The following is a 57,671-nucleotide window of genomic DNA, read 5'->3' on the forward strand; positions in this document are numbered from 1 at the left end:
GGGCGGCGAGCGCAGCACGGGCAGGCGACATCGGGGTGCCATCGGCCGGCGTACTGCTTCGCGCCGACGGGGCGCGGCGCGCCTCGGGCTGTGCGGCCGGCGACGCAGATGTCGAGCCCGCTGCGGACGCGCTCGGCGCAGAAGCGACCGACGGTGCCGAAGCCGCCGGGGAAGCCGATGCGGGCGATGCACGCCCTGTTTCGGCCATCGGCGGGCGCAACGGCGCGGCGATTGTGGCCGGTGCCCGCGTGGCGCTTGCCGCCTGCGGCGTTGGCGGCTCCGCGAGCACGCCGCCCACGAGCAACGGCGTAAACGCGGCCATGCGCAGCAGCGCCATCGAAAAGCCGGTGTATTCGTCCGGTGCAAGACTGAGTTCGCCGCGCGCGCGCGTGGCAATCTGGTAATACAGCTGGACCGCTTCCGGCGACAACGCTTCGGCCAGGCGTCGCACGTCCGCCGCTTCCGGCCAGTCGTCCGATACGGCCTGGGGGGCGTATTGCGCCAACGCAATCTTGTGCAGCAAACTGCCGAGATCCTGCAATCCCGCCGCAAACGAGAAACTGCGCTCGGCCATTTCGTCGGCAACGGCGAGCAGGTCAGTACGCGATTCGTCCTTGAGCGCGTCGAGCAGGCGCACGAGCACGCTCTGATCGATCGCGCCGAGCATGCCGCGCACGGCCGTCTCGGTCAGCGGCCCCGCAGCATAGGCGATGGCTTGGTCGGTGAGCGACAGCGCGTCGCGCATGCTGCCGCCGGCCGCCTTGGCGAGCAGTCGTAGCGCCTGCGGCTCGTTCTCGATCCCTTCCTCGCCGAGGATGGTCGTGAGATGCGACACGATGTGCCCGGCAGGCATCTGCTTGAGATTGAATTGCAGGCAGCGCGAGAGCACAGTGACCGGGATCTTCTGCGGATCGGTCGTCGCGAGAATGAATTTGACGTGCGCGGGCGGCTCTTCCAGCGTCTTGAGCATTGCGTTGAACGCGTGCCCCGTCAACATGTGCACTTCGTCGATCATGTAGACCTTGAAGCGCGCGTCCGCCGGCGCGTAGACGGCCTTTTCGAGCAACGACGTCATCTCGTCGACGCCGCGATTCGATGCCGCGTCCATTTCGACGTAGTCGACGAAGCGCCCTTCGTCAATCGCCCGGCAGGCCTTGCACACGCCGCACGGCTCGGCCGTTATCCCCGTCTCGCAATTGAGCGCCTTCGCCAGAATGCGCGAGAGTGTTGTCTTGCCGACGCCACGCGTGCCGGTAAACAAGTAAGCGTGATGCAAACGCTGTTGCTCGAGCGCGTGCGTCAACGCACGCACGACGTGCTCCTGGCCCACCAGGGTCGAGAAGCCTTTGGGGCGCCATTTGCGCGCGAGTACTTGATAGGTCATGCCAAATTGTAACAGTTCGGCGTTGAGCGTCCGCACCGATGTCAACGCCCGATCGGGCGCCGGCCGCCCGCGAAATACGGCAGGCTATCGGTGCGATAGAAAAAAATGTTGTGCGATTCTACCAAGCCCGTCCGGCCCACGCGATACGCGGTGAAGCGGCGTTGGCAAGGCTCGGGGGGGAACGCCAAACGGCATCGACGAGCGATGGCGGCACCATGCCCATTCACTATGGGAACGACAGATCGCAACGACACGCGAGAGATGAAAACGGGGGAAAATTTTGCGCAGGACGCGCGAAGAACGTCGATAAAACAAAGAGGTAGGTGACGAGCCTGACCCTCGGCACTGGCAGAAAACGGTTGTGGCTGCTTCGTTCCCGACCTGACCAGATTGGCCGCGCCACCATGCGAGGAGGCCCGTCAGGAAAAGATTCTACCAGAGTCGACGCGTCAACAGAAGCCCGGTGTGCGAGATTGTGAGACACGGCAGCGCCGCGGCGGCAACCTTATGGCGCACTCAGCCACTACGCGCAAGCGTTTGCGATTTCCGCTAAGATGGTCACAAACTGCATTGGCGAACGCTATTGAAGCACGCAATTGCAGCCTCCATATGGAGAATGCACGCCCGGAAAAGCCGGGTGACATCTCCGGCGTCGGTGAAAGCGCGCTGTTTTCGCCGGACGTTTCCGAATAGTCAGACGAGGCAACAATACTCATGAGCGAACAAATCAAGCACATTTCCGATGCCACCTTCGATGCGGACGTTTTGAATTCCGACAAGCCGGTGCTTCTCGACTTCTGGGCGGAATGGTGCGGTCCGTGCAAGATGATCGCCCCGATCCTGGAGGACGTGGCGAAGGAATACGGCGACAAGGTGCAAGTCGCCAAGATGAACGTGGACGACAATCAGGCCACGCCGGCCAAGTTCGGCATTCGCGGCATCCCGACGCTGATCCTGTTCAAGAACGGCGCCGTCGCGGGCCAGAAGGTCGGCGCACTTGCGAAGGGTCAACTGACCGCCTTCCTTGACCAGCATCTGTGATCCCGAGCCGATGACGGCAGGTGCCGGGGCCTTTGTCGCCGCCGTGCGACAGCCCGGCACCGGGCAAGCGGCGCAATGCTTGCGCGAGACGCTGCTTGCTATATAATCCGGCAACAAGCATCCCAAAGTTCTTCGAGCGTTCGCTCACTTTTCCCTGATCCTTCACTTGTCGTCCGACGGACGGCACCTCCGTATGCATTTATCCGAACTAAAGTCCCAGCACGTCTCCGAACTGCTTGAAATGGCGAACGGTCTCGAGATCGAGAACGCGAACCGCCTTCGCAAGCAGGAGCTGATGTTCGCCATTCTGAAGAAGCGCGCAAAAACCGGCGAGACCATCTATGGCGACGGTACGCTCGAGGTGCTGCCGGATGGCTTCGGTTTCCTGCGCTCGCCTGAGACGTCGTATCTGGCCAGCACGGACGATATCTATATCAGCCCGTCGCAGATCCGCCGCTTCAACCTGCATACCGGCGACACGATCGAAGGGGAAGTGCGCACGCCGAAGGACGGCGAGCGCTATTTCGCGCTGGTGAAGGTCGACAAGGTCAACGACCACCCGCCCGAGGCCTCGAAACATAAGATCATGTTCGAGAACCTCACACCGCTGCACCCGAACAAGCCGTTGCTGCTCGAGCGTGACATTCGCGGTGAAGAGAACGTGACGGGCCGCATCATCGACATGATTGCCCCGATCGGCAAGGGCCAGCGCGGTCTGCTCGTGGCCTCGCCGAAGTCAGGCAAGACGGTGATGCTGCAACACATCGCTCACGCGATTGCCACCAACCATCCGGAAGCCAAGCTTTTCGTGCTGCTCATCGACGAGCGCCCGGAAGAAGTGACCGAGATGCAGCGTTCGGTGAAAGGCGAAGTGGTCGCTTCGACGTTCGACGAACCGGCCACGCGTCACGTTCAGGTCGCCGAAATGGTGATCGAGAAGGCTAAGCGCCTGATCGAAATGAAACAGGACGTGATCATTCTGCTCGACTCGATCACGCGTCTGGCCCGCGCTTACAACACCGTGATCCCGGCCTCGGGCAAGGTGCTCACCGGCGGCGTGGACGCCAACGCCCTGCAGCGCCCGAAGCGCTTCTTCGGGGCAGCGCGTAACGTCGAAGAAGGCGGCTCGCTTACGATCATCGCCACAGCGCTGATCGAAACCGGCAGCCGCATGGACGACGTGATCTACGAAGAATTCAAGGGCACGGGCAATATGGAAGTGCACCTCGAGCGCCGTCTCGCGGAAAAGCGCGTCTACCCGGCGATCAACCTGAACAAGTCGGGCACGCGTCGCGAAGAGCTCCTCATCAAGCCGGAAATCCTGCAAAAGATCTGGGTGCTGCGCAAGCTCATCTACGATATGGACGAGGCCGAGGCCATGGAGTTCCTGCTTGGCAAGATCAAGCAGACGAAGAACAACGCCGAGTTCTTCGACCTGATGCGCCGCGGCGGCTGATTTCGCCCCTCCCTGCGCATCACGAGAAAAAGCCGCGACCCGCGTGTCGCGGCTTTTTCATTGCGCTGCCCTGCCGCCGCCTTGCCGTCCCTACCCCTCGTTGTGTATGCCGCGCCGCCAGCCGTAGCCGCAGCGGCGCGGGCGGCCGCGACGACTGTTATATGATGGAACGGCACCGCGCACTGGCCGCTGGCACGCGTTCCCCGAAAGCTGTTCCCGAAGGAGAGATTGCAATGTCCGAGCAAGACGATTTGATGGCGGAAGCCTTTGCCCACCTGGAAGCCGGCGACCCCGAGTCGGCGCTGGAGATTGGCAAGCGGCTTGAGTCGATGCAGTACTCGGGCGCCTATGAGGTACAGGCGATGGCCTACGCCGACATGGACGACATGGAACAGGCGGTGGCCATCCTGGAAGCCGGTGTCGCGCATGCCCCGGGCGTCTGGTTGCTCTGGCAACTGCTCGGCAACTACCGCTCCGACCTGGGGCGCTTCCCCGGCGCCATCGAGGCGTACGAAGCCGCCGGCAACTGCGCGCCGGACGAAGACCTCGTCATCGTCGACTTCAATCACGCCAATGCCCTCGCCCGCCACGGCGATTTCACGTCAGCACAGACGCGTCTCGACCGTGTGCTCGAAAACCCGCACCTCGCGCAGGCCGGCCGCGCCTTCATCGAGAACGCCATCGCGCTGCGCATGCACCTGTTCAACGCGCAAGGTGAGCCGAACGCCGCCATCGCGACATACGAATCGCTGCACAAGCACGAGCGCGATGACGAAGGCAGCAACGTGGCGATGGCCGATGTGCTCGCCGAGCTGTCGCTGGCGTACAAGCAGTCGGGCGATAACGAAAAGGCGCTCGCGTCGGCGCTGGAGGCCGTGCAGCTCTACAAGTGGAGCGATACCGCCCTTTGGGCGCTGCGCGCCGCACGCGACGCACAGTCGGATACGGCACAGGTGATGCATCTGATCGTGGAAGGTCACTGGTACGAGCCGCTGGAAGACGAAGACCCCGATGGCCCTCCCCCCGAGTTCGTCACCACCTACGATGTGGTGGCCGACGATGCGGCGGAAGCCCTGCGCCTGATCGCGGAATGCGAGCCACCGCAAGTGCGCGACTCGCTGCGCATCGCCGAGACGCATCCGGTCGATCACGACGAGGAGTCGCCCGCGCCCTACAAGGGGGTCTATGCCACGGGCGAATACCATATGTATCAGCCGGGCGAGGACATCGATTAAGCGAATCCTCCAGGCGCATCGATCTCGCCGTTGGCGACCGAGAACGACAAAGGGCACCGGAACTCACCCGATGCCCTTTTTGATTTGCCGCATCAACACGAACGATCACAGGCGCATCTCGCCCCCGCGGTCACGCGTGACTTTACTTGTAGCCAGCGCGATCGAGAATCCGCTGTGCTTCCGGCAGACTTTTTGCGATAGTGCCGATGGGCACATCTTCCGCTTTGAATTGACCCAGCGCGGCAAGCGCCGGGTTCGCCACCTGGGTCGTCGGCACGGCCGGCCACTCGTTGTTGCCGTTCGCGAAGTATCGTTGCGCTTCGTCGCTCGCGAGATATTCCAGGAACTTCACAGCATTGGCCTGGTTCGGTGCGTGTCTGGCAACGCCCGCCCCCGCCACATTCACATGCGTGCCCTTGCCTGCCTGATCCGGCCAGATCAAGCCGACCTTGGCCATCAGCGCCTTGTCTTCCGGCTTCTCCGAGCGCGCCATGCGCACGTAGTAGTACGAGTTCGCCAGCGCCACGCTGCACTCGCCCGTCGCCACGGCCTTGATCTGATCGGTGTCCCCGCCGCGCGGCGCCCGTGCGAAGTTCGCCACCATGCCTTCGGCCCATTTCTGCGTCGCCGGCGCACCCTCACGCACGATCAGCGCGCCCACCAGCGAGAGCATGTACGGATGCGAGCCCGAACGGGTGCAGACTTGCCCCTTGTGCGACGGATCGGCGAGCGACGTGTACGTCTGCACGGTCTTGGGGTCGACCTTGTCCTTGTTGTAGACGATGACACGTGCCCGTGTCGAAAAGCCGTACCAGTCGGTACCCGCTTTCGTGCTCGCGGCGTGGAGCTTCGCCGGAATGCGTGCGTCGAGCGTCCCCGACCGGGTCGGCTGGAACAGCCCCGCCTCGTCGGCTTTCGCCAGTCGCGCCGCGTCGACCATCAGAATGACGTCCGCCGGACTCTTCGCCCCCTCGCTCTTCAAACGCTCGAGCAGCGCAGCGTCGTCCGCTTCGATCCGGTTGATCTTGATGCCGGTCTGCCGTGTGAACGTGCCGAAAAGCTGCTCGTCGGTCTGGTAATGACGCGCCGAGTACAGGTTCAGCACGCCACCGGTGTCGGCCTGTGCGCCGAGTGTCGCCCCCATTACGCTGCCGAGCACCGTCAGTCGCGCCAGTTTGCCGATCGTCTTCGCCTTCATGGGCCATTCCCCTCGCTGTCATGGTTTCGTAGAGAGGAACAGGATAATGAAAAAGGCACAAAGTTGCAAATGATTCCCATTCGCGTTATTTCCGATATTCATTATCTGAAGCGTTCGGGATGGGATGCGCCGTGGAGCGACGACGTGGGTGCGAGGTCGGCGAACCGCCAAGGCCGGCGCACCTGAGGACGGATGGCACGCGAACTTGGCGCCCGCCGTGTGTTGCGGCTGATAAGACGAGGCACCCCGCCAAAGGTTCCTGCCGGGTCCGCGCATCACTACGATATCCTCGAAAAGTGAACCGAATTGCGCCTGCGCGGCTCCAACCGCCGTAAAATTGTGCGTCGACGCACGTCGGTTGCCAGCCTTCTCCATGGCCGAAGGCGCTACGCGCGTTTGTCCTGCCCTGCCGGAGTTTCCCCTTGTTGTCGTTGATTCGAACGTTACGCCGCCCTGTCACACCGACAGCCCACGGTGACCCCGCCTTGTTGCCCCCTCTATCGCGCACGCTTTTGCGTCCCCTTTTGCGCCCCCTATCCTCCATCCTCGCCGGCGCACGTTTCCGGCGCACTGCGTCGCCCCGCACGGCCTTGAGCGCGCTTGCCATGGCCGCCGTGCTGGCCGGGTGCGCAAGCGCCCCGGCGGGCAACGCGCCGGTGGCGCCTATCGACCCCCTGCCGTCGACCGCGCAAACACCGTCGGCACCCGTAGCACCGCCGAAGGTCGTCCGTCCGCTGAAGATCGGCCTCGCGCTGGGCGGCGGCGCGGCGCGCGGGTTTGCGCACGTCGGCGTCATCAAGGCGCTGGAAGCGCGTGGCATTCACGCGGACATCGTGGTCGGCACCAGTGCGGGCAGCGTGGTTGGCGCGATGTACGCCTCAGGCCTGAACGGCTTCCAGCTCAACCGTCTGGCGTCAACGATGGACGAGGCGTCGATTAGCGACTGGACGATGCCGTTCCGCGCGCGCGGCATGCTGCGCGGCGAAGCCCTGCAGTCTTACGTCAACAAGATCATCAAGGATCGTCCGATCGAGCAGATGCCGCGCCAGTTGGGCATCGTGGCCACCGATTTGCAGAGCGGCGCGCCGATCCTGTTCCGCCGCGGCAATACCGGGCAGGCCGTGCGGGCGTCGAGCAGCGTGCCAGGCGTGTTCGAGCCTGTGCATATCGGCACGCGCGATTATGTCGACGGCGGCCTGGTCGCGCCGGTGCCCGCCGAATACGCCCGCCAGATGGGCGCCGACTTCGTGATTGCCGTCGACATTTCAGCCAACCCGACCGCACAGGCAACGCAAGGCCAGTTCGACATCCTCATGCAGACGTTCACGATCATGGGTCAGTCGATCAAGCAGTACGAACTGGAGAAGAATGCGGACGTGGTGATTCGTCCGTCGCTGGCAAAGATGGGCGCCTCGGACTTCCAGGGCCGTAATCGCGCCATCCTGGCAGGTGAAGAAGCGGTTGCCGCGATGTGGCCGCAAATCCAGCGCAAGCTGGCCGAAGCGCAGACGGAAGCCACGCGAGGCACGTCTCAAGCCTCGCGCTGATCGAGGCAGCGCCGGGCCTGCCGCCGCAACCGCCCCTGAAAAACGAAATGCCGCCCACTGGGCGGCATTTCGTTCTGCTGTCTCGATATCCGCCAACGCCGCGGACATCGAACGCTTACATCGGGTGGTCGTTCTTGAAGAGTTGCTCGACGCGCGTCAGTTCAGCGCTGGCCTTGAGCGTTTCGACGCGGCGCGCGCCGTTGTAGCGGGCCGACCAGTACGATTCACGCAGATCCTCCACGCGAATCTTGCCGCCAGTGGCCGGCGCATGCACGAACTTGTCGCCGCCAATGTAGATGCCGACGTGCGAGAAGCTGCGACGCATGGTATTGAAGAACACCAGATCGCCCGGCTTCAGATCGGTCTTGGCGATGCGCTCGCCCACCTGGCTCATCTCTTCCGCGCGGCGCGGCAGCATGAAGTTGAGCGTGTCCTGGAATACATAACGCACGAAACCGCTGCAATCGAGACCGCTATCCGGCGTGTTGCCCCCGTATTTGTAGCGAACGCCGATGTAGTTCAGCGCGCCCAGTACCACGTCCGAGGCCTTGTCGGTCACATTCGAGAGCAGCTTCTGCGCGCGTTGCACCCGCGATTCTTCAACCGGTGCCTGCGGGGCCGCGTCGGGCACGGCCGACGTTGCGACGTTCGCGGCAACATTCTGGGCAGCGCTGAAAGAGCCGCCCGCCTGAAGGGTGGCGGCGGCCGCACGTGCGGCGGCGGTCGGGCCGTTGTTGTAGTCGTCTGCCTGCGCCGTCAACGAGGCGGTGACGAGGCCGGCGGCAGTGAACGCGAGAAGGAGTGTCTTGCGGATGCGCGGAGGGGTCGTCTGCATTAGTCGCCGGTGTGAGTGTGTCGGATGGCCGATGAGTCGCTCGTCAGGTGCAACAGGATGCTGCCGTGTCAAACGCCTTCGAGTCACGCCCGGCTGACCCACCGCCGAACTTGTCGTCTTGACTGACCGTTAACTCGTTGAATATTCAACTTAATTGGTACGCGATAGTAATGTGAACGTCACATGATGTCAAAAGGTAATAGAAAAAAACAATCAGCACAATCAGAAAATTTTCATTCCCAATCGGGCCATTGCGATTTGGCCGATGTTGTGCGACGTTGCGCGATATTTCATTGCAACGTCATGCGTCTTACAGCATCGCCGCCGCAACCAACGCTCGCGTGTAATCGTTCTGCGGATCGAACAGCACCGACTCTGTGTCCCCCTGCTCGACCAGATACCCGTCCTTGAAGACCAGCACGCGGTGTGCCATCGCACGCATGACGGCCAGGTCGTGACTGATAAAGAGGTAGCTCAGGTTGTACTTGATCTGCAGTTGCGCGAGCAGATGGAGCACCTGCTGCTGAATGGACACGTCGAGCGCGCTGGTCGGCTCGTCGAGCACAATCATCTGCGGGTCGACCACGAGGGCGCGCGCGATCGCAATCCGCTGCCGTTGACCGCCCGAAAATTCGTGCGGATAGCGCGACATGGCACGCGCATCGATCCCGACTTCGCGCAACACGTCCACCACGCGAGTTCGCCGCTCGTCTTCCGTCAGTTGCGGCCGATGTAGCGCAAGCCCCTCGCCCACGATCTCCTCGATCGTCATGCGCGGCGACAACGAGCCGAATGGGTCCTGGAACACGATCTGCATGCGCGAGCGCAGCGTGCGCTGCGCCTTGCCACGATAGGCGGAGAGCGGCTCGCCCTGGAATTCGATCTGCCCCTCGCTCGCGCGCTGAAGTCCGAGCAACGCCATCGCGAGCGTCGACTTGCCGGAGCCCGACTCGCCCACCACGCCCAGCGTCTCGCCCTGACGCAGCGCCAGGTCGAGCGGATGCACCGCACGGAACCGTCCGCGCCGAAACCAGCCGCGCGGGCCCGGCTGCGACGTCGCATAGTCGACCGCGACGCCGCGCGCTTCGAGCAACACCGGCGCAATCGGCAACACCGGATGAATCTCCCGCTGCGGTCGACTGTCGAGCAGCTTGCGCGTGTAGGGATGTTGTGGATTCGTGAAGAGCGTCTCGGTGACGGCACACTCCACGAGGACGCCTTTCTCCATCACCGCGACACGTTGCGCGAAACGCCGCACCAGGTTCAGATCGTGCGTGATGAGCAGCACCGCCATGCCACGCGTCTCGGCGGCATCGCGTTGCAACTCCAGCAGCAACTCGATGATCTGTGCACGAATGGTGACGTCGAGTGCCGTGGTCGGTTCGTCGGCCAGCAGCAGCTTGGGCCGGCACGCGAGCGCCATCGCAATCATGGCGCGCTGACGTTGTCCGCCCGACAACTCGTGCGGGAAATGCGACACACGGCGCTCCGGCTCGGGAATGCCCGTGCGGCGCAGCAACTCCACCGCGCGCGCCTTCGCCTGCTTGGGGAACAGCCCTTCATGCAACTCGAGCGCCTCGGCAATCTGCTCGCCGATCGAATAGAGCGGATTGAGCGCGGTCATCGGCTCCTGGAAGATCATGGCGATGTCGTTGCCACGCAGCCCGCGCATCTCGCGCTCGCTCACGCTGGCCAGGTCAACGCCGTCGAGCATGATGCGTCCCTGTATCTGCGCGTCCTGCAACAGCCGCAGGATGGCCAGTGCCGTCACACTCTTGCCCGAGCCCGACTCGCCGACCAGCGCGACGCGCTCGCCACGCCCGATGGCGAAGCTGATGTCCTTCACGGCCTCGGTGTCGCCGAAGCGCACCGACAGGTTTTCGACACTGAGTAGCGGTGCGCTCACACTGCCCCCCCGGCGGCCGCCTGCTTGTCCGCAACCCGTGTGTCGAGCGCATTGCGCAAGGCATCCCCCATGAACGTGAGCAACAACAGCGTGAGCACGAGCACAACGAACGTCGCCAGCGAAATCCACCACGCGTCGAGATTCGCCTTGCCCTGATTGAGTAGTTCACCCAGGCTGGGGGTCGGCGGCGGCACGCCGAGCCCGAGGAAGTCGAGACTCGTGAGCGCGAGAATCGCCCCGCTCATGCGGAACGGCAGGAACGTGATGACCGGCGTCATGCTGTTGGGCAGCACGTGACGCCGGATGATCTGCCCGTTCGAGAGTCCCATCGCCCGCGCAGCGCGAACGTAATCGAGCTGACGATTGCGCAGGAACTCGGCGCGCACGTAATCGGACAGGCCAATCCAGCCGAACAGCGAGAGCAGCACGAAGAGCAGCCACAGGTGCGGCTCGAAGATCGACGCAAAGATGATGAGCAGGTACAGCTCCGGCAACGATCCCCAGATCTCGATCAGGCGTTGCAGCGTCAGGTCGATGCGCCCGCCGTAGAACCCCTGCACCGCACCGGCCAGCACCCCGAGCAGCGTACCGGACACCGTCAGCGCCAGTGCGAAGATCACCGACAGGCGGAAGCCGTACAGCAGCCGCGAGAAGACATCCCTGCCGCGATCGTCCGTGCCCAGCCAGTTCTCGGATGACGGCGGCGCCGGATTGGGTACCGCGGAGAAATAGTTGATGGTGTCGTAGCTGTAGCGCACCGGCGGATAGATCGCGAAGTTGTCGCCCGCGCGAATGCGCTTTTCGATGAACGGATCGAGGTAATCCGTGGGTGTCGGAAAATCGCCGCCGAAGGTCAACTCCGGATACGTCTTCACGAGCGGGAAATACCAATGCCCCTCATAGCGAACGACCCACGGCTTGTCATTGGCGATCACCTCGGCAAAGAGGCTGATGCCGAACAGCACGACGAACACGACGAGACTCCAATAGCCCAGTCGCTGGTTGCGAAAGCGCCGCCACACACGCCAACGCGGCGAACGCGATGGCGGGGGCGGACGCGATGCGGCGAACGACGTCGGGCGTGACGGTGGCGTGGCGGATCGGGTCACGTCAGTGCTCCAGTCGATCGAATTGAATACGCGGGTCGACCAGGACATAGCACAGGTCGGAGATTAGCTTCGTCACCAGGCCGATGAGCGTGAACAGATACAGCGAGCCGAGCACGACCGGATAATCGCGGCGCTGGACCGATTCGTACGACAGGCGCCCCAGCCCATCGAGCGAGAACAGCGTCTCGATCAGCAGGCTGCCCGCGAAGAACGCGCCGATGAAGGCCGACGGGAAGCCGGTGATCAGCGGAATCAACGCGTTGCGGAAGATATGCTTGAACAGCACCTTGCGCTCGGAAAGCCCTTTGGCACGCGCGGTGAGCACATACTGGCGGCGGATCTCGTCGAGGAACGCGTTCTTGGTGAGCATCGTGACGACCGCGAAACTCCCCACGACCGACGCGGTCACCGGCAGCGTGATGTGCCACAGGTAGTCGGTGATCTTCGCCGGCCATGACAAATCACTCCAGTTATCGGAGACGAGCTCACGCAGCGGGAACAACTGCCAGAACGTGCCACCGCCGAATAGCACCAGCAGCAACACCCCGAGCACGAAGCCCGGGATCGCGTAGCCGACGAGCACGACCAGGCTGGTGAGCGTGTCGAATCGGGAACCGTTGCGCACCGCCTTGGCGATACCCAACGGCACCGATATCAGGTACGTGAGGAAAAACGTCCACAGGCCCAGAGAAATCGACACCGGCAACTTCGAGACGATCAGCGACCACACGCTCTGGTGATGGAAATAACTCTGGCCGAGATCGAATCTCGAGAAGCGCTTGAGCATGAGCCAGTAGCGCTCCACCGGCGTCTTGTCGAAACCGTACAGCGCCTTGATCTGGGCCAATTGTTGCGGGTCGATGCCGCGCCGGCCGCGATAGTCGCTCGCGGTGCCGCCGCCGCTCGCCTCCCCGCCGCCGCCGCGCCCCTTGAGTTCGAGCATCACCTGCTCGACCGGACCGCCCGGCACGAATTGAATGACCGCGAAGGTCAGCGTGATCACGCCGAGCAGCGTCGGAATCATGATCAACAGGCGTTTCAGGATGTAGGACCACATGGTTGGGGGGCAGCTCCTGTTGGGACCCGGCGCAATGAATATCTATCGGGACGGGGCGGGCGCAGCGGACGGCGCCAAGGCCGCGGGCACACCCGGCGTCGCCGCCTTGTCCTGCCCCACACGCGAATCCCACCACGTCGATACGAGCCAGCCTTCGGCGGTGTAGTACAGCGGCAACTTGTCAGGGAAGTGCAGGTACTGCTTGTAGGCCATGCGATGCGTGGACGAGAACCAGTGCGGCACGATGTAGTACCCGTGCATCAACACGCGGTCGAGCGCACGCGCGGCGGCCACGAGATCGTCATAGGTATGCGCACGCACGAGATCGGCCACGAGCGCGTCGACCGCCGGATCCTTCAGGCCGATGACGTTGTCCGAGCCTTCCACATCGGCCGACTGACTGCCGAAGCGGTCGAGCAATTCAGTGCCGGGAATCTGCGAATCGGGATAGCGCAGCGAAATCATGTCGAAGTCGAACGCCTCGAGACGCTTCTGATACAACGCGTAGTCGCTGGTGCGGAAGTTCAGCGTGATCCCCAGCTTCGCGAGATTGCGCGCGTACGCCGAGGCGATCGGCCCCATCGCCCCGCCATCGTCGAGAAATTCGAACACGAACGGCTCGCCCTTTGCGTTGCGCAATGCACCGTCGCGATATGTCCAGCCTGCCTGCGTCAGCAGTTCGCGCGCCCGGCGCAGGTTCTCGCGCAGACTGGCGGGCGGGGACGTCGTCGGCTGCACGACCATCGGCCCGAACACGGCCGGATCGAGCGACTTGCGCAGCGGGTCCAGCAGCTTGCGCTCCGCCTCGCTCGGCAGGCCGCGGGCGGCGAGATCGCTGTTGGTGAAATAGCTGTCGATGCGATGGTACTGGTTGTAGAACAATTGACGATTGAGCCACTGGAAGTCGAGCGCCAGATCCAGCGCGCGACGCACGCGCACATCGCGGAACCTGTCGCGCCGCAGGTTAAGGATAAAGCCCTGCATGCCCGCCGTATTGTGATGCGCGAACTCGCGCTTGATCAGTTCACCATCGCGAAAGCGCTTGCCCACGTAGCTGCGCACCCAGCTCCGGGCACGGTACTCGGTGATCGCGTCGAACTCGCCCGCCTTGAAGCCTTCGAGCCGCACGATGTCGTCGGAGTAAAGCTTGTAGACGATGCGCTCGAAGTTGTAGGTGCCACGTCGCACCGGCAGGGCGTTGCCCCAGTACTTCGGGTCGCGCCGGAAAGTGATGCGCCGTCCGCCGTCATATGATTCGATCCGATATGGACCGCTGGCGATGGGCGTCTCGAACGCCAGCGCGTCGAAGGCCTTGCGCTTGCCGTTCGCGCCGGCGACCCATTTGGGCGAGAACACCGGCACCGCCGCCGCGAGCAGCGGCAGGTCGGGACTCACGCGACGGAAGTCGAAACGCACACGACGACCGTCGAGCACACTCACGCCCTTGATGTCCGCGAACATCGTCTTGAAGCCCGGCGACGCCTGCGGGCTCATCAGCGTATCGAACGAGTACTTGACGTCCTGCGCCGTGACCGGATCGCCGTTGTTGAAGCGCGCGGCCGGGTTGAGGTGGAACGTGACCGATGTGCCATCGGGGGCCACCGCGATGTCGTCGGCGAGCAGGCCGTAGACGGTGGCAGGTTCGTCAGCGCTGCCGACACCCAGCGTCTCGAACATGAGACCCAGCACGCCCGGGGCCGACGTGCCGCGCAACGTAAACGGATTGAACTTGTCGAAGCTGGTGCGGCGATCGGGGTTGGCGAGCGTCAGCGTACCGCCGCGAGGCGCATCGGGATTGACGTAGTCGAAGTGCGTGAACCCTTGCGGATACTTCGGCTCGCCGTATTGGGCAATGGCATACTTCGCCTGCGCCGCCGGCGCCAGCAACAGGCCCAGCGCGAGCGCCGGAACAAGGGCAGGAACGACGCTCAGCACGCGGACCAGGGAAGACACGAAGCGGCCCAGCGAGCCGCGCGTCGAGTGTGGATGCCGTGTTGTGCGCGCTTTCATGCATCTCCTGTGTTGGTCGGCGAGTGCCCGCCTGCCGGGGCCCGGACGCATCCAGCCCCCTCCCCTTGGGCCCGCCGCAACGTTTGGCGACGTCGGGTGACGTCTCATCTTCCCGCCCTCACGCGCATTTCCCGCGTGAGGCTTGGCGACACGGCCTGACCGCGCGACAATTGTACCCAAAAGCCCGGCGGTTACCGCACTGAAAGACGCAGGCTCGCCGGCCCGGTTCCCCTGTTCCCACCCTGGAGGCCGACGTTGAGTGCTACACGATCGCCTGCGCAGAACCCCAACCGTACCCTGCCTCGCTGGCTCGCACGATTTTTCTTTCAGTGTGTTGAAGCTGCGCAACGTCGTATTGCGCGCGGCTCATTGGTCGGCGACAAGCCCATCTTCGACAACGCGCAGTTCCCGTGGGTCGAAGCCCTCGAAGCGCAGGCACCGGCCATCGCCCGGGAACTCGATGCCGTCCTGGCCACCCCCGGGCGTTTGCCTGCGTTTCACGAAATCTCGCCCGACGTCGCCACCATCACGCAAGACCATCAGTGGCAGACCTTCGTGTTTCTCGGCTATGGCATGCGGGCCGAGCGCAATCTCGCGCGCTGTCCGGCCACGGCCGCAGCGCTCGACGGCATCCCCGGGCTGCGCACCGCCTTCTTCTCGATCCTCTCGCCAGGCAAGCAGATTCCCCTGCATCGCGGTCCTTACAACGGGGTGCTGCGCCTGCATCTTGCGCTGAAGGTACCGCGAGAGCGCGAGCACTGCTGGATCGAAGTCGATGGTCAGCGTTATGCCTGGCAAGCCAACCGCGCCGTGGTCTTCGACGACGCCTATCCTCACCAGGTGCATAACGACACCGACGAGACGCGCGTGGTGCTGTTCGTCGATTTCGAGCGTCCGTGCAAGGCCCCCGTGTCGTGGCTCAACCGGTTGCTGCTCGCCTTTGCCCCGCTCACGCCCGAGTTGCAGCAAGCCAAGGCGAATCACGAACGGTGGGAGCGCGATTATTACGCGGCACCCACGCAGGCCGCCACGACTGGCACGCCCGAAACGCCCGAGCCACCGGCACCCGCCGTCAACCCGGCAACGCCTGATGCGCCAGCGGACGCCCCGTCCGCACACACCGTGGCCGACGAGCGCGCACACAGTTGACGGGGCCCGCGCCTGCGTCCATAAAAGAACGCCAGCGACGTGTCGCTGGCGTTCCGCGTTGCGGCCCCGGCTTACGACGGCCGTCCGGGTTGCGCAAGCACATCCTGCGCAGGCGGCGGGACGAAGTTCGCCGCGAGCACCGCGACCAGCGCCGCCGCCATCATTGCGCCAATGCCGAGTGCGGCATCGCCGAAGTGGAGATACGCCACCTTCACCGTCTCGATCACGACCACCGCGACGACGATGGTGATCATGCTGAGCATGCCCGCCACCGTCGCGCGATTGGGACTGTCGACGGCGAACAGCGACTGGCGATACACCACGCCGTAGCACATGCCCATGCCGAACGCATGCACGGACGTGCCGGCAAGCAACGCCGGATAGCCCGGCGAGAAAATCGCCGTACCGACGAGCGACACCGCGGCGCCGGTCAGCATGGCGGCCACGCCCGTCGCCAGCAATCGGCCGTTGGACCAGCGCCCGACCTGGCGCGCGAGCAGCACATTGCCGAGAATCAGCGCCGAGAAGACCGGCACTTGCAGCATCGCGTATTGGATCTGCGACAGACCGGCGCGCTCGATCAGGAACACCGGACCGAGGGCGATCCACGTCAGCAGCGGCGTGATGGCAAGGCCTGTGAGCACAGCGCCACGCCAGAACCGGGCGCTCGAGAGCGGTAGCTTGTAGCCCGCCCAGAGTTGCTTCGCGTTCAGCGCCATGCGGTCATGGCGCGACAGTTCCGGCATGGTGCGATACAACCCCACGAACGAGCAGACGGCCACGAGGGCGATGAGCCAGAAGATGCTGCGCCACGGCCAGTACGACACCACCGCCGCGCCCGCCAGCGGACCGAACAGCGGCGAGAGCAGCGAAACGTTGGCCATGAGTGCCATCACACGCACCGCCGTCTTCTCGTCGAACGCTTCGTGCACGGTTGGATAGCCCACCGTCAGCACGAAGCAGCAGCCCATGCCCTGGAGAAAGCGCAGCGCAATGAACTGCGGCATCGTTTGCACGTAGTGCGTGGCCAGACAGGCGACGATGAACATCACGAGACCGCCGAGCAACACGCGACGGCGTCCGAAACGATCGGCGAGTGGTCCCAGCAGCCATTGCAGACTGGCGTTGCCAAGCATGGCGGCGGTGAGCGCCAGCGTGGTCATGTCCGCCGACGCCCCGAATTCGCGCGTGACCATCGGCATGCCGGGCATGATCATGTCGTTCGAGATGTAGACGGCAAACTCGAAGAGCACGAGCGAGAACGGAAACCAGAATCGGGAAACGGACGGGGTGGGGTGAGACACCTAGTAAAGGCTCCTTTGTGCGCTCAACGCGTATGACGATGGCCCACGTAAAAGACAACACCCCCGGTACCTGCGAGGCACCGGGGGTGTCGATTGCATCGATGATGCCGCTGGGTGACGGCTTTCGATCGCTCAGACGTCCAGAAGTTCGACCTCGAAGACCAGCGTGGCATTGGGCGGAATCACACCGCCGGCGCCTCGGGCGCCGTAGCCCAGTTCGGGCGGAATGACCAGCTTGCGCTTGCCGCCGACCTTCATGCCGGCAACGCCTTCATCCCAGCCGCGAATGACCATGCCGCCGCCGAGCACGAAGGCGAACGGGTCGTTGCGGTCCTTGCTGGAATCGAATTTCTTGCCGTCGGTCAGCCAGCCCGTGTAGTGAACCGTGACGGTGTTGCCCGGCGTGGCTTCGGCGCCATCGCCCACTTGCAGATCGTCGTATTGCAGGCCGGAATCGGTGGTGATGATCGACATCGTTGTCCTCGCTCGAAACAGGAAGAGTATCGACGCGCGAGGTATCGCCAACGCGCGAACTCGGGAAAGAAAAAACCCCCGGCTCTCCGCGAAGAGCCGGGGGTGTTCCGCCAAGGCGACTTGGCGGAGACGGAGGGATTCGAACCCTCGATCCAGGTTTTGGCCCAGATGCTCCCTTAGCAGGGGAGTGCCTTCGACCTCTCGGCCACGTCTCCCAAACTTGTCGCTACATCAGGGAGGTGATGTAACGAAGGCGTGATATTACCCACTGTTCGCGATGCCGTCAAACATTATGCGCATCAAAATCCAACAATACGTGCGCATGTGTCATGCCTTCGACACGCTTGAGGAATAATCCCCGCACCGGCGCGCGAAAATCGCGCGTCGTGCCGCGCGCCTCGCCGGCGACGCTCAGGCCTGGTCGAGTTCGAACGCCTTGTGCAGCGCGCGCACGGCCAGCTCCATGTACTTCTCGTCGATCAGCACGGAGATCTTGATTTCGGACGTCGAGATGAGCTGGATGTTGATGCCCTCTTCCGACAGCGTACGGAATGCCTTGCTGGCGATACCGACGTGCGAGCGCATGCCCACGCCAACGATCGACACCTTCGAGACCTTCGGGTCACCCACGACTTCGGCGGCGCCGATGTGGCCCTGCACATCCTTTTGCAGCAGCGTCATGGCGCGCTGGTAGTCACCACGCGGCACCGTGAACGTGAAGTCGGTCTTCCCTTCGATGCTCAGGTTCTGGATGATCATGTCGACGTCGATGTTCGCATCGGCAATCGGACCGAGGATCTGGTAGGCGATGCCCGGACGATCCGGCACGCCACGCACGGTGATCTTGGCCTCGTCGCGCTGGAATGCGATACCCGAGATGATGGCCTTTTCCATTTGTTCGTCTTCCTCAAAAGTAATCAGCGTGCCCGAGCGCGCTTCTTCGTCGAGCGCGATCATCGGATCGGTCAGGCTCGAGAGCACCCGCGTCTTGACCTGGTACTTGCCGGCGAATTCCACCGAACGGATCTGCAGCACCTTCGAGCCGAGACTGGCCATTTCCAGCATCTCTTCGAAAGTGACCTTGTCGAGGCGGCGCGCTTCGTCGACCACGCGCGGGTCGGTCGTGTACACGCCGTCGACGTCGGTGTAGATCAGGCACTCATCGGCTTTGAGCGCAGCGGCCACCGCCACCGCCGAGGTGTCGGAGCCACCGCGACCCAGCGTCGTCACGTTGCCGTTCGGATCGATGCCCTGGAACCCCGTGATGACGACCACGCGGCCGGCATCGAGATCGGCCATCACGCGCTTGTCGTCGATTTCCGAAATGCGGGCTTTGTTGAAAGCACTGTCGGTCTTGATCGGTACTTGCCAGCCGGCATAGCTCACGGCATCGACGCCCGCTTCCTTGAGGGCCATCGCCAGCAGGCCAACGCTCACCTGCTCGCCCGTGGCGGCAATGGCGTCGAGTTCGCGCGGATCGGGGTGGGCCGAAATTTCCTTGGCCAACCCCAGCAGACGATTGGTCTCGCCGGACATGGCCGACGGCACCACCACCATCTTGTGACCGGCTTTATGCCACTTGGCCACGCGTTTGGCGACATTCTTGATGCGCTCCACCGAGCCCATCGACGTGCCGCCGTATTTGTGTACGATCAGAGCCATAACATTGCTAACACATTGATTTGAAAGCGTTTATGAATCGCGCACGGACACCCGCCGAAGGGTATCGGTTACGTTTTGATTCGCGGAACCTTTGATTATCGCACGAATGTATCGTGGCTGAGGCAGTCTGGCGCAGATTGCACTGCCGAGGACGCCGCGCGCCGCATCCGGCAGCAGATTGTGCTGTTTTCGGCGGCTTACGCTTCGTCGCGCCACATCATCCGCCAACGCGTGCCGCCATTCGCCCCCGTTTGTGCCGCCCCATCGATGCCCAGGCGAGGCACGAACACGATCTCGCTTCCCTGCCAGACAATCGGCACATGACGCAACCACGCTGCCACGCCACGACTCTGGTACCAATGCTTGAGCGAACGCGAATGTCCGTTCGCACGCTCGCGCCATCGCTCGCCGCCCGTGCGCGCCCTCGCCACGAGCGGCCGCGCGCGCAGCACGCGCTCATCGAGAGATCCCTCATGCGCCTCGCCCGCGGCGACCGGCACGAACACAATGCTTCCCTGCCAGTGCGGCAAAGGCCATTCGCGCTCCCCCGACCATGACAACTCGACGTCGGCGCCCCGCTCGCCCGAGCCGGCCGCGTCGTAGACCGCCGTCCACTGCAAGGCACCCCGGTACAGACGCAAGACCGCGTTGCCATGCGGCAGTTCGAGCGACGCGTCGTCGTGTGCGTCGCGAATCTGTCGCACCCACTCGTCCAGTCGCGCCTCCGGCGGCATGGCCAGCGCATGGCGCGCCGCCCAGTAGCGCAGCAGGTTCGCCAGTCGCGGCGCGTCCAGCGCTTGCAGCCGGGCGCGTTGCAGGCGCTCGCCGCCGGCGTCCTGCGTCACACACGCCATGTCGAAGTCCGCCTGGGCGAGCTGATCGAGCAGCGATTGCGCTTGCGCCGCATGGCGTGCAAACCGCGCCAACGTTTCCCGATAGGCGGGCACATGCGCCGCGATCGCGGGCATGACATCATGGCGCAACGCGTTGCGCAGGTAGTGGCGGTCGTCGTTGGACGGATCCTCGACCCACGACAGCGAGCGTGCTGTCGCATACGCCTGCATCGCCTCGCGCGAGACGTCGAGCAACGGCCGCAGCAGGCGCGCGTGCGCCGGCGCGCCGGTCGCAACCGGCAACGCCCCTTCCACGGCCATGGCCGCCACGCCAGGCAGCCCCGCGCCGCGCAGCATCTGCAACAGCACGGTCTCGGCCTGATCGTTCGCGTGATGAGCGCTCAGCAGCCAGTCCACGCCATGCGCATGGCACGACGCCGCAAGCGCGTGATAACGCGCCGCGCGCGCCGCGCCCTCGATGCCCTGCCGGGCGTCGCGCGGCACGCTCACGCGCTGTGCCTCGAACGCGAAACCGCGCAGACGCGCCTCGCGCTCGCACGCAGCAAGCCACGCGTCGGCGTGCTCGGACAGTCCGTGATGGATGTGGATGGCCAGCGGCGGTGCAATCGCCGTGCCCGCATCCCGACGCGCCTGAACCCAGCGCGCCAGCGCATCGAGCAGCACCATCGAGTCGAGCCCGCCGCTCAAGGCAACGGCAAGAAGCGGCGTGCCGTGTGACGCACCATGTGTCGCGTCGTGAGGCGTGAGCAGAGGCGAATCGCGTGACGTGAAGTGTGGTGTAACGTGCGTCGCCAGAGCGAGGTGCAACGCGACGTCCACATGAACGACTGCCGCGTCGCTTCGGGGAGAAGCGTACGCGGCAGCAGATGCATCGGGATGCGGCATCGGGTCCGGATTCGGCGTCATCGCCCCCCCGGACGACGACGCGATGGCAGGCGCCTTACTTCGCGCCGGCTTCCTTGAACTTGCCATAGCTCATCAAGCGCTCGAAGCGGCGTTCGAGCAGCTCCTTGTGGCTGCTGCCCTGGAACTGGCGCAGTGAATCGGCCAGCGCACGCTTGAGCATGCCGGCCATGCCGAGCGGGTCGCGCTGGGCGCCGCCCAGCGGCTCGTTGATGATCTTGTCGATCAGCCCCAGCGCCTTCAGACGGTGCGCGGTCAGACCCAGCGCTTCGGCCGCCTCGGGCGCCTTGGCAGCGCTTTTCCACAGGATCGACGCACAACCTTCCGGCGAGATCACCGAGTACGTCGAGAACTGCAGCATCATGACCGTGTCGGCAACCGCCACGGCCAGCGCGCCCCCCGAGCCGCCCTCACCGATGATGGTGGTGATGATCGGCGTCTTGAGTTCCGCCATCACGAACAGGTTGTGACCGATGGCCTCCGACTGGCCGCGCTCTTCGGCGTCGATGCCCGGGTAGGCACCCGGCGTGTCGACGAACGTGAAGATCGGCAGACCGAATTTCTCGGCGAGCTTCATCAGGCGCATGGCCTTGCGATAGCCCTCGGGACGCGGCATGCCGAAGTTGCGCATCGCGCGCTCCTTCGTGTCGCGGCCCTTCTGGTGACCGATGACCATGCAGGCCTGGCCGTTGAAACGTGCCATGCCGCCCACGATGGCAAGATCGTCCGAGAACGAACGGTCGCCATGCAGTTCATGGAAGTCGGTAAAGATGTCGCGAACGTAATCGAGCGTATAGGGACGCTGCGGATGACGCGAAATTTGCGAAACCTGCCACGGCGACAGGTTCGTGTAGATGTCCTTGGTGAGCTGCTGGCTCTTTTTCGAGAGGCGCTCGATCTCTTCGGAAATGTCGACGGCGGAATCGTCCTGCACGAAGCGCAGCTCTTCAATCTTCGCTTCGAGTTCGGCGATCGGCTGTTCAAAATCCAAAAAGGTGTTCTTCATCAGGCTTCCCCGGAAATGCGGCAGCGTATTGTACCGCCGGCAACGTCCACCCGGTCGAGATAGACAACTTTCATTGCCACTCGATCCACAATAGACGTCAATAATGACTGGATGCGATGGGATGGACGCGGATTATACGTCTTTGACTGAACTTTCAGTATTCGACGGGCACCGGTTCAAGGCTTCGCCACATATACCAGGTGGCGACCGTGCGCCACGGCTCCCAATTCGCGGCCACTTCACGCGCTTCGCTGCGCGTGACGGGTTCCCCGCTGAAATAGTTGACGCTGATCGCATTGATCAGCCCGACATCGTCGAGCGGCAGGACGTCAGGGCGCAGCAGGTTGAACATCAGGAACATTTCGGCCGTCCAGCGGCCGATGCCGCGAATGCCGGTCAACTCCGCAATGACCGCCTCGTCGTCCATGGTCGCCCAGGCGTCGACGTGCAGCACGCCCGACTTGAAGTGCGTTGCCAGGTCGAGAATGTACTCGGCCTTGCGGCGCGACAGCCCGCAACCGGCAAGCGCGTCGTGCCCGGTCTTGATGAACTGGGCCGGCGTGAGCTTCGGACAGGTGGCCTGCACGCGATCCCAGACGGCCTGCGCGGCCTTCACCGAGATCTGCTGTCCGACGACCGAGCGTGCCAGCGTGACGAACGGTTCGCCCCGCCCGGTCAGATGCGCCGGACCAAATTGGGGAATCAACTTCTTGAGAATTCGATCGCGCTTCATCAGATCGGCGCAGGCCTGGTCCCAGAAGTGCGGACGCGTCGCCCCTGCCGCCACCGGCAGCGGCACCACGCCGGTCACGACCTGCTCGACGACATCGTGGTCGATGCGCTCGATCTCGGGCGTCACGATGCGCGTCTCGCCATCGCGCTTGGCGATGACACGGCGCGAGTCGTCGGCGCTCGAGCGCACGGCCTTCGCCGGCGATTTGCGTGCGACCTTCGTCTTCGTGCCCACCGTCGGTGCAGCCTTTTTCACGACCTTTTCCGTCACCTTTTCGGCCACCTTCTTCGCGACGTTTTCCGCGCCCTTCCTGGCGACCTTTTGCGCGACTTTCCCGACGGTTTTTTGCGCCGGCGGCGCGGCCTTGCGCGCAGCGCCGGCCAGCGTTGCCTTCACTGCCGTGGTCCCAGCCGCAGCCTTGCGAACGGACTTGACGGGCGTCGTCGCGCGCTTGCGCGGCGCGCGGCGTTCGTTGCCGTCGTCGGACAGCGCGGAAGTTCGGGCGGTCTTGACCGTTCCCTTCATTCCCTTCGCTGCGGCCGTCTTGGTCGCCACCTTAGCGGCCACGGATTTACGAGTCACCATGAAATTTGCCTCGATGCGTCGCGCTCAGGCACGACGCCATTCGGTGGCGCCTCCGGGACGGTCTTCCAGCACGATACCTTCGGCCAGCAGTTCGGCGCGAATCCGATCGGCCTCGGCGAAATTGCGTTCGCGCTTGGCCTGTGCCCGAGCCTCGATGCGTGCCTCCACCGATGCGCGCAAGGCGTCTTCGTCGCCCGCGGCGCTGCTCCCCGCCGCCCCTTGCAGGAACGCTTGCGGATCGCGGCCGAGCAGGCCGAGCGTACCGGCGAGCCCCTGCAACTGACGCACGAGCACCGGGTCGCGCTGCTTGTTGATCTCACCGGCGAGGTCGAACAGCACCGCGATGGCGACGGGCGTATTGAAGTCGTCGTTCATCGCCGCGGCGAAACGCTGCGCGAACGGCTCGTTCCAGTCGAGCGGTGCGCCATCATCGCCCGCCGCATCCTTGAGCGCCGTGTACAGCCGCGTCAAGCCGCCGCGCGCGTCGTCCAGATGCGCATCGCTGTAATTGAGCGGGCTGCGGTATTGGGCACGCAGAATGAAAAAGCGCATGACTTCCGCGTCGAACTTCGCGAGCACTTCGCGGATCGTGAAGAAGTTGCCAAGCGACTTGGACATCTTCTCGTTGTCCACGCGCACGAAGCCGTTGTGCATCCAATAGTTCACGAACGTCTCGCCGGTTGCGCCTTCGCTCTGGGCGATCTCGTTCTCGTGGTGCGGGAATTGCAGGTCGGCCCCGCCGCCGTGAATGTCGAAATGATTGCCGAGCAACTGGCAGCTCATCGCCGAGCACTCGATGTGCCAGCCCGGACGACCCGCCCCCCACGGCGAGGCCCACTTCGACTCGTCGGGCTCGGTGTCCTTGGCGCGCTTCCACAGCACGAAGTCGAGCGGATCCTGCTTCGCGGCATTGGCGGCGACACGCTCGCCGGCACGCAGATCCTCGATGGATTTGCCCGAGAGCTGCCCGTAGCTGGCGAACTTGCGCACGGCATAGTTCACGTCGCCGTCGTCGGCCTGGTAGGCGTAACCGTTACGCTGCAGGGTGCCGATCATGTCGACCATCTGCGCGATGAAGTCGGTGGCACGCGGCTCGTGATCGGGGCGTTGAACGCCCAACGCATCAGCATCTTCATGCATGGCGGCAATGAACCGCGTCGTCAGCTCGCGCAGCGTTTCGCCATTCTCGACGGCGCGCTTGATGATCTTGTCGTCGATATCGGTGATATTGCGCACATAGGTGACGCGATAGCCGAGCGTTCGCAGCCAACGCTGCACCATGTCGAACACCACCATCACGCGCGCATGACCGACGTGACAGTAGTCGTACACCGTCATCCCGCAGACATACATGCGGACTTCGCCGGCAACGAGAGGTACGAACGGCTGTTTGTCTCGCGCGAGCGAGTTGTAGACACGCAGTGAATCCATAGATAAGCGCTTGACCGGGCGGCAACAGCGCCGGACGCTGCGACGATGTCCTCGAACGCGTCAAACGGTGCGTGACGGGAGTGACATCGCGAGGCGGGCTGCGCGCCGTGCGGTAGAAAAAACGAACCTGCGAACCGCATCCGCCATCACAACGAGAAATGGCGCGAGCCGGGCGCAGGTGTTTTGTTAGAATGCGGCCGAGTATAGCATCTCTTGTGCACCTCTCAGGTATCCCAAGCACCCACTATGACGCAACGAAGCCGGTCACTTTTGTCTCCCGCAACGCGCACGCTGCGCGCACGCCACCTGGGCGCCGCTGCTGCGCGCGGCGCCCGCGCACTGGCGCTTGCCGGTGTTACCCTCGGCCTCGCGGGCACGCTGTTCGCACTGCCCGCCGGGGCGCAGGCCCTCACCGATCCGCCGCGACCCGCGCCGCTGCAAACGCCGCAGCAGGCCAGCGAGTCGGCCATCGACAAGCTTGTCGCCGACGGCAAGTTCAACGATGCGCTCGCGAAGAGCGACGAACACCTCAAACAGTTCCCGCGCGATGCCCAGGTGCGCTTCACGCGCGGGCGAGTGCTCATGGAGATGGGCCGCAACGCCGAAGCGATCGACGCCTTCACCGCGCTCACGCAAGACTTTCCGGAGCTGCCCGAGCCGTTCAACAACCTCGCGGCGCTCTACGCCCAGGCCGGCGAGTACGACAAGGCGCGCGCCGCGCTCGAGAGCGCGATTCGCAACAACCCGAGTTTCGCCGTGGCCTATGCGAATCTCGGCGATATCTACGCCAAGCTCGCGCAGCAGGCGTATCAGAAATCGCTCAAGCTCGCACCGACCGCGCGCGTGTCGAACCGAGAGAAGATCCTGGCCAACATGCTCGCGCCGCAACGCATCGCGCCCGTGAGCCAGACACCGTCACCGGCCAAAGCCGACGACGCCGCACTCAAGAACGTCGGCAAGACGGGCAACTGAGCCCGTCCCCCCGTTGTCCCTCGAATCGATCCCTCATTGCCTACGGAGACATGCATGAACTTTCCGAATCGCCTGCGTCGCGCGCTGCTCGGCAGCGTACTCGCTGCGGCTGCCCTGTCGGGGACGAGCCTGAGCGCATTGGCGCAGGACGCTAGCCCGCAAGTGCAGTTCAAAACATCGGCCGGCAATTTCGTCGTCGAACTCAACCCAAAGGCCGCGCCGAAAACGGTCGAGAACTTTCTTCAGTACGTCAACAGCGGTTTCTATAACGGCACGATCTTCCACCGCGTGATCGGCAACTTCATGATCCAGGGCGGCGGTTTCACGCCCGACATGACTGAAAAGCCCACGCGCGCGCCGATCCCCATTGAATCGCAGAACGGCCTGAAGAACGTGACCGGCGCCATCGCCATGGCCCGGACCTCGAATCCGAACTCCGCGACCGCGCAATTCTTCATCAATGTGAAGGATAATGCGTCACTGGACTACCCCAACCCGGACGGCTACGGCTATGCGGTATTCGGCAAGGTGGTATCCGGCATGGCTACCGTCGAGAAGATCAAGGGCGTTGCCACGACCCGCAAGGGCATGTACCAGGACGTGCCGGCCACGCCCGTCGTGATCGAATCGGCCAGCGTCGTCAAGCGCTGACCACCTCCGGCCCAACGGGACCATTTCATCAGAAGGAAAGCATCATGGTTGAACTGCACACGAATCACGGCGTCATTCGCATCGAACTCGACGCCGACAAGGCGCCGAAGTCGGTCGAGAACTTCCTGAACTACGTCAAGAACGGCTTCTACGACAACACGGTGTTCCACCGCGTGATCAACGGCTTCATGATCCAGGGCGGCGGTTTCGAGCCGGGCATGAAGCAAAAGCCCACCGAGGCGCCGATCGAGAACGAAGCCAACAACGGCTTGAAGAACAACAAGTACACGCTGGCCATGGCCCGCACGAACGATCCGCACTCGGCCACGGCGCAGTTCTTCATCAACGTCGGCGACAACGACTTCCTGAACCACAGCGCGCCGACGCCGCAAGGCTGGGGCTACGCCGTGTTCGGCAAGGTCGTCGAAGGCCAGGAGATCGTCGACCAGATCAAGGGCGTGAAGACCGGTTCGAAGGGCTTCCACCAGGACGTGCCCGTGGACGACGTCGTCATCGAGAAGGCCGTGATCGTCGCGTAAGCGCGCCCGCCGCCAACGCAGACGATCGATGCCGGTATCGACTGCGCGGTGCCCGCAATGTCCCGTGACACCCCGGGGCGACGGGCCCGCGCTTTTCATTTCCGATCTTCACCTTTCGCCGGCACTGCCGCGCACGGTGCAAGTCTTCGAGGACTTCCTGCGCGGCCCCGCGCGTGAAGCGTCCGCCCTGTTCATCCTCGGCGATCTGTTCGAATACTGGATCGGCGACGACATGCTCGATGTCGATGCGCCGACCGATACACGCCCTGAAGCCGCCCCGCCCCACCCCGAACCGCTCGGCGCATTCGCGCGTCGCATGACGGCCGCCATGGCGGCACTGTCCGCAAGCGGTGTGCCGATCGCGGTGATGCGCGGCAATCGGGATTTCCTGCTCGGACACCGCTTCGCACGCGCGGCCGGCGCGATCCTGCTCGACGATCCGTGTGTCTTCTCGTTTCTCGGGCAGGCGGTGGTGCTCAGCCACGGCGACCAGTTGTGCACCGACGACGTGGGCTATCAGCGCTTTCGGCGCGTTGCCCACTCGCCGCTCGGCAAGGCGTTTTTCCTGACGCTGCCGCTGCGCTTGCGCATGGCTATCGCGAATCGCATCCGGCGGCGCAGTGCCGCCAAGGGCGCGCATCGCATGGCGTACGCCGACGCCAACGCCCAGGCCATCGCCGCGCTGCTCGACGCCGCCGGCGAGCGCACGCTCGTGCATGGGCACACCCATCGCCCCGCGCGCCATGTCGACGGCCGCCGCGTACGGTGGGTGCTGCCCGACTGGGAGTTCGACGCGGCGACACCGCGCGGCGGCTATCTGCAATGGGACCACCAGGGCTTGCGCGCCGTCGATCTGGTCTACGCCTCGCCGCAACACGCATAAGGCGCGGCCCCATCGTGCCAGCCGGTCCGTGTGGATGGCGGGCGGCTTTCGTCACGACGACATTGCGAGCCTTTGCGGGCCTCACATGTCCTGGATTTCCTTGCCCAGCTTGCGCAGTTCCGCGGTATCGATCTTGCTCGCGCCGAGCGCTTCGAGATGCGCCCCAAGCTGGTTGAGCGCCGCCACCATCACGTCGATCTTGTGCGCCTGATCGGTCGCGTTCTCGATCAGCCCGTGAATGGCAAGCGAGACAGGATCGTCGGCGTTGGGCGTAATGCCGTAGGCGGAGAATTCCGGCTTGCGCGCGTTGCCGCCGGGCTTGGCTTGCGCGTCCTCACGAGGGCTGTCGGGACGAATGATGCGCGCGGGACTGCCCACCGCCGTGCCACCGGCGGGCACCGCCTTGACCACCACGGCATTCGAGCCGATCTTCGCCCCCTCACCCACCGTGAAGCCGCCGAGCACCTTGGCACCGGCGCCCACGATCACGCCGGGCGCCAGTGTCGGGTGGCGCTTCGCACCGCGAGCAAGTGATGTGCCGCCAAGCGTGACACCCTGGTAAATCGTGCAGTCGTCGCCAATGACGGCCGTCTCGCCGATCACCACGCCCATGCCGTGGTCGATGAAGACGCGGCGGCCAAGCGTCGCGCCCGGATGGATTTCGATGCCGGTGAGAAAGCGTGCGCATTGCGACACGTAGCGGCCCAGCCATTTGAAACCAGACGTCCAGCAGCCATGCGCAACCCGGTGCAGCATCACGGCATGCAGGCCGGGGTAGCACGTGAAGACTTCCCAGTCGCTGCGGGCGGCGGGATCTTTCTGTCGAATGGCGGCGATATCTTCGCGAAGACGGGTGAACATGAGTCTGAATTCCATCCTGTGGTGCGCGTCCGGCCGTTCTGGCGCGGATCGTCGTGGCGTTACCGGGGCACAGCGCCGGGCGTGAGCGGTGGACACGCTGCGCGCGGCTTGCGAAGTCGGCGCAACAATCACGGTGAGCGGCGGGACGTCACCGCCGGATCTTCCGCTCCAGAATATGCTTTGCGATACCGCGCAGGATGTTGACCTCCTCACGATCCAGATGACTCTTGGCGAAGAGCCGGCGCAGGCGCGTCATGAGCTTCTTCGGATTCTCGGGGTCGAGAAAATCGAGATCGACGAGCGCGCGCTCCAGATGCGCGAGCATGCCTTCGACATCATCGCGTGTCGCGAGCGCGTCATGCGTGCCACCATCGAGGCCCGCCGGCGGCGCGACCGCCGCCGCGACGTGAGGCCCCTCGCCGCGCTCACGCGCCAGACAGGCCATGCGCACTTCGTAAGCGATCAACTGCACTGCCTGCGAGAGATTGAGCGAGCTGTATATCGGATTGGCCGGAATGTGGACGAGCGCATTGCAGCGCTCGACATCCCCATTCGACAAGCCCGTGCGCTCGCTGCCGAACACAAACGCCACCGACTCGCCCTGCCCCGCATGGTGCACGGCCATCGCGGCGCTCTCGCGCGGCTCGGCATTGGGCGGTCCGTACTCGCGCGAACGCGCCGACAAGGCGACTGCCCAACTCACGCCCTGCAACGCCGTGTCGAGATCCGGCACGACCCACGCATTCGCCAGCACGTCATCGGCACCGCTCGCGAGCGCCACGGCGTCCGGCTCGCGCAACACGTCCGCCCCCGCACGCGGTGCGGCCAGCACCAACCGGCCGAACCCCATCGTCTTGATCGCACGGGCGGCCGACCCGACGTTGCCGGGATGGCTCGTCTCGTTGAGCACGAAACGCACTTGATCGAACAACGGTGACGCGGGACGGACAGCAGCAGACTGTGACATGAGGCAGTGAAGAGGCGTAGGAACAAAGCATGCGCAAGGCCGAAGCCCAATGCACGGGAACGACGTCGGCACGCCATTCGGGCAGGACGGCCGTTCGGCGGCAAACGTCGCTATTTTGCCCTGAATCGGGAACGCTGCGGGCGGTCGTGACGACAACGCTCACCCGGCCCATTGATGTGCCGCGACAAAACGGCCCTGAAGCGACCACGAAGGCGCACATCGATGAAAAAGGGGCCAGGCGCATGCGCCGCAGCGCACATGCTGCGTTTTTGCTAAAATACGCGTTTTCGTCCCTGCAAACGAGCCGCCACCCGGTGCGCGGCGCTTGCAGGGCATCGCTCTTGCTCAATTTGTTCGCTTTGTCTGCCATGCCTGACGGCCGGCCCAGAGGGGGTCGCGCGTACCGTCGGCAATGGCCTTAACAGGAATCTGTCATGCAGCATCCCATGCTCAATATCGCGGTGAAGGCCGCGCGCCGCGCCGGCAACATCATCAGCCGCGCCTCTCTCGACATCGACACTGTCAAGGTCAGCAAAAAGCAGCACAATGACTTCGTGACGGAAGTGGACAAAGCGGCTGAGCAAGCGATCATCGAAACCCTTCTGCAAGCCTATCCGGACCACGCCATCCTCGCCGAAGAATCGGGCGAAGCACACGGCAAGTCGGGTTCGGAATACCAGTGGATCATCGATCCGCTCGATGGCACCACCAATTTCATTCACGGCCTGCAATACTATTGCACGTCGGTTGCCCTCGCCCACAAGGGCATCGTCTCGCAAGCCGTGATCTACGATCCGACCCGCAACGAGCTGTTCACCGCCTCGCGTGGCCGTGGCGCCTTCCTCGACGGCAAGCGCATCCGCGTGTCGCGCCGTGATCGGCTGGCCGATGGCCTGATCGGTACCGGCTTCCCGTTCCGCGATCTGCAAGGCGTTGAGAACTATCTGAAGATGTTCGGCACGATGACCGAGCATTGCGCGGGCATCCGCCGTCCGGGCGCTGCGGCACTCGATCTGGCCAACGTCGCGGCCGGCCGCATGGACGGCTTCTTCGAGCAGGGCCTGAACGCGTGGGACATGGCCGCCGGCAGCCTGCTGATTACCGAAGCCGGCGGTCTGGTCGGCAACTATACCGGCGAATCGAACTTCCTGTTCGAAGGCGAAGTCCTCGCGGGCAACCCGAAGATCTACGCGCAAATGGTCAAGCTGCTCGAAGGCTATTCGCGCGCCAAGCGCCCGGCGTCACCGGCCAAGGCCAGCGCCGCCACCGCGGCTGCCTCGTCGGCAGGCCACCTGCCGTCGTAAGGCCTGCGCAGGGGCGTTGAACGCCATCGCGTCCCGCGTAAAAAGAAACCCCGGCGATGCTTGCGCATCCCGGGGTTTTTTGTCGTTCGGCGCCGCCGCAGGCGGCCCCGAACGACCTCACACGTCGTACCTCACGCGCCCAGGCGTGCCAGCACCGTGTCGCGGCCCAGCAGTTCGAGCACGGCGTCGATGGCCGGCGTGTGCGTCGTGCCGACCACGAGCAGACGCACCGGCATCGCGAGCTGCGGCATCTTCATGCCATGCTGGGCGAGCGTGGCCTTGAACGCCGGCGAGATGGCCGCCTTCGTCCACTCGGGCAGCGCCGCCAATGCCGCGCCGAGGTCCTTCACCGCCGCGCGTGCGGTGTCGGTCATGTGCTGGGCCACATCGGCGTCCGACGGCACGGGCTTGCGGTAGAACATCTCCGCGCTCGCCGCGATGTCCTTGATCGTGTTCGCCCGGTCCTTGAACAGCGCAACCACTCCGGCCAGCGATGGACCGCCTTCGATCGACACGCCCGCCTTCTGCAGGAACGACTCGGTCAGCCCGGCCAGGCGATCGTTATCCGCCTGCTTCAGGTACTGGTTGTTCATCCACAGCAGCTTTTCGGGGTTGTGCTGTGCGGGCGACTTGCCAAGATGATCGAGATCGAACCACGTCACGAACTGCTCGCGCGAGAACACTTCGGCGTCGCCATGCGCCCAGCCCAGACGTGCCAGATAGTTCACGACCGCCTCGGGCAGGAAGCCCTCATCGCGATACTGGACCACGCTCATGGCGCCGTTGCGCTTGGACATCTTTTCGCCCTGGTCGTTGAGCACCGTGGGCAGGTGAGCGTAGATCGGCGGCTGCTTGCCGAGCGCTTCGAAGATATTGATCTGACGCGGCGTATTGTTCACGTGGTCGTCACCGCGAATCACGTGCGTGATGTCCATGTCGATGTCGTCGACGACGACACAGAAGTTGTACGTCGGCGTACCGTCCGGGCGCGCGATCACGAGATCGTCGAGTTCTTCGTTCGATATCTCGATGCGGCCCTTGACGGCGTCTTCCCACACCACGCTGCCGGCGAGCGGGTTCTTGAAGCGCAGCACCGGTTGCACGCCGGCCGGCGGCTCGGGCAGCACCTTGCCCGGCTCCGGACGCCAGCGCCCGTCGTAACGCGGCTTTTCACCGCGCGCGCGCTGCTCCTCGCGTAGCGCGTCGAGGGCTTCCACGCTCATGTAGCACGGATAAACATGACCGGCGGCCTTCAGTTGCTCGAGCACTTCGCGATAGCGATCCATGCGCTGCATCTGGTAGAACGGGCCTTCGTCGTAATCGAGGCCAAGCCATTCCATGCCTTCGAGAATGACCTGCACGGCTTCCGGGGTCGAGCGCTCGAGATCGGTGTCTTCGATGCGCAACACGAACGCGCCGTGATTGTGACGCGCGAAGGCCCACGGATAGAGAGCGGAACGAATGTTGCCCAGATGAATGAAGCCGGTCGGGCTAGGCGCAAAGCGGGTGCGGACAGTGGTCATGGTTTGGCGTGGGTGCATCGCGTCGGCGACAAACAAAAACGCCCGCGGCGGAGGGTCTCGCGCAGGCGGGTCGCCAACATTCGGAAGCTGGCATTATATCAGCCACGTGGGTGCACTCACTGAGAACCTGAGGTCATCCCCCTTTGCGCACCGCTTCGCGGAACGATGATAACGTCTGATACCTCGCCGTTTGCCAACGATGCATCACTCACTCATGTCCACCCCGATCCTCGAACTGCGCGAGTACCGCCCGACCGAAAGCACCGAGACCCACGACTTTCATCAGGTCGTGATCGGGCTGTCCGGGCACATGTCGATGGCGCTGGAGGGCAACGCGACGCATTACGGCCGCGTGGGCGCGCGCAACGGCGTCGTGATTCCGGCGGGCGTGCGACATGACTATCGCGGCGACGGTCCCAACCGGCAGGTCGTGCTGGATGTGCCGCCGCGCCTGGCGGTGACGACGGGCTCGCAGCGGGCGTTCGCGCACGAGGCATTCTTCGCGCTCGACGCGAACCTGCTGGCACTGGCCCGGCGCGTGAGCGCGCGCGGCAACGGCGAACGCCCCCCGGGTGCGGACGATCCTGTCGTGCGCGAGTGGCTGGGCGCCCTCACCGCGCGTCTGGCACCGACGCGTCCCGCACAGCGCCGCGTGCGGCTGGACCTCGCGCGCATCGACGCCCGACTGCGCGCTGCCCTGGCGACGCCACCGGATACGACGACACTGGCCCGCGAGGCCGGGATGAGCGTACGCCATTTTCACGATGCCTTCGTCGCGATCACCGGCGAGACGGCTCACCGGCACCTGATGCGTCTACGGCTGGCGCGCGCGGCCATGTTGCTGAGCGCCAGCGATGCGACGCTCGCCGACATCGCCCTGGATGTCGGTTTCAACGATCAAAGCGCCCTGACACATGCGTTTCGCCAGCACTACGGCCAGACGCCCGCGGCTTGGCGACGAGAACGCCATGCCTGCGGCACCCCGGGCTGAGCCGATCGGAATACACCAAATACCGAATGGAATTCGCCCAAAAAAATTCGTGCTCACGACACCAATCTCCCAATCTCTGGTCGAATTGCGGCGCTGACCGACGCCAGGCGCTATGCCGCATGCCCACGCAACCGGGCCCGGCAGCGCTCGAGCGACCATCGACAGGCACGCAACGACGTGTGCGACGCATTGGGAGACAAGTACCTTGACATCAATTCTCTACCGCATGTCCATCGGACTGGGCGGGCTGGTCCTGTTCTGGGCATTCGGCATGCTCAGTGCCAACGAGCTCGGCAAGAGCGCGGCGCTCATGGCGACGGCCCTGCCCGGACTCACGGGCCTATGCCTGATGCTGCGCGCACGCTCCGCATGGCTGAGCGCGACGACGCTCGGCATCATTGCCATCTTCTTTCTCGATGCGGCCACCAAAGGGTTCCTGCGCGATTACTTCGGTCTGCGCCCGAACCACCTGCTGGTTTTGCAAGCGGTGTTCAACACGAACCCATCGGAAGCCGGCGAGTTCTTCCGCCACCACTGGCGTGACCTTGCCGAGGCGAGTGGTGTCTTCGCCGGGCTGATGTCGCTGGTCGTCCTGCTCGAGCGCCGTCTGTCGCGCTCGGAGGCCGCGAGCGCCCCGCCGCCGATGCGACGGCGCAGCAAGTTCGCCGTGGCCTTCATGCTCACGGGCTTTCTCGCGTTGCATCTGAATCCGACGATGGCCAAGGAAAACCCGCTGCTCTACTGGCCGATGCGCTATCTCGACTACCAGCGACAGCTCGCGTACGCCGAAACGCTGCAACATGCCCTAGAACGCAACATGGCGCAACGCACCGACTGGCGCGTTCAGTATCACGGGCCAGCGCGCAAGACCGTCGTGTGGGTGATCGGCGAGAGCCTGAACCGCAACAACATGTCGCTCTACGGCTACGCGCGCAACACCACGCCGATGCTCGACTCGCTGCGCGGCGAACTCACCGTCTTCCGCGACGTGGTGTCGTCCGAACCCGCGACGATGGCGTCGCTCATGAAGATGCTCACACCGGCGAGCCTCGCAGATCCCAACGCCTGGATGCGGCAGCCCGATCTCGTCATGCTCGCCAAGGAGGCCGGGTATCGCACCTACTGGATCTCGAACCAGGTGCCCAACGACGGCTGGCTGGGACTCGTTGCCAATCGTGCCGACGAACGCGTCTTCATCAACAAGGGATCCGGGCGCGGCGAGAACAATGTCGACGGCAACCTGCTCCCGGCCGTCGACACCGCCCTCGCGAGCGATGCCCCCCGCAAGCTCATCGTCGTGCACTTGCTGGGCGCCCACCCCACCTACGATATGCGCTACCCGGGGACGTTCGCGCGCTTCGACAATGCCGACGATGCCGTCATGCGCGACCTCGCGGCGCAAGGGCGCTCGCCCTGGGTTCGCCGTCTGCGCAACGAGTACGACAACGCGGTCGCCTACAACGATTACGTGGTCGCCAGCCTGATCCGCAAGACAATGTCGGCCACGGCGGCATCCGACGCCAGCGTGCTGTTCAGTTCCGACCACGCCCAGGAAGTGGGTCACACGCGCAATCACACGGGGCAGTCCGTCGCCGATGCATCCGGCTATGAAATCCCGATGCTGGTTTGGACGCACGACGCGATCGACGCGCGCAAACGCGCCACGCTCGAATCCCGCCCCTATCAAACCGACCAGCTCGACCACACCCTGCTCGGCCTGCTCGACATCGATACGGCTTACTACAACGCGTCGCACGACGTGCTCAGCGATGCGTTTTCCCCCGCACCGCGCAGCATCAACGGACAGGCCTATTGATACGGCGCCGGACGACGGCACGACAAAAAAGCCGATGCGACTTCTCGCATCGGCTTGCTAACTACTTCTTGCGTGCTCCCGGCCCGCCTCCTACCACGGGCGGGGGCGCGTCAGACGTCCAGACGCGACACGAACTTCGGCTGCAGGTACGCTTCGAGCGCTTCCGGGCCGCCTTCCGAACCATAACCGCTGTCCTTCACGCCGCCGAACGGCACTTCCGGCAGCGCCAGCCCCGAATGGTTGATCGTCAGCATGCCGGTCTCGACCCGCGCCGCAAGGCGATGCGCCGTGCCTTGCGACGCTGTGTACGCATACGCGGCCAGGCCGTAAGGCAGACGGTTCGCTTCGGCGATGGCTTCGTCTTCCGTGTCGAACGGGTTGATGATCGCCACCGGGCCGAACGGCTCTTCGTGCATGATCTTCGCGCTCATCGGCACGTTGCACAACACCGTCGGCGCGTAGAAGTAACCGCCTTGCGCCGCACGCTTGCCGCCCGTCTTGAGTTGAGCGCCCTGGGCGACGGCATCCTCGACGATCGCGCTGATCGCCTCGAAACGCTTGCCATTGACCAGCGGCCCCATCGTCGTCTCCGGATCCAGTCCGTTGCCCACGCGCACCGCTTCGGCGGCCTTCACGAAGGCGTCGACGAACTGATCGTACACGCCACGCTGCACGAGGAAACGCGTCGGCGCGATACACACCTGGCCGGCGTTGCGGAACTTGCCTGCGGCAAGATTACGCACTGCGGCGGCGATATCGGCATCGTTGAAAATCAGCACCGGCGCATGCCCGCCGAGTTCCATCGTCAGGCGCTTCATGTGCAGGCCGGCCATCGCCGCCAGTTGCTTGCCCACCGGCGTAGAGCCCGTGAACGACACCTTGCGGATCGTCGGATGCGGAATCAGGTACGACGAGATTTCGGCAGGCACGCCATACACGAGGTTGAGAACACCATCGGGCAACCCGGCGTCGGCGAAGGCACGAATCAGCCCCGCCGGAGACGCGGGTGTTTCTTCCGGGGCCTTGACGATCACCGAGCAACCGGCGGCCAACGCGGCCGAGACCTTGCGCACCACCTGATTGACCGGGAAGTTCCATGGCGTGAACGCCGCGACCGGGCCAACCGGCGACGGAATCACCATCTGGTAGACGTTTGGCACGCGAGCCGGCACCAGGCGGCCGTAGGCGCGCTTGCCCTCTTCCGCGAAGAATTCGATGACGTCGGCCGCGGAGAGCAGTTCGCCCTTGGCCTCGCCGATCGGCTTGCCCTGCTCCATCGTCATCTGACGTGCGATGTCGCCGACGCGCTCACGCAGCAGGCCGGCTGCCTTGCGCATGAGCTTGGCGCGCTCGAACGGCGCGACTTCGCGCCACTTGGCAAAACCGGCTTCAGCCGCGGCCAGCGCCGCGTCCAGATCCGGCTGGGTCGCGCGCGCGACGGTTCCGAGGGTCTCGCCAGTGGCCGGGTTTTCGATCGGCAGCGTAAGGCCTTCCGCACCCGCCTTCCACTGCCCGTTAATGAAAAGTTCTACGTTGTGCGACATGCTGAAGTCTCCGGTTGGCAACACGCCCAACAGCATAACGCAGGCAGCGGATTCCTGTTGCCCGCCCACCGTGGTCGAGCGGGTTGGCGTTCCGACGCCCCCGGGACATCTCATCACATGAAATCAAAAGGGCCGGCAGCCCGGGAAACGTTCCACGTCCCCACGCCGCCAGCCCCCATGTCATCGGCCATCCCGCACCGGTCGTCTCGCCAGATAGTGAAACGCCCGCAAGACGCGTCAGTTCGCCAGAATTTCCCTCAACGCGTCCGTGAACGCAACGCACTCCGCCTCGGTGCCGACCGTGATGCGAAGAAACTGGGCCACGCGCGCCTGCTTGAAGTGGCGCACGATGATCGAGCGCTCACGCAGCGCCGCCGCCAGTTGGGCCGCGTCGTGCGATGGATGGCGTGCGAACACGAAGTTCGCCGCTGACGGCAGCACCTCGAAGCCGAGCGCCGTCAGACGTGTCACCAGCGCCTCGCGGCTCGCGATCACCGCCCGACGCGTCTCGTCGAAATACGCCTCGTCCTCGATCGCAGCCACGCCGGCCGCTTGCGCGAGACGGTCGAGCGGGTACGAGTTGAAGCTGTTCTTCACGCGCTCGAGCGCTTCGATCAGATCCGGATGCCCGATGGCAAAACCCAGACGCAGTCCCGCCAGCGAGCGCGACTTCGAGAGCGTCTGTACCACGAGCAGGTTCGGATACTTGGCGATCAGCCCTGCGGCGCTCTCGCCGCCGAAGTCGATGTAGGCCTCGTCGATCACGACCACCGAATCCGGGTTCCCCGCCAGCAGGCGCTCGACCTCGCCACCGGCCAGCATGCGACCTGTCGGCGCATTCGGATTCGGGAAGATGATGCCGCCGTTCGGCTTGAGGTAGTCGTCGACGCGAATCTCGAACGTGTCCGTCAGCGGCACGTTCTCGAACGCCACGCCGTACAGTCCGCAGTACACCGGGTAGAAGCTGTAGGTGATGTCCGGAAACAGAATCGGCTTGTCGTGCTTCAGCAATCCCTGAAACACGTTCGCCAGCACTTCGTCGGACCCATTGCCCACATGCACGTTGGCCACTTCCAGACCGAACCGCGTGGCGATGGCCTGCTTGAAGCGACGGGCGTCGGGATCCGGGTACCGCTTGAGCGCGTCGGCATCGCCGCCGAGCGCCTCGCGAATAGCGGCGAGCACGCGCGGCGACGGACCGTACGGGTTCTCATTGGTATTGAGCTTGATGAGACGCTGCATCTGCGGCTGCTCACCGGGCACATAGGGCGTCAGATCGGCAACGCCCGCGCTCCAGAATCGACTCATGACGGCCACTCCGCTCAGCTCACGAATCCGCGAGCCAAATCGGCCCGAATATCGGCAGGCGACTCCAGCCCGACCGCCAGACGGATCAGGCCTTCGGTGATGCCCGCCGCCGCGCGCGCTTGCGGCGTGATGCGACCATGCGTCGTGCTCGCGGGATGCGTAATCGTCGTGCGCGTATCGCCAAGGTTGCCGGTGATCGAGCACACCCGCGTGTTGTCGATCACGCGCCAAGCGTTCTCACGCTGCTCTGCCGGCGTTGCCCCCTTGAGTTCGAACGCGACGATCGCGCCGCCTGACTTCTGCTGGCGCTGTGCGAGTTCGTATTGCGGGTGCGACGGCAGTCCCGGGTAATACACGCGGGCGACCTGCGGCTGCTGCTCCAGCCACTGCGCGATCGCCAGCGCGTTCTCCGATTGCTTCTCGACACGCAGCGACAGCGTCTCCAAGCCTTTGAGCAACACCCAGGCGTTGAACGCGGACAGCGTCGGACCGGCGCTGCGCACGTACGTAAACACCTTGCCCATGATGAACTCCTTCGTGCCGACAATCGCCCCGCCCAGCACGCGGCCCTGACCGTCTAGGAACTTTGTCGCGGAATGCACGACGACGTCAGCGCCGTACTCGATGGGCCGTTGCAACGCCGGCGTACAGAAGCAGTTGTCGACGACGAACAAGGCACCCGCTTCTTTCGCGATCTGGCCGATGGCGGTAATGTCGGCGATATCGGTGAGCGGGTTGGACGGCGTCTCGAGGAAGAACATCTTCGTGTTCGGACGGATCGCGGCGCGCCAGGCGTCGAGATCCGTCGGGTCGACGAACGTCGTCTCGACACCGAAGCGATTGAAGATCGTGGAGAAGACGTTGAGCGTGGAGCCGAAAATGCTTTGCGAACTGACGAGGTGGTCGCCGCCCGAGAGCGCCGACATCACGACCGAGACGATGGCACTCATGCCCGACGCGGTCGCCATGCACGCCTCACCGCCTTCGAGCGCGGCCAGACGGTCCTGAAACATCGACACGGTCGGGTTGGTAAAGCGCGAGTAGGTGAAGCCCTCCTCCGAATGCGCAAAGCGTTCGGCGGCCTCGGCCGCGCTCTTGAATACGAAGCTCGAGGTCAGGTAAAGCGCCTCGGAATGCTCACCAAATTCGGAGCGCTGCGTGCCCGCGCGCACCGCCAGGGTATCGAAGTCGAAGGAGTCCATCGTGTGTCTCGTCATCAGGTTGGCCCGACCACCGGCCAAAAAAAGAAAAGCCCGTTTCGCTGGTCAGCAAAACGGGCTCGAAATCCATCTGTCTAGGCCTCGCTTTAGCTGTTTCGGGGAAGTTCCCCCACGTCCGCAAGCTGAATTCAAATCGACGTGAAAACGAGTGTAGCACGTTGCCGACGGGGAAGGAAAATCCTCGCCGCCTGCCTGGCCACGTTCCGCTCAGAGGCCGAGCTGCGCCCCGCGCGGCTCATTGTCATCGCCTTCGCCGGACTCTATCACCGGGGCCTTCGGCGCCTTGCGCTGCTGCTCCAGGCGGTTCAGGTACTCGGGTGTGACATCGCCCGTGACGTAGTTGCCGTCGAAGCACGAGGCGTCGAAGTCGGCGAGCGCCGGGTTGATGTCACGCACGGCGGCCTTCATGTCCTCGACGTCCTGGTAGATCAGTGCATCGGCGCCGATGATGCGCGCCACTTCCGCATCGCTGCGGTCATGGGCCACCAGTTCGCTGCGCGTGGGCATGTCGATGCCGTACACGTTCGGGAACTTCACCGGCGGCGCGGCCGACGCGAAGATCACCTTGCGCGCGCCGGCGTCACGCGCCATCTGCACGATTTCCTGGCTGGTCGTGCCGCGCACGATCGAGTCGTCGACGATCAGCACGTTCTTGTCCTTGAACTCGACGCGCATGGCGTTGAGCTTCTGGCGCACCGACTTCTTGCGCATTGCCTGACCGGGCATGATGAAGGTACGGCCGACGTAGCGGTTCTTGAAGAAACCCTCGCGATAATTCAGGCCCAGTCGCTTGGCGACCTGCATCGCGGCCGGTCGGCTGGAGTCCGGAATCGGCATGACGACGTCGATGTCCTGGCAGTCGATCTCGCGGCGAATCTTCTCGGCGAGGTAGTCGCCCATGCGCAGACGCGCGTCGTAGACCGGCACGCCATCGAGCACGGAATCCGGACGCGCCAGGTACACGAGTTCAAAAATGCACGGATGCAACGACGTGGCTTCGGCACACAGATGCGACGTCAGTTCGCCGTCGTTGCTGATGAAGACCGCCTCGCCCGGCTTGACGTCGCGCTCGAACGCGAAGCCCATGCCTTCAAGCGCCACCGACTCCGACGCCACCATCCACTCCGTGCCGTTCGGGCCATCGTAGCGGCCGATGCACAACGGGCGAATGCCGTGGGGGTCGCGGAACGCGAGCAGACCGAAGCCGGAGATGATGGAGACGATGGCGTACGAGCCGCGCAAACGGCCATGCACCTTGCCCACTGCCTCGAACAGCGAACCGACGCTCAGGCCATTGCGCGAGCTCTCCTGCAATTCGTGCGCGAGCACGTTGAGCAGCACTTCGGAATCGGAGGTGGTGTTGATGTGGCGACGGTCGACACGGAACATCTCGTCCTTGAGCTGTTCCCAGTTCGTCAGGTTGCCGTTGTGGGCGAGCACGATGCCGTACGGCGCGTTCACGTAGAACGGCTGGGCTTGTGCGGCGCTCGACGAGCCAGCCGTCGGGTAACGCACCTGCCCGATGCCGACGTTGCCGGGCAAGTCTCGCATGTTGCGCGTGCGGAACACATCGCGCACCATGCCGTTGCCCTTGTGCATGTAGAAGGATTGGCCATCCGTCGTCGCGATACCGGCGGCGTCCTGACCGCGGTGCTGCAGCAGCAGCAAACTATCGTAGATGAACTGGTTGACCGGGGACTTGGAAACTACACCGACGATGCCACACATGGCATGAATCCTTCAAAAAACATCGAAATCTGCATCTAACGGACCGTATTATCCGTCATTCGGAAACCTTGTGCAGGCCGGTCGACGGCGCGGCCGATCCGCCCGCCCCTCCCGCCCCGCCACTGCGCATGCCCCACCCCTGCGACTGAGCATCCGCGCCCCGGCCATGCAGGCCATCGCCCGTCAGTCCCGTGCCGAGGCCACTACCGCCAAGGACACCCACGCCGGCCGAGCCAGACGTGCCAGACGCGCTGGAAGTCCCGTCACCGCGCTCACCATCCGGATGGCCCGGCGTGCCATGGCGACCCTGTTCCCCCGATTCCGGCATGACGCGATACGGCGCCAACTGAGGCAGGGGAATCGGCGTCCCCAGCGGATTGCCACTCGGCACCGCCGCTTCGGGATTGTGCAGATAGTGCTGCACCGGCTCCGGCAGGTACGGCACGAGCCGCGCCAGCCCCGCTTCAACCCACGGACGCACCAACGACTGCTGCCAAACGGGTTGTTGCGGCAACACGGTCAACTTGGCGGCGACCATCAACAAAATCAAGAGCAACATGCCGCGCACGATGCCGAACACCATGCCCAGTCCGCGATCGGCCGGGCGCAAACCGATCATATCGGTCATGCGTCCCACGAGCGCGCTGACGATACCCGCGCCAAACACCACCGCGACGAGCACCAGGAGAAAACCAATGGCGCCCTGTGTCATCTCGCCACCGGGCAGATCGGCAGGCAGCCAATGCGCGAGCGTCGGGCCAAAGGCGCGCGCCACGAAGAACGCCACGACCCAGCCCACCAGGTTGAACAGCTCACGCACCAGACCGCGCAGCATGCCCAGCAGCATCGAGCCGAGCACGATCGCGATGGCCGCGTAATCCACCACGGTCAGCAGACCGCCATGCACCGGATCGCTCAATTCAACCCGCCTCGGCGACCTGCGCCGTCAATCCGGCATCGCGAATCTTCTTGCCCGCCGCCTCCGCGCTGGGCCGATCGGGGAACGGCCCCGCGCGCAACAGGTACAACTCACGGCCGCCGACCTTGCTCTTCACCATGTAGCTCGGCACGTTCACGAGCTTGAGCTTGACGAGCCACGCCTGCGCGCGATCCTGCGTCGAAAATGCGCCAATGCGTACCAGGTACTTGCCGCCAGACGCCGCCGGCTTCTGCGCACTGTCGTGGCCACTCGTCGATTTGGCGGACTTGGCCGACGTGTTGTCCTGGGCGAACTGCGCAATCGGATCGGCGACGTTGTTGTTCGGCTGCGCCTTGGCTTGTGCCTTGGCCGTATCGTGCGACTCCGGCTTCGCGGCCGGCTTCGTCTCGACGTGCGCCTCCGGCTTCTTGACCTCCGGCCTGGACTCCGGCTTCGCTTGCACCACCGGCTCAGGCACTGCGGTCGGTGCGGGGGCCACGGCCGTCGGTGCCGGCGCGGGCGTCGACGCCGCCGGTTTGGCCGCGTTGGCACCGGCCAGCGTGTTGCTGTCGAGCGCGACTTCGCCCTTGTCGAGCGACGCGTCGCTCGACGGTGTCGCCTGCGGCTTCACGCGCACGGGCGGCGAGTGGGTGTCTTTTCCGGGAATCTGGATCGCGATGTCGTCGGCCGACGGCTTCGGTTCGGGAGCCAGCACCATCGGCAAAATGATGACGGCCGCGAGCACCAGCGCCAACGCGCCGACCAGTCGGCGGCGCGCGCGTTGCTTTTCGGGCAGCAGCGGATCGAGTTGCTCGTGCTCGCTGTACTCGCCCCCTCCCGCCGCACGGGTACCGGTTCGGCCGCTCCGGCGGCTACCGCGCTTGGGGGGAACGGCTTCGGCGTCTTTCTTGCGGAAGGAAAACAATCCCATAGGCCCTTGGCTCAGGTCGTAACTCGCGTCGTTGGACGGATGATGATCGCGCATCGGCGGCGCCGTGCGCATGACATTTCTCGTAAGCAAATGTCACGGCAAACGCCCCGTCATGCGTCAATGTCGCTGCAATTTGCGGTGCGACATGACGCCTGCCACCGTAAAGAACGATCCAAAGACCAGAATTCTATCATTCTCCCCGCACTGTCCGAGCGCGGCGGCATAGGCTTTCTCGGGGGACTCGAAGGTTTCGACCGAATGATCCGCATCTGGCGCGAACCCAACGGCGCGCAGTTTCTCTTCCAGCACCTGCGGACTCGCGGCACGTTCGGTCGGCAGCGCGCACAGCCGCCAGTGATCGACCTTGTCGACGAGATGCCGCAACACCCCCTCGATGTCCTTGTCGGCCATCGCGCCGAATACCGCATACGTGTACGGGAAGTACCCCATGCCATCGAGATTGTGACCCAGCGCGGCGGCGGCGTGCGGGTTGTGCGCCACGTCGAGCACCACGGCCGGACGCCCTGGCAGCACCTGGAACCGCCCCGGCAACTCGACCGACGCGAGCCCCAGGCGAATGTCCTGCGCGGATACCGGCAGCGTACCGCGCATCGATTCGAGCGCGGCCAGCGCCGCCGACGCGTTGAGCAACTGGTTCGCGCCTCGCAAGGCCGGATAGGCGAGCGCCGGGCGGCGCATCTGGCGTCCGCCATAGCTCCACTGCTGTTTGTCGCCCTGATAGTTGAAATCGCGGCCGAACAGCCACAGGTCCGCGCCGATGCGCTCCGCCTCCGCCAGCAGGGACGCCGGCGGCATCGGATCGCCGCAGATCGCCGGCTTGCCCGCGCGGAAAATGCCCGCCTTCTCGATGGCAATCGCCTCGCGCGTGTTACCCAGGTACTGGGCGTGGTCAATGTCGATGCTGGTGACGACGGCGCAATCGGGATCGACGATGTTGACCGCATCGAGACGCCCGCCCAAGCCGACCTCCAGAATCACGGCATCGAGCCCGGCGGTGGCGAACAAATGCATGATCGCCAGCGTGGTGAACTCGAAGTACGTGAGCGAGACCGGCTCATCGAAGCTCGTGCGCGCGGCCTCGACCGCCTCGAAATGCTTCAGCAGCGTGGCGTCGTCGACGTTCTCGCCATTCAGGCGCGCGCGCTCGTTGAACGAGATCAGATGCGGCGATGTATGACAGCCCACGCGGTAGCCCGCCGAGAGCAGGATGGCTTCGATAATCGCGCAGGTCGATCCCTTGCCGTTGGTGCCGCCCACCGTGAACACGGGACACGGGAATTGCAGTCCGAGAGCCGCTTTGACGCGACCAATGCGCGTGAGGCCCATATCGATGCCCACAGGGTGAGCGGTTTCCAGATGGGCGAGCCAGGCGTCGAGAGTGGAGTAAGTCGGCATGGATGGTCGGGCAGAAAAACAAAAACGCGGACGTCACGTAACGTCCGCGCTTCCAATCCTGCTGAGTGATGCATTCAAGCGCCGCATGCGCGGCGCGGCGTGGCGTTGCGACATTCTACGCCGTTGGGCCGCCCTTTGGGGCACCGCAGCGGCGCGCACGACGTCATCGCGCCCGCCGAAGCCTCTGCGCGCTCAGGCGACGGCATCCGCCGGCTGGCACTGCATCAGGGCGATCAGGCGAGCGATCTCTTCGCGCATCTTGCGACGGTCGACGATCATGTCGATCGCCCCCTTCTGCAACAGGAACTCCGAGCGCTGGAAGCCTTCCGGCAGCTTCTCGCGCACGGTCTGCTCGATCACGCGCGGGCCCGCGAAGCCGATCAGCGCCTTGGGTTCGGCGATGACCACGTCTCCGAGGAACGCGAAGCTGGCCGACACACCGCCCATCGTCGGATCGGTCAGCACCGAGATGAACGGCAGCTTGGCATTGGCCAGCTTGGTCAGCATGGCCGTCGTCTTCGCCATCTGCATGAGCGAGAGCAGGCTCTCCTGCATGCGCGCACCGCCCGAAGCGGTCACGCAGACGAACGGCACGCCCTGCTCCAGGGCATTCTGCGCGCCACGCACGAAGCGCTCGCCGACCACCGACCCCATCGAGCCGCCCATGAACGAGAACTCGAAGCAGGCGACCACGACCGGGAGCGTGTGGATCGCACCGCCCATGACCACCATCGCGTCGGTCTCGCCCGTGTCGTCCATCGCTTCCTTGATGCGGTCCGGGTACTTGCGGCTGTCCTTGAACTTCAGCGCGTCGACCGGCACGATCTCCTGGCCGAGTTCGTAACGACCTTCCGAATCGAGCAGCGCGTCCAGACGCGCACGTGCGCCGATGCGCATGTGGTGATCGCACTTCGGGCAAACATGCAGATTGGCTTCCACGTCGTTGCGATACAGCACCGCTTCACACGACGGGCACTTGATCCACAGCCCTTCCGGGATGCTCTTGTTGCGCTGCGTCGGATCGGTTTGCTTGATCTTCGGGGGCAGCAGCTTATCGAGCCAGCTCATAGTTTCTCCTTGGCAAACGCCCGCGCCGGACGGGGCGGGCGTTTCGGGCGACCGTGCAACACGGCCGTGTCAATTCAGCGTTTCACCGGGCGGTTCGACGAATAAATTCCGCGAACAAACACCGCAAATTTACGCCGCGAATCTACGCCGATATGGCGCCCTCGTCGAGCGCCTGGCGAATACCGCCGATGAATTCAGCCAGCGATTTTACCGCGTTCTGGCCCTCCAGATCACGCGGCGTGTTTTCCAGGCGCTGGACGATGGCGCTGCCGATGACCACGGCATCCGCCACACTCGCCACGGCGCGCGCCGTCGCGGCGTCGCGAATGCCGAAGCCCACGCCCACCGGCAGGTCCGCGGCAGCCTTGATTTCCGGGATCTTCGCAGCAACGCTGTCCATATCCAGACTCGCGGCCCCCGTCACGCCCTTCAGGGAGACGTAATACAGATACCCGCTGGCCTGACGCGCTACCGCGGCGATACGCGCTTCAGTCGACGTCGGCGCGAGCAGGAAGATCGGATCGATGCCATGGGCGCGCACCGCGCCCGCGTAGGCCTCGGCCTCCTCGGGCGGATAGTCGACGACCAGCACGCCATCGACACCGGCCTTGGCGGCGCGCCCGGCGAAGGTCTCGAGTCCCATCGCCTCGATCGGATTGGCGTAGCCCATGAGCACGACCGGCGTGCGGTCGTTGGTCTGACGAAACACCGCCACGTAGCCGAGCACCTCGGCCAGGCTCACGCCGCGTGCCAGCGCACGCTCGGACGCACGCTGAATCACCGGGCCGTCGGCCATCGGGTCGGAGAACGGTACGCCGAGTTCGATGACGTCGGCCCCGTTGTCGGCCAACGCATGCATCAACTTGACCGTCCAGCCCGGCTCGGGATCGCCGGCGGTGATGAACGGAATAAGGCCCTTTTTACCCTGCGCTTGCAAGGCTTGGAACGTCGCTTGAATGCGGGACATGATCGGAAAGTCTCTGAAGTCTTTGGTGGGCGAGCGCGTGATAATGCGCGTTCAGCTCGAAGCCGACGAAACGCCGGCCGTGCAGCGCGCAAGCCACGGCCGTCGTGCCGCTGCCCATGAACGGGTCGAGCACGAGACCACCGGGCGGGCAACTGGCCAGCACCATGCGCTCGATAATATGCAGCGGTTTCTGCGTCGGATGATCGACGCGCTCGGGGTCTTGCCGGTGCAATCGCGAGATCGACCACAGATCCTTGGGGTTGTACCCCAGTTCCAGCCACTTGCTGCCCTCGAAGATACGGCGCGAGCGCGCCTTCTTCGTGGCGGCGTCGTACGGCACGCGCACCGCATCGAGGTCGAAGTAGTAATCCTTCGAAACCGCGAAAAAGCCGATGTTGTCGTGTACCGACGAGAACCGCCGGGTGCTGCCGCCCATGCTGGGCACGCGGCGATCCCAGATAATCTCGTTGATCATCAGCATGCGCCGCTTCAGAAACACGAACAGCTCCGGAGCGTACTGCCACGTGCAGAACAGGTACAACGAGCCGCGCGGCGCGAGCTTCGGGATCGCCGCTTCGAGCCAGCCATAGGTCCAGCCGAGGAAGTCCTCGCCGGAGCGCTTGTCGGAATCGTTGCCGTAGTCCTTGCCGAGTCCATACGGCGGGTCGGCAAGGATCAGGTCGACGCTGCCGTCGTCCAGTTCGTGCAGGTGCTCCAGGAAGTCGGCATGACGCAACGTGATGTCGCCCGGCGCCCAACGCGCGCGCAACTCGCCGGCCGCTTCCCTGGCCTCGAGACGCGCGGCGGCGGCGTCGGTGGCATCCATGGGGCGCTCGGCCCCGAGGATGTCAAGCGGTGCGTTGCGATCAGTCAGATCGGTCATGCGGGTTCTGGTGTCCTTGATGGAGCTGAGGGAACTGAGGAATCTGAAGGCGCTAAGGATCTGGATAGCCTGGGACCTGGGGATCTGCGATCGGTGGCGTCTCGCGACGCCACCCGGACCGCCTATGCCCCGCCCGGTGCCGGCCTGGCCAGCGCCATCACGGTGTGCATGTCCTTGTCGCCGCGCCCCGAGAGATTGACCAGCACGATCTGATCGCTCGGCAGCGTCGGCGCCAGCTTGCACGCATAAGCGAGCGCGTGACTCGACTCCAGCGCCGGAATGATGCCTTCGATCCGGCAGCAGTCATGGAACGCACGCAGGGCTTCGGTATCGGTCACGCCCACATACTCGGCACGCTTGATGTCATGCAGCCACGCGTGCTCGGGGCCCACCCCCGGATAGTCCAGACCTGCCGAGATCGAATGCGTCTCGGTAATCTGGCCGTTGGCGTCCTGCAGCAAATAGGTGCGGTTGCCGTGGAGCACGCCGGGCGTGCCGCCGATGATCGATGCCGCATGACGGCCGGTCTCGATGCCGTCGCCGGCCGCTTCCACGCCCACCAGCTTGACATCCGGCACATCGATATACGGATAGAAAATACCCATGGCGTTCGAGCCGCCGCCCACGCAGGCGAGCACATAATCCGGCTGACGGCCTGCCAGTTCGGGCATTTGCACCTTGCACTCCTCGCCGATCACGCACTGAAAATCGCGCACGAGCATCGGATACGGATGCGGTCCGGCCACGGTGCCGATGATGTAGAACGTGCTCTCGACGTTGGTCACCCAGTCACGCATGGCTTCGTTGAGGGCGTCCTTGAGCGTCTTCGAGCCCGATTCCACCGGCACCACGGTCGCCCCCAGCAGTTGCATGCGATAGACGTTGGCCGCCTGGCGCTTGACGTCTTCCGCGCCCATGTAGACCACGCACTCCATGCCGAAGCGCGCGGCAATGGTGGCGGTCGCCACGCCGTGCTGGCCCGCGCCGGTCTCCGCAATCACGCGGCGCTTGCCCATGCGACGGGCCAGCAGCGCCTGCCCGATCACGTTGTTCACCTTGTGCGCGCCGGTATGGTTCAGGTCTTCGCGCTTGAGGTACACCTGCGCACCGCCCAGCTCCCGGCTCCAGCGCTTGGCGTGATAGATCGGCGACGGACGGCCGACGTAGTGCTTCAATTCGTAATGGAATTCTTCGAGGAAGGCCGGATCGTGCTGATACTTGGCATACGCCTCGCGCAGTTCGTCGAGCGCGTGAATCAGCGTCTCGGCCACAAAGACACCGCCGTATGGGCCGAAATGGCCGCGGGCGTCAGGCAAATCGTACATGGTCGTCACTCTTCGCAGTACCGGTGCGCGGCCCAAGCGGCCACCCCGGCGGGTTGCTCATTCGGCGTCGGCGGCACGCACCGCGTGCACGAACGCCGTCATGCGGGCGTGGTCCTTCACGCCCCGCGACACCTCCACACCGCTCGACACGTCGACGGCGTAAGGCGTCACCCGGCCGATGGCTTCAGCAACGTTGTGTGCGTTCAAGCCACCACTCAAAACGGCCCGACGCGCGATGTCTTTTGGAATAAGTGACCAATCGAAAACCTGTCCCCCACCGCCGTAGCCCTCGACCAGAGCATCGAGCAAGAGGCCTTGCGCGGCGGTGTATGCATTGGCGAATTGTAGCAAATCGCCGCTGTCTTTCGTGTCCGGGCCGATACGCATGGCGCGCATGTACGGACGGTTGCCTGCAGCGGCCGACAATACCGCGCATTGGGCCGGCGTCTCGTCGCCATGAAACTGCAGCGTGGTGAGCGGCACGGCCTCGACCGTCCGGGCGATCTCGCGGGCCGTCGCGTTCACGAACAGGCCGACCAGACTCACGTACGGCGGCACCCGGCGGGCCAGTTCGGCCGCGCGCGCCAGATCCACGTAGCGCGGGCTCGGTGGGTAAAAGACAAGGCCGATCGCATCGACGCCCAGCGCCACCGCGTGATCGATGTCGGCCGGCTGCGACAGGCCGCAGATCTTGATTCGGGTACGGGATTTCATGAACTTGCCCACGGCATCGGGAACGGCCACCCAGCCCAGTTGGGCTCGGGTACGGCGAAGCGCTCAGGATACCCCACTCGCGCCAGGTACAGCCCGTCCGGCATGAACGTCGGGGCGGCCTGACGACGGTCGAGGCTCGCGAGCACATGCGCCGTCCAGCTGGCCGGCTGGCGTCCCCGGCCGACGGCGACCAGGCAGCCCATGATATTGCGCACCATGTGATGCAGAAACGCGCTCGCGCGGAAGCGGAACACAAAGAAGTGCCCTTGCTGCTCGATATCGATGGCGTACAGGTGCTTCACCGGCGTCCTGGCCTGACACTCGGACGAGCGGAATGCCGAGAAGTCGTGCTCGCCGACCAGCGGCCGGCTCGCGGCGCGCATCGCCTCGAGGTCGAGCGGCGTGTGCAGCCAGCCGCAACGGCCATCGAGCAACGGCGAGCGCACGGGGTGCACGTAAAGCACATAGAAATACGTGCGCTCGAACGCGGTGAACCGGGCATGGAAGTCGTCCGGCATCGCCTGCGCCCATTGCACGGCCACGGTCTTGGGCAGAAACGCGTTGACGCCGCGCACCCACGAGAACATCGCGCGGTCGAGTTCGGTGTCGAAATGCACCACCTGACCGATGCCGTGCACGCCGGTGTCGGTGCGGCCCGCGACCGTCGTGGGCAACGCAACGCCGCCGAATTTCCGCAACGCGGCTTCGAGCGTCTGCTGCACGGTGTTGCCATGCGGCTGTGATTGCCAGCCGGAGAACGCCGTGCCGTCGTAATGGATGCCCAGTGCGATTCGCATATGAAAAAGAAAAATGGGCGCTCAACCTGCGAGCGCCCCAAACTACGGTCAATCTGTGGTGTGTTCGTCAGCCTGTCGCGGCATCAGCTTCGCATCGTCACTTGCCAAGCTCGGCTAGCCGTGTGCGGGCAACGGACTGCTGAGCCGCGTCGCCGCCGGCGATCACCTCTTCGAGCAGTTCGCGCGCGCCTTCGTCGTCGCCGATGGTCTGATACGCGGTGGCCAGTTCAAGCTTCGTATGGAATTCGTCCGGCGCGCCCGGCTCGGCGGATGCCAGGTCGATCGGCGACGCCGACGTCGCCGACACGGCGGGCACCGGCGCGGCCACTTGCGGCATCTGCGGCGCCGCCGGTTCCGCAGCATATGGCGTTTCCGGTGCAGGCGTATTGAGCACCTCGTGCTCGATCAGGGCTTCCGTCCCGATGTCGGCCGGCAGCGTCGGTGTCGTTTGCGCGTCATCGCCCTTCAGATCGAGGCTGAAGTCCGACAGATCGAACGACAACGGCTTGAGTGATGGCGCCTCGTGCGCGGTGTCCGTATAGCTGCGCGGCGCCGCGGGCGTGCTGCTGGCTTGTTGCATCGCGGCGTCGAAGTCGGCATCGCTCAGTTCGCCGTCGAGATCGTCGGACGCCGCGTCCGCGCTCGCGTGCGAATGCAGCGGATCGTCCATCGGCGCCATCTTGAACTGTACCGAACCCATCCCCTTCGTCAGCGACGGCAAGGCATCGCTGGAAATCGTGCCCACCTGCGCCGACTGCCCCGGGATCGCCAGATCCAGATCCCCCAGCATGCCAGCGACGCCCCCGTCGGGCGACGCTTCGGCCATCGGCGCCTCGGCGGGTTCGGCCAGCGCGGAGACGCCCGACTCGGGCTCGCGCGCCGACGTAGCGGCAACGCCGCCGATGGCGGCGGCACCCAGCGCGTCAAGCGCCGACAAACCGGGCGCCGCCGCATCGTCCTCAGCCGCAGGCGCTTCCTGGGATTCCCGAACCTGTCCGGCCGCCTCGGCAAACGCGGCGCCCCAATCGATTTCCGGCTCGCTCGCGGCTTCGCCCGACATTCCCGAGGCAAGCTCGCCCGCATCTTGCGCGAGCGGCTCAGCGCTCGATTCAGACGATTCAGACGATTCAGACGATTCAGACGATTCGGACGACTCCGCCAACGCCGCCGGTGACGCGTCGCGATCTTCGCCATCGTCATCATGCGCATCGTGTGCATCGTGCGCGTCAGTCAAATGCACTGGCTCAGCGTTCCACGCCCCCGGCGCACCGGCGTCGGCGTCCGCGTCGGCAGACGCATGGTGCACATCGTCAACGGTGGCAACGGCGTCGTCTGACGCTGAAGACGCGACATCAGCCTCCGGCTGCCGAGCCTCTTCGGCTTCCGCCTGATTGGCGGCGTACAATGCCGCCGCACCAGCGGCACCGGCCGCCGCGACAGCGCCCGCCGTGGTCATGCCATGCGACGCCGACTCGGCCCCTGGCGCACCGTCTTGCGGCGCATCGTGGCCGTCGAACGCGTCACGCCCATCGTCGTATGGCCCGGGCTGCCCCACCGGCGACTCAGCGCGACGGCGGCGTATCACCGCCCACAGGCCGAGCAGCACCACCAGCACGCCAGCGCCTGGCAGCACATACGGATTCTGGCTCACGGCACGCCAGTTCATCGCACCGTTCGGCGCCGGCTTGGCCGGTGCAACCGCGGCACTGGCGGCGGCCGCCGCAGCGACAGCGCTTGCCGGTGCCGTCATCGCAGCCGTTGCCTCCGATGCCGATGCGCCTGCCGATGTGGCGGAGGCACCAGCCGCGGCTTCGGTCACCGCCGCCGAGGCGACGGCCGCGGCGTTTTCCTTCGTATCAGCGTCCTGAGCGGCATTCGGCGCCGGCGTGGCCGTCGCCGCCGCCACCTGCGCATTTGTCTTGCCATCGGCGGGTTTCGCCGTCTTTTCCTGCGCAGTCGCCCCGGAAGCGGTGGCGGCCTGCTGCTCCAGGTTGGCGACGGCCTGATTCTTCATCGCCAACAACTTCTGGAGATCTGCAACGTTCTTCTGCAACTCATTCACCCTGCCCTGAGCCTCGGCCTGTGCCTTGCTCTGGGCGATTTGTGCTTCTTCGCTGCCGCCAGTTCGACCGGCCGTGCCGTTCGCCCCTCCCTTATTGGGTCGCGACAGCTTCAATTCATCGCGTGTCGCGGGCGTGGCAGCTTCCGGTGCCTTGCCCGCTTCGATCGCGCCCTGTGCACTGCGGCCACCGGCCGGTGCTGCCTGCTGCGCCGTCGATTCGGCCAGCCGCGCGCGATACGCGTCAAACTGTTCCCGCGCAGCCGACACGAACTTGCGTGCCTGCGCGGGAGGAATCCCTTGCACCTGCGCGTCGACCGGGCGCGTGAGCGTCACCCCCTGCCGCAGCCGATTCGGATCGTCGCCGATGAACGCCGACCGGTTGGCCTCGAACAGCGCGGTCATCATCTGCGCCAGCGTCACCCCGCCTTCACCGCCCGTGAATTCACGGGCAATCAACGACAGCGAGTCGCCGCGCGCCACCTTGCGCTCACCCGCGACGCCCGCCGCCGACGCCTTGCCCGGCTGGGCTGACGTCGCCGTGGCTGGCGCGGGGACGGACGCCGTGGCCGCCGCCGGTGCGGCTTGACCCGCCGCTGCCGCAGGCACGACGGCCTGAGGCTGCGCAGCGCTCGCTTCCGGGATGGCGGACAGTGTCACTGCGTTGGACTGACGGCCGGTGCGCCATTCGAGCACCAGCAACAGATCGAGGAACGACGTGCTGACCGGCTCGGCCGAGTCGACATGCACAAGGTACGTGCCGCTGTACCCTGCCTGGCGACCGCCGGTCGGCGAGACGGAAACGGAGAGCTTCTCGAGCGTGGGGTCGTAGCGCAGGCCGGCCTGCTTGAAGGCGTCGCGCGGCGCGAGCTTCACCGACAATCCGTCGGCTTCCGCCTGCGACACGTTACCCAGCACGATGACGGCTCGCAACGGCTGGCCCGGGCCCGAGCGCACCTGCTGCGGGCCGAACTCTGCCGCCCCGGCGTTGAGCAGCCCGAGGCTCCACAAGACCGCCGCTGCCGCGCTCAGGCGGAACGAATTACGGGACGAGTTTGCGCGCTTGCCGATCGAGTATTTCCGCACTGTGTCTTGTCAGGCCTGTCAGTCGTTTGTCACTGGCCGCCCCGGCTGCAAGGGGTGCCTCCCAAAGCGCGGACGGCGGCCTCGCGGGCCGCCGTTCTTCACGCCTTACCGATGCGCTGCGACGCTCAAGCGTCGAGCAGGATGCGCAGCATGCGGCGCAGCGGTTCCGCCGCGCCCCACAACAGTTGATCGCCGACCGTGAATGCCGAGAGATACTCCGGCCCCATCGACATCTTGCGCAGGCGACCGACCGGAATCGACATCGTGCCGGTCACCGCCGCAGGCGTCAAATCGGTCATCGACGCCTCACGCGTGTTCGGCACCACCTTCACCCAGTCATTCGCCTGGCCGATGATATCCGTCAGTTCATCTAACGGCACATCTTTTGTCAACTTGATGGTCAGCGCCTGGCTGTGGCAACGCATCGCACCGACGCGCACGCACAGGCCATCGACCGGAATGGCGCGGGTATTCGGGAAGCCGTCGCCCAGACCCAGGATCTTGTTGGTCTCGGCACCGCCCTTCCACTCTTCCTTCGACTGGCCGTTGCCCAGGTCCTTGTCGATCCAGGGAATCAGGTTACCCCCCAGCGGCACGCCAAACTGCTTGGTCTCGTCGGCCGTGAGCGCGTGTTGCTTCGCGAGCACCTTGCGGTCGATCTCGAGGATGGCCGAGTGCGGATCGTCGAGCAGCGCCTTGACTTCAGCGTTGATGCTACCGAACTGCGTGAGCAGCTCTCTCATGTGCTGCGCCCCACCGCCCGATGCCGCCTGATACGTCATCGACGTGAGCCAGTCGACCAGACCGTGCTGGAACAGGCCGCCCAGGCCCATCAACATGCAGCTCACGGTGCAATTGCCGCCGACGAAGTTCTTGGTGCCCTTCGTCAGTGAATTCTTGATCACATCGAGGTTGACCGGATCGAGGACGATGATGGCGTCGTCATTCATGCGCAGCGTCGAGGCCGCATCGACCCAATAACCGTTCCAGCCCGCCGCACGCAGCGTCGGGAAGATCTCGGTTGTGTAGTCACCGCCCTGGCAGGTAATGATGATGTCGCATTTTTTCAGCTCGTTGACATCATTGGCGTCTTTCAGCGAAGTCTCGTTCTTCGCCATCGACGGGGCTTTGCCGCCCGCGTTGCTGGTGCTGAAAAACACCGGCTCGATCAAGGCGAAGTCGTTCTCCTGCTGCATGCGCTGCATCAGAACCGAACCGACCATGCCCCGCCAACCTACCAGACCTACGGTTTTCATTTATCCACTCTCTTATCGTTTCAATTGCGCCGAGGGGCGTCTCACGACGCCCCGTCAACGTTATAGCGCGGCAACCACTGCCGCGCCCATCTCGCGCGTACCGACCTTGGTCGCGCCTTCCTGCCAGATATCGGGCGTGCGCAATCCTTGCGCCAGCACCTTCTTCACCGCATTTTCCACGCGATCGGCCTGTTCTGCACGGCCCAGCGTATAGCGCAGCATCATGGCAGCCGACAGGATCGTCGCCAACGGATTGGCCACGCCCTTGCCGGCGATATCGGGCGCAGAGCCGTGCGACGGCTCGTACAGCCCCTTGTTATTGGCATCCAGCGACGCCGAAGGCAGCATGCCGATCGACCCCGTCAGCATCGCGGCTTCGTCCGACAGGATATCGCCGAACATGTTGCCGGTCACCACGACGTCGAAGTTCTTCGGCGCCTTGACCAGTTGCATCGCCGCATTGTCGACGTACATGTGCGAGAGTTCGACTTCCGGATACTGCTTGGCAACCTCGATCATGGTGTCGCGCCACAGTTGCGACGTCTCGAGCACGTTGGCCTTGTCCACCGAGCACAAACGCTTGTCGCGCTTGGCGGCGGCCTGGAACGCGACGTGCGCGATACGCTCCACTTCCGGCACGCTATACCGCATGGTATCAAAACCTTCGCGCGCGCCCTCGAAAGCGCCATCCGGCGACTGGCGGAACCCCTTCGGCTGGCCAAAGTAGATGTCGCCATTCAGCTCGCGAATGATCAGGATATCCAACCCTGCCACGATTTCCGGCTTCAGGCTCGACGCGTCGGCCAGTTCCTTGTACAGAATGGCCGGACGGAAGTTGGCAAACAGTTGCAGATGCTTGCGCAGCCCCAGGATCGCCTGTTCGGGACGCAGCGCGCGCTCCAGCGAATCGTACTTCCAGTCGCCCACGGCGCCGAACAGGATGGCATCCGCTTCCTTGGCGAGCTTGAGCGTCGCGTCGGGCAACGGGTGACCCGCCGCCTCGTAGCCGGCACCGCCAACGGGCGCGGCTTCCAACTCGAACGTCTCGCCCAATGCGTTCAGCACATTGACGGCTTCCGCCACGATTTCCGGACCAATGCCGTCACCCGGCAACACAGCAATTTTCATGCGATCTCCTTGAGTGCTCGGGCCTCAGCCCGGCAAACGCGTTGCGAGCCACGGCTGCTTGACAAGCCGCTCGGCCTCGTAGGCGCGAATCTTGTCGGCGTGACGCAGTGTCAGGCCAATATCGTCGAAACCGTTCAGCATGCAGTACTTGCGGAACGGCGCGATGTCGAACGCGTAGGCGCGGCCGTCGGGCGTCACCACCGCTTGCTTGTCCAGATCGATGGTCAACTGATAGCCATTGAACGCGACCGTCTCGTTGAACAGATGATCGACCTGCATCTCGGGCAGCGCGATCGGCAGCAGCCCGTTCTTGTAGCAATTATTGAAGAAGATGTCGGCGAAGCTCGGCGCAATGACCGCACGGAAGCCGAATTGCTGCAACGCCCACGGGGCATGCTCACGCGAGCTGCCGCAGCCGAAGTTCTTGCGCGCCAGCAGCACCGTCGCGCCCTGGTAGCGCGGCTGGTTGAGCACGAAGTTCGGGTTGAGCGGACGCGTGCTGCAATCCTGGCCCGGCTGGCCAACATCGAGGTAACGCCACTCGTCGAACAGGTTCGGACCGAAGCCCGTGCGCTTGATCGACTTCAGGAATTGCTTGGGGATGATCGCGTCGGTATCGACGTTCTCGCGATCCAGCGGCGCCACCAACCCCGTATGGACGGTAAATTTTTCCATCACGAACCACCTGATCAAAACAGTTCGGCCGCGGCCGGTCCCGAGGAACCCTGGCCATCAAAGCCGGAAATTTCGTAGGCGCGCGCGCGGGGCGATTGCCTGCGCGACGCGCACCGTCGCATCACTTCTTCGCGGCGTTCTCGAGAGCCGAGCCAGCGGCTTGCGTATCCTTGCCGAGGCCCGCCATCGTGTTGCACCCCGCCACGCCCAACACCAGCACCGCACCGATCAGCATCCACAGCTTCTTCATGGTTTTTTCTCAGTCAAAGACGATGTCAAACAACGGTTACACCGCGATATACCCAAGCGTCAGACGAGACGCCGCACGTCCACGAAATGGCCTTCGATGGCCGCCGCGGCCGCCATCGCCGGGCTCACGAGGTGCGTACGCCCGCCCGCGCCCTGACGGCCTTCGAAGTTGCGATTCGAGGTCGACGCGCAACGCTCGCCGGGCTCCAGACGGTCGGCGTTCATCGCCAGGCACATCGAGCAACCCGGCTCGCGCCATTCGAAGCCAGCGGCCTTGAAGACCTGGTCCAGCCCTTCCTGTTCGGCCTGGTGCTTCACCAGACCCGAGCCCGGCACGACCATCGCCAGACGCACGTTGGGCGCCACGCGACGACCGAGCTTCTTGACGACATAGGCCGCCGCGCGAATATCTTCGATACGCGAGTTGGTGCACGAACCGATGAAGACCTTGTCGACGTTGATGCTGGCCATCGGGGTGTCCGGTGTCAGCGCCATATACTCGAGCGCCCGCTCCATCGCACTGCGCTTGACCGGATCCCTTTCCTTCTCGGGATCGGGCACGCGGTCCTCGATGCTCACGACCATCTCCGGCGACGTCCCCCAGCTCACTTGGGGGCGCAGCGTGTTCGCATCGATCTCGACCACGTGGTCGAACGCGGCGCCTGGATCCGTGTGGAACGTGCGCCAGTAGGCTTCGGCCTGCTGGAATTCCACGCCCGTGGGGGCGAACGGACGGCCCTTCACGTACTGGATCGTCGTGTCGTCCACGGCGACCAGGCCAGCACGTGCGCCGGCCTCGATGGCCATGTTGCACACGGTCATCCGGCCTTCCATCGTGAGCGAGCGGATGGCCGAACCGGCGAATTCGATTGTGCAGCCCGTGCCACCCGCCGTGCCGATCTTGCCGATGACGGCCAGCACGATGTCCTTGGCGGAGCAACCGCGCGGCAGCGTACCCTCGACCTTCACGAGCATGTTCTTGCTCTTCTTCATGAGCAGCGTCTGCGTGGCG

At 64.6% G+C, this 57,671-nt stretch carries 48 protein-coding genes, 1 tRNA gene and 1 other RNA gene (2 of these 50 only partly in view); 12 read left to right on the forward strand and 38 right to left on the reverse strand.

The features are described from left to right. A protein-coding gene (dnaX, locus tag PTE31013_RS08125) for a DNA polymerase III subunit gamma/tau (RefSeq protein ID WP_150612318.1) crosses the window boundary here: on the reverse strand, positions 1–1,384 show its 5' portion. 569 nt of this gene lie to the left of the window's left edge; the window shows 1,384 of its 1,953 coding nt (coding positions 1–1,384); the start codon lies at positions 1,382–1,384; its stop codon lies off the left edge, out of view. Between the two features lie 322 nt (positions 1,385–1,706). Further along, an RNA gene (gene ffs, locus PTE31013_RS08130) (signal recognition particle sRNA small type) lies at positions 1,707–1,805 on the reverse strand. Positions 1,806–2,098: 293 nt separating this feature from the next. Between ffs and trxA the strand changes: the two genes are divergently transcribed. The 3 genes from trxA to PTE31013_RS08145 all read left to right on the forward strand — a co-directional run bounded on the left by trxA (position 2,099) and on the right by PTE31013_RS08145 (position 5,116). Further along, positions 2,099–2,425 carry a thioredoxin TrxA gene (gene trxA, locus PTE31013_RS08135; RefSeq protein ID WP_150612319.1) on the forward strand — a complete coding sequence of 109 codons (327 nt, stop codon included), beginning with the start codon at positions 2,099–2,101 and terminating at the stop codon, positions 2,423–2,425. A gap of 193 nt (positions 2,426–2,618) precedes the next feature. Then, on the forward strand, positions 2,619–3,881 hold the full coding sequence (rho, locus tag PTE31013_RS08140) for a transcription termination factor Rho (RefSeq protein ID WP_039374656.1): 1,263 nt from the start codon (positions 2,619–2,621) through the stop codon (positions 3,879–3,881). A 233-nt stretch (positions 3,882–4,114) separates the two neighbouring features. Continuing rightward, positions 4,115–5,116 carry a tetratricopeptide repeat protein gene (locus PTE31013_RS08145; RefSeq protein WP_174978488.1) on the forward strand — a complete coding sequence of 334 codons (1,002 nt, stop codon included), beginning with the start codon at positions 4,115–4,117 and terminating at the stop codon, positions 5,114–5,116. A gap of 142 nt (positions 5,117–5,258) precedes the next feature. Here PTE31013_RS08145 and PTE31013_RS08150 read toward each other — a convergent pair whose 3' ends face one another. After that, positions 5,259–6,314, reverse strand: coding sequence for an extracellular solute-binding protein (locus PTE31013_RS08150; protein WP_150612321.1), 1,056 nt, complete (start codon positions 6,312–6,314; stop codon positions 5,259–5,261). Positions 6,315–6,919: 605 nt separating this feature from the next. On the opposite strand from PTE31013_RS08150, the gene PTE31013_RS08155 reads away from it, so the two are divergent. After that, the gene (locus PTE31013_RS08155) at positions 6,920–7,861 is read left to right on the forward strand and encodes a patatin-like phospholipase family protein (RefSeq protein WP_150612322.1); all 942 of its coding nucleotides are present in this window, start codon (positions 6,920–6,922) and stop codon (positions 7,859–7,861) included. Between the two features lie 115 nt (positions 7,862–7,976). Here PTE31013_RS08155 and PTE31013_RS08160 read toward each other — a convergent pair whose 3' ends face one another. The 5 genes from PTE31013_RS08160 to PTE31013_RS08180 all read right to left on the reverse strand — a co-directional run bounded on the left by PTE31013_RS08160 (position 7,977) and on the right by PTE31013_RS08180 (position 14,778). Continuing rightward, a complete protein-coding gene (locus tag PTE31013_RS08160; protein ID WP_150612323.1) occupies positions 7,977–8,696 on the reverse strand; it encodes a C40 family peptidase in 720 nt (239 codons plus the stop codon). Between the two features lie 310 nt (positions 8,697–9,006). Then, on the reverse strand, positions 9,007–10,602 hold the full coding sequence (locus PTE31013_RS08165; RefSeq protein ID WP_150612324.1) for an ABC transporter ATP-binding protein: 1,596 nt from the start codon (positions 10,600–10,602) through the stop codon (positions 9,007–9,009). Continuing rightward, a complete protein-coding gene (locus PTE31013_RS08170) occupies positions 10,599–11,759 on the reverse strand; it encodes an ABC transporter permease (RefSeq protein WP_150612325.1) in 1,161 nt (386 codons plus the stop codon). The genes PTE31013_RS08165 and PTE31013_RS08170 overlap by 4 nt, the downstream gene beginning before the upstream one ends. Further along, a complete protein-coding gene (locus tag PTE31013_RS08175) occupies positions 11,713–12,768 on the reverse strand; it encodes a microcin C ABC transporter permease YejB (protein WP_150612326.1) in 1,056 nt (351 codons plus the stop codon). The genes PTE31013_RS08170 and PTE31013_RS08175 overlap by 47 nt, the downstream gene beginning before the upstream one ends. Before the next feature lie 42 nt (positions 12,769–12,810). Next, the gene (locus PTE31013_RS08180) at positions 12,811–14,778 is read right to left on the reverse strand and encodes an extracellular solute-binding protein (RefSeq protein ID WP_150612327.1); all 1,968 of its coding nucleotides are present in this window, start codon (positions 14,776–14,778) and stop codon (positions 12,811–12,813) included. A gap of 255 nt (positions 14,779–15,033) precedes the next feature. On the opposite strand from PTE31013_RS08180, the gene PTE31013_RS08185 reads away from it, so the two are divergent. After that, positions 15,034–15,927, forward strand: coding sequence for an aspartyl/asparaginyl beta-hydroxylase domain-containing protein (locus PTE31013_RS08185; RefSeq protein WP_246174071.1), 894 nt, complete (start codon positions 15,034–15,036; stop codon positions 15,925–15,927). A 71-nt stretch (positions 15,928–15,998) separates the two neighbouring features. On the opposite strand, the gene PTE31013_RS08190 is transcribed toward PTE31013_RS08185, so the two are convergent. The 8 genes from PTE31013_RS08190 to cysS form a co-directional block, all read right to left on the reverse strand. Beyond that, on the reverse strand, positions 15,999–17,231 hold the full coding sequence (locus PTE31013_RS08190) for an MFS transporter (RefSeq protein WP_150612328.1): 1,233 nt from the start codon (positions 17,229–17,231) through the stop codon (positions 15,999–16,001). A gap of 132 nt (positions 17,232–17,363) precedes the next feature. Next, positions 17,364–17,705, reverse strand: a complete 342-nt coding sequence (locus PTE31013_RS08195) for an FKBP-type peptidyl-prolyl cis-trans isomerase (RefSeq protein WP_150612329.1) — start codon at positions 17,703–17,705, stop codon at positions 17,364–17,366. A gap of 121 nt (positions 17,706–17,826) precedes the next feature. Next, positions 17,827–17,920 (reverse strand) — tRNA-Ser (locus PTE31013_RS08200). Positions 17,921–18,116: 196 nt separating this feature from the next. Next, entirely contained in the window at positions 18,117–19,367 is a 1,251-nt protein-coding gene (locus PTE31013_RS08205; protein WP_150612330.1) for an aspartate kinase, read from the reverse strand. Between the two features lie 197 nt (positions 19,368–19,564). Then, positions 19,565–21,127 carry a tRNA lysidine(34) synthetase TilS gene (gene tilS, locus PTE31013_RS08210; protein WP_174978489.1) on the reverse strand — a complete coding sequence of 521 codons (1,563 nt, stop codon included), beginning with the start codon at positions 21,125–21,127 and terminating at the stop codon, positions 19,565–19,567. Positions 21,128–21,161: 34 nt separating this feature from the next. Next, complete coding sequence (locus PTE31013_RS08215; RefSeq protein ID WP_150612332.1) at positions 21,162–22,130, reverse strand: acetyl-CoA carboxylase carboxyltransferase subunit alpha; 969 nt, start codon at positions 22,128–22,130, stop codon at positions 21,162–21,164. A gap of 154 nt (positions 22,131–22,284) precedes the next feature. Beyond that, on the reverse strand, positions 22,285–23,448 hold the full coding sequence (locus PTE31013_RS08220) for an endonuclease III domain-containing protein (protein WP_246174072.1): 1,164 nt from the start codon (positions 23,446–23,448) through the stop codon (positions 22,285–22,287). Between the two features lie 24 nt (positions 23,449–23,472). Further along, positions 23,473–24,879, reverse strand: a complete 1,407-nt coding sequence (gene cysS, locus PTE31013_RS08225; RefSeq protein ID WP_150612333.1) for a cysteine--tRNA ligase — start codon at positions 24,877–24,879, stop codon at positions 23,473–23,475. Between the two features lie 270 nt (positions 24,880–25,149). Between cysS and PTE31013_RS08230 the strand changes: the two genes are divergently transcribed. The 4 genes from PTE31013_RS08230 to PTE31013_RS08245 all read left to right on the forward strand — a co-directional run bounded on the left by PTE31013_RS08230 (position 25,150) and on the right by PTE31013_RS08245 (position 27,924). Continuing rightward, positions 25,150–25,851, forward strand: coding sequence for a tetratricopeptide repeat protein (locus PTE31013_RS08230; protein WP_246174074.1), 702 nt, complete (start codon positions 25,150–25,152; stop codon positions 25,849–25,851). Positions 25,852–25,923: 72 nt separating this feature from the next. Continuing rightward, positions 25,924–26,502: a peptidylprolyl isomerase gene (locus PTE31013_RS08235; protein ID WP_150612673.1), complete on the forward strand. Its 579-nt coding sequence runs from the start codon at positions 25,924–25,926 to the stop codon at positions 26,500–26,502. 44 nt (positions 26,503–26,546) lie between these two features. Then, a complete protein-coding gene (locus tag PTE31013_RS08240; protein WP_150612335.1) occupies positions 26,547–27,041 on the forward strand; it encodes a peptidylprolyl isomerase in 495 nt (164 codons plus the stop codon). 28 nt (positions 27,042–27,069) lie between these two features. Beyond that, positions 27,070–27,924: a UDP-2,3-diacylglucosamine diphosphatase gene (locus PTE31013_RS08245; protein WP_281351798.1), complete on the forward strand. Its 855-nt coding sequence runs from the start codon at positions 27,070–27,072 to the stop codon at positions 27,922–27,924. A gap of 81 nt (positions 27,925–28,005) precedes the next feature. Here the strand turns inward: PTE31013_RS08245 and cysE are convergent, their stop codons facing one another. Both cysE and PTE31013_RS08255 read right to left on the reverse strand, forming a co-directional pair. After that, complete coding sequence (gene cysE / locus PTE31013_RS08250; protein WP_150612337.1) at positions 28,006–28,785, reverse strand: serine O-acetyltransferase; 780 nt, start codon at positions 28,783–28,785, stop codon at positions 28,006–28,008. 148 nt (positions 28,786–28,933) lie between these two features. After that, on the reverse strand, positions 28,934–29,752 hold the full coding sequence (locus PTE31013_RS08255; protein ID WP_174978490.1) for an RNA methyltransferase: 819 nt from the start codon (positions 29,750–29,752) through the stop codon (positions 28,934–28,936). A 434-nt stretch (positions 29,753–30,186) separates the two neighbouring features. Here PTE31013_RS08255 and PTE31013_RS08260 point away from each other — a divergent pair, with 434 nt between their 5' ends. Continuing rightward, the gene (locus PTE31013_RS08260) at positions 30,187–31,056 is read left to right on the forward strand and encodes an inositol monophosphatase family protein (protein WP_150612338.1); all 870 of its coding nucleotides are present in this window, start codon (positions 30,187–30,189) and stop codon (positions 31,054–31,056) included. Positions 31,057–31,187: 131 nt separating this feature from the next. Here the strand turns inward: PTE31013_RS08260 and gltX are convergent, their stop codons facing one another. Continuing rightward, positions 31,188–32,579, reverse strand: a complete 1,392-nt coding sequence (gltX, locus tag PTE31013_RS08265) for a glutamate--tRNA ligase (RefSeq protein WP_150612339.1) — start codon at positions 32,577–32,579, stop codon at positions 31,188–31,190. Between the two features lie 214 nt (positions 32,580–32,793). Here gltX and PTE31013_RS08270 point away from each other — a divergent pair, with 214 nt between their 5' ends. Continuing rightward, a complete protein-coding gene (locus tag PTE31013_RS08270; protein ID WP_174978491.1) occupies positions 32,794–33,570 on the forward strand; it encodes a helix-turn-helix transcriptional regulator in 777 nt (258 codons plus the stop codon). A gap of 205 nt (positions 33,571–33,775) precedes the next feature. Further along, positions 33,776–35,386, forward strand: coding sequence for a phosphoethanolamine transferase (locus tag PTE31013_RS08275; protein ID WP_150612341.1), 1,611 nt, complete (start codon positions 33,776–33,778; stop codon positions 35,384–35,386). A gap of 110 nt (positions 35,387–35,496) precedes the next feature. Here the strand turns inward: PTE31013_RS08275 and PTE31013_RS08280 are convergent, their stop codons facing one another. The 19 genes from PTE31013_RS08280 to leuC form a co-directional block, all read right to left on the reverse strand. After that, entirely contained in the window at positions 35,497–36,930 is a 1,434-nt protein-coding gene (locus PTE31013_RS08280) for an NAD-dependent succinate-semialdehyde dehydrogenase (protein WP_150612342.1), read from the reverse strand. 237 nt (positions 36,931–37,167) lie between these two features. Further along, positions 37,168–38,238, reverse strand: coding sequence for a histidinol-phosphate transaminase (gene hisC, locus PTE31013_RS08285; RefSeq protein ID WP_150612343.1), 1,071 nt, complete (start codon positions 38,236–38,238; stop codon positions 37,168–37,170). 14 nt (positions 38,239–38,252) lie between these two features. Continuing rightward, positions 38,253–39,440, reverse strand: a complete 1,188-nt coding sequence (locus PTE31013_RS08290) for an O-succinylhomoserine sulfhydrylase (protein ID WP_150612344.1) — start codon at positions 39,438–39,440, stop codon at positions 38,253–38,255. 225 nt (positions 39,441–39,665) lie between these two features. Further along, entirely contained in the window at positions 39,666–41,186 is a 1,521-nt protein-coding gene (gene purF / locus PTE31013_RS08295; RefSeq protein WP_150612345.1) for an amidophosphoribosyltransferase, read from the reverse strand. Positions 41,187–41,241: 55 nt separating this feature from the next. After that, a complete protein-coding gene (locus PTE31013_RS08300; RefSeq protein ID WP_150612346.1) occupies positions 41,242–42,105 on the reverse strand; it encodes a CvpA family protein in 864 nt (287 codons plus the stop codon). A 1-nt stretch (position 42,106) separates the two neighbouring features. After that, positions 42,107–43,108 carry an SPOR domain-containing protein gene (locus PTE31013_RS08305; protein WP_150612347.1) on the reverse strand — a complete coding sequence of 334 codons (1,002 nt, stop codon included), beginning with the start codon at positions 43,106–43,108 and terminating at the stop codon, positions 42,107–42,109. 45 nt (positions 43,109–43,153) lie between these two features. Beyond that, entirely contained in the window at positions 43,154–44,452 is a 1,299-nt protein-coding gene (folC, locus tag PTE31013_RS08310; RefSeq protein ID WP_150612348.1) for a bifunctional tetrahydrofolate synthase/dihydrofolate synthase, read from the reverse strand. Positions 44,453–44,644: 192 nt separating this feature from the next. Continuing rightward, entirely contained in the window at positions 44,645–45,520 is an 876-nt protein-coding gene (gene accD / locus PTE31013_RS08315) for an acetyl-CoA carboxylase, carboxyltransferase subunit beta (RefSeq protein ID WP_150612349.1), read from the reverse strand. 142 nt (positions 45,521–45,662) lie between these two features. After that, the gene (gene trpA, locus PTE31013_RS08320; protein ID WP_150612350.1) at positions 45,663–46,487 is read right to left on the reverse strand and encodes a tryptophan synthase subunit alpha; all 825 of its coding nucleotides are present in this window, start codon (positions 46,485–46,487) and stop codon (positions 45,663–45,665) included. Further along, complete coding sequence (locus PTE31013_RS08325) at positions 46,441–47,313, reverse strand: DNA-methyltransferase (protein ID WP_425495552.1); 873 nt, start codon at positions 47,311–47,313, stop codon at positions 46,441–46,443. Before PTE31013_RS08325 ends, trpA begins: the two co-directional genes overlap by 47 nt. A 179-nt stretch (positions 47,314–47,492) precedes the next feature. After that, entirely contained in the window at positions 47,493–48,695 is a 1,203-nt protein-coding gene (trpB, locus tag PTE31013_RS08330) for a tryptophan synthase subunit beta (protein WP_150612352.1), read from the reverse strand. A gap of 57 nt (positions 48,696–48,752) precedes the next feature. Continuing rightward, positions 48,753–49,409: a phosphoribosylanthranilate isomerase gene (locus PTE31013_RS08335; protein WP_150612353.1), complete on the reverse strand. Its 657-nt coding sequence runs from the start codon at positions 49,407–49,409 to the stop codon at positions 48,753–48,755. Beyond that, the gene (gene truA, locus PTE31013_RS08340) at positions 49,406–50,206 is read right to left on the reverse strand and encodes a tRNA pseudouridine(38-40) synthase TruA (protein ID WP_150612354.1); all 801 of its coding nucleotides are present in this window, start codon (positions 50,204–50,206) and stop codon (positions 49,406–49,408) included. The genes PTE31013_RS08335 and truA overlap by 4 nt, the downstream gene beginning before the upstream one ends. A 97-nt stretch (positions 50,207–50,303) precedes the next feature. Then, positions 50,304–53,351 carry a motility hub landmark protein FimV gene (locus PTE31013_RS08345; protein ID WP_150612355.1) on the reverse strand — a complete coding sequence of 1,016 codons (3,048 nt, stop codon included), beginning with the start codon at positions 53,349–53,351 and terminating at the stop codon, positions 50,304–50,306. 125 nt (positions 53,352–53,476) lie between these two features. Beyond that, the gene (asd, locus tag PTE31013_RS08350; protein ID WP_150612356.1) at positions 53,477–54,607 is read right to left on the reverse strand and encodes an aspartate-semialdehyde dehydrogenase; all 1,131 of its coding nucleotides are present in this window, start codon (positions 54,605–54,607) and stop codon (positions 53,477–53,479) included. A gap of 60 nt (positions 54,608–54,667) precedes the next feature. Then, positions 54,668–55,735 carry a 3-isopropylmalate dehydrogenase gene (leuB, locus tag PTE31013_RS08355; protein ID WP_150612357.1) on the reverse strand — a complete coding sequence of 356 codons (1,068 nt, stop codon included), beginning with the start codon at positions 55,733–55,735 and terminating at the stop codon, positions 54,668–54,670. 24 nt (positions 55,736–55,759) lie between these two features. Continuing rightward, positions 55,760–56,410: a 3-isopropylmalate dehydratase small subunit gene (gene leuD, locus PTE31013_RS08360; RefSeq protein ID WP_150612358.1), complete on the reverse strand. Its 651-nt coding sequence runs from the start codon at positions 56,408–56,410 to the stop codon at positions 55,760–55,762. Between the two features lie 121 nt (positions 56,411–56,531). Beyond that, complete coding sequence (locus PTE31013_RS08365) at positions 56,532–56,660, reverse strand: entericidin A/B family lipoprotein (protein WP_010807368.1); 129 nt, start codon at positions 56,658–56,660, stop codon at positions 56,532–56,534. Between the two features lie 59 nt (positions 56,661–56,719). Then, a protein-coding gene (gene leuC / locus PTE31013_RS08370) for a 3-isopropylmalate dehydratase large subunit (protein WP_150612359.1) crosses the window boundary here: on the reverse strand, positions 56,720–57,671 show its 3' portion. Its footprint extends 458 nt past the window's final position; only the last 952 of its 1,410 coding nucleotides appear in the window; its start codon lies beyond the right edge, outside the window; the stop codon is at positions 56,720–56,722.

The sequence above is a fragment of the Pandoraea terrigena genome (assembly GCF_902459705.1).
GTDB lineage: Bacteria > Pseudomonadota > Gammaproteobacteria > Burkholderiales > Burkholderiaceae > Pandoraea > Pandoraea terrigena.

Excerpts from the sequence above, each read along its gene's own strand:
- trxA (WP_150612319.1), top strand. The coding sequence starts at position 2,099 with ATGAGCGAACAAATCAAGCACATTTCCGATGCCACCTTCGATGCGGAC.
- rho (WP_039374656.1), top strand. The coding sequence starts at position 2,619 with ATGCATTTATCCGAACTAAAGTCCCAGCACGTCTCCGAACTGCTTGAA.
- PTE31013_RS08145 (WP_174978488.1), top strand. The coding sequence starts at position 4,115 with ATGTCCGAGCAAGACGATTTGATGGCGGAAGCCTTTGCCCACCTGGAA.
- PTE31013_RS08150 (WP_150612321.1), bottom strand. The coding sequence starts at position 6,314 with ATGAAGGCGAAGACGATCGGCAAACTGGCGCGACTGACGGTGCTCGGC.
- PTE31013_RS08155 (WP_150612322.1), top strand. The coding sequence starts at position 6,920 with ATGGCCGCCGTGCTGGCCGGGTGCGCAAGCGCCCCGGCGGGCAACGCG.
- PTE31013_RS08160 (WP_150612323.1), bottom strand. The coding sequence starts at position 8,696 with ATGCAGACGACCCCTCCGCGCATCCGCAAGACACTCCTTCTCGCGTTC.
- PTE31013_RS08170 (WP_150612325.1), bottom strand. The coding sequence starts at position 11,759 with ATGTCCTGGTCGACCCGCGTATTCAATTCGATCGACTGGAGCACTGAC.
- PTE31013_RS08175 (WP_150612326.1), bottom strand. The coding sequence starts at position 12,768 with ATGTGGTCCTACATCCTGAAACGCCTGTTGATCATGATTCCGACGCTG.
- PTE31013_RS08180 (WP_150612327.1), bottom strand. The coding sequence starts at position 14,778 with ATGAAAGCGCGCACAACACGGCATCCACACTCGACGCGCGGCTCGCTG.
- PTE31013_RS08195 (WP_150612329.1), bottom strand. The coding sequence starts at position 17,705 with ATGTCGATCATCACCACCGATTCCGGCCTGCAATACGACGATCTGCAA.
- PTE31013_RS08205 (WP_150612330.1), bottom strand. The coding sequence starts at position 19,367 with ATGGCTCTGATCGTACACAAATACGGCGGCACGTCGATGGGCTCGGTG.
- tilS (WP_174978489.1), bottom strand. The coding sequence starts at position 21,127 with ATGACGCCGAATCCGGACCCGATGCCGCATCCCGATGCATCTGCTGCC.
- PTE31013_RS08215 (WP_150612332.1), bottom strand. The coding sequence starts at position 22,130 with ATGAAGAACACCTTTTTGGATTTTGAACAGCCGATCGCCGAACTCGAA.
- PTE31013_RS08220 (WP_246174072.1), bottom strand. The coding sequence starts at position 23,448 with ATGGTGACTCGTAAATCCGTGGCCGCTAAGGTGGCGACCAAGACGGCC.
- cysS (WP_150612333.1), bottom strand. The coding sequence starts at position 24,879 with ATGGATTCACTGCGTGTCTACAACTCGCTCGCGCGAGACAAACAGCCG.
- PTE31013_RS08240 (WP_150612335.1), top strand. The coding sequence starts at position 26,547 with ATGGTTGAACTGCACACGAATCACGGCGTCATTCGCATCGAACTCGAC.
- PTE31013_RS08245 (WP_281351798.1), top strand. The coding sequence starts at position 27,070 with ATGCCGGTATCGACTGCGCGGTGCCCGCAATGTCCCGTGACACCCCGG.
- cysE (WP_150612337.1), bottom strand. The coding sequence starts at position 28,785 with ATGTTCACCCGTCTTCGCGAAGATATCGCCGCCATTCGACAGAAAGAT.
- PTE31013_RS08255 (WP_174978490.1), bottom strand. The coding sequence starts at position 29,752 with ATGTCACAGTCTGCTGCTGTCCGTCCCGCGTCACCGTTGTTCGATCAA.
- PTE31013_RS08260 (WP_150612338.1), top strand. The coding sequence starts at position 30,187 with ATGCAGCATCCCATGCTCAATATCGCGGTGAAGGCCGCGCGCCGCGCC.
- gltX (WP_150612339.1), bottom strand. The coding sequence starts at position 32,579 with ATGACCACTGTCCGCACCCGCTTTGCGCCTAGCCCGACCGGCTTCATT.
- PTE31013_RS08270 (WP_174978491.1), top strand. The coding sequence starts at position 32,794 with ATGTCCACCCCGATCCTCGAACTGCGCGAGTACCGCCCGACCGAAAGC.
- PTE31013_RS08280 (WP_150612342.1), bottom strand. The coding sequence starts at position 36,930 with ATGTCGCACAACGTAGAACTTTTCATTAACGGGCAGTGGAAGGCGGGT.
- hisC (WP_150612343.1), bottom strand. The coding sequence starts at position 38,238 with ATGAGTCGATTCTGGAGCGCGGGCGTTGCCGATCTGACGCCCTATGTG.
- PTE31013_RS08290 (WP_150612344.1), bottom strand. The coding sequence starts at position 39,440 with ATGGACTCCTTCGACTTCGATACCCTGGCGGTGCGCGCGGGCACGCAG.
- purF (WP_150612345.1), bottom strand. The coding sequence starts at position 41,186 with ATGTGTGGCATCGTCGGTGTAGTTTCCAAGTCCCCGGTCAACCAGTTC.
- PTE31013_RS08305 (WP_150612347.1), bottom strand. The coding sequence starts at position 43,108 with ATGCGCACGGCGCCGCCGATGCGCGATCATCATCCGTCCAACGACGCG.
- folC (WP_150612348.1), bottom strand. The coding sequence starts at position 44,452 with ATGCCGACTTACTCCACTCTCGACGCCTGGCTCGCCCATCTGGAAACC.
- accD (WP_150612349.1), bottom strand. The coding sequence starts at position 45,520 with ATGAGCTGGCTCGATAAGCTGCTGCCCCCGAAGATCAAGCAAACCGAT.
- trpA (WP_150612350.1), bottom strand. The coding sequence starts at position 46,487 with ATGTCCCGCATTCAAGCGACGTTCCAAGCCTTGCAAGCGCAGGGTAAA.
- PTE31013_RS08325 (WP_425495552.1), bottom strand. The coding sequence starts at position 47,313 with ATGGATGCCACCGACGCCGCCGCCGCGCGTCTCGAGGCCAGGGAAGCG.
- trpB (WP_150612352.1), bottom strand. The coding sequence starts at position 48,695 with ATGTACGATTTGCCTGACGCCCGCGGCCATTTCGGCCCATACGGCGGT.
- PTE31013_RS08335 (WP_150612353.1), bottom strand. The coding sequence starts at position 49,409 with ATGAAATCCCGTACCCGAATCAAGATCTGCGGCCTGTCGCAGCCGGCC.
- truA (WP_150612354.1), bottom strand. The coding sequence starts at position 50,206 with ATGCGAATCGCACTGGGCATCCATTACGACGGCACGGCGTTCTCCGGC.
- asd (WP_150612356.1), bottom strand. The coding sequence starts at position 54,607 with ATGAAAACCGTAGGTCTGGTAGGTTGGCGGGGCATGGTCGGTTCGGTT.
- leuB (WP_150612357.1), bottom strand. The coding sequence starts at position 55,735 with ATGAAAATTGCTGTGTTGCCGGGTGACGGCATTGGTCCGGAAATCGTG.
- leuD (WP_150612358.1), bottom strand. The coding sequence starts at position 56,410 with ATGGAAAAATTTACCGTCCATACGGGGTTGGTGGCGCCGCTGGATCGC.
- PTE31013_RS08365 (WP_010807368.1), bottom strand. The coding sequence starts at position 56,660 with ATGAAGAAGCTGTGGATGCTGATCGGTGCGGTGCTGGTGTTGGGCGTG.